General features: G+C 44.4%; 41 protein-coding genes (2 of these 41 cut by a window edge). 7 read left to right on the top strand and 34 right to left on the bottom strand.

Annotated features, from left to right (window positions below; translation table 11 throughout):
• On the top strand, positions 1-899 hold the 3' portion of the coding sequence (locus PAENI_RS21800) for a histidine phosphatase family protein (RefSeq protein WP_149646690.1). It extends 448 nt beyond the left edge of the window; only the last 899 of its 1,347 coding nucleotides appear in the window; the start codon falls outside the window, past its left edge; it ends in the stop codon at positions 897-899.
• Positions 900-1,066: 167 nt separating this feature from the next.
• Positions 1,067-1,801, top strand: a complete 735-nt coding sequence (locus PAENI_RS21795) for an SDR family NAD(P)-dependent oxidoreductase (RefSeq protein WP_149646689.1) — start codon at positions 1,067-1,069, stop codon at positions 1,799-1,801.
• 56 nt (positions 1,802-1,857) lie between these two features.
• On the opposite strand, the gene PAENI_RS21790 is transcribed toward PAENI_RS21795, so the two are convergent.
• The 3 genes from PAENI_RS21790 to PAENI_RS21775 all read right to left on the bottom strand — a co-directional run bounded on the left by PAENI_RS21790 (position 1,858) and on the right by PAENI_RS21775 (position 4,048).
• Positions 1,858-2,046, bottom strand: a complete 189-nt coding sequence (locus PAENI_RS21790; protein ID WP_042190658.1) for a hypothetical protein — start codon at positions 2,044-2,046, stop codon at positions 1,858-1,860.
• Between the two features lie 73 nt (positions 2,047-2,119).
• The gene (locus PAENI_RS21785; protein WP_149646688.1) at positions 2,120-2,743 is read right to left on the bottom strand and encodes a nucleotidyltransferase family protein; all 624 of its coding nucleotides are present in this window, start codon (positions 2,741-2,743) and stop codon (positions 2,120-2,122) included.
• A 420-nt stretch (positions 2,744-3,163) separates the two neighbouring features.
• On the bottom strand, positions 3,164-4,048 hold the full coding sequence (locus PAENI_RS21775) for a LysR family transcriptional regulator (protein ID WP_149646687.1): 885 nt from the start codon (positions 4,046-4,048) through the stop codon (positions 3,164-3,166).
• Positions 4,049-4,158: 110 nt separating this feature from the next.
• Here PAENI_RS21775 and PAENI_RS21770 point away from each other — a divergent pair, with 110 nt between their 5' ends.
• Positions 4,159-5,544, top strand: a complete 1,386-nt coding sequence (locus PAENI_RS21770) for an MFS transporter (RefSeq protein ID WP_149646686.1) — start codon at positions 4,159-4,161, stop codon at positions 5,542-5,544.
• Between the two features lie 23 nt (positions 5,545-5,567).
• Here PAENI_RS21770 and PAENI_RS21765 read toward each other — a convergent pair whose 3' ends face one another.
• The 10 genes from PAENI_RS21765 to PAENI_RS21720 all read right to left on the bottom strand — a co-directional run bounded on the left by PAENI_RS21765 (position 5,568) and on the right by PAENI_RS21720 (position 18,574).
• Complete coding sequence (locus PAENI_RS21765; protein WP_149646685.1) at positions 5,568-6,779, bottom strand: MFS transporter; 1,212 nt, start codon at positions 6,777-6,779, stop codon at positions 5,568-5,570.
• Entirely contained in the window at positions 6,766-7,950 is a 1,185-nt protein-coding gene (locus PAENI_RS21760) for an MGDG synthase family glycosyltransferase (RefSeq protein WP_149646684.1), read from the bottom strand. Before PAENI_RS21760 ends, PAENI_RS21765 begins: the two co-directional genes overlap by 14 nt.
• Positions 7,951-8,152: 202 nt before the next feature.
• Positions 8,153-9,166, bottom strand: coding sequence for a zinc-dependent alcohol dehydrogenase family protein (locus PAENI_RS21755; RefSeq protein WP_149646683.1), 1,014 nt, complete (start codon positions 9,164-9,166; stop codon positions 8,153-8,155).
• Between the two features lie 31 nt (positions 9,167-9,197).
• Entirely contained in the window at positions 9,198-11,747 is a 2,550-nt protein-coding gene (locus tag PAENI_RS21750) for a beta-mannosidase (protein WP_149647053.1), read from the bottom strand.
• A 67-nt stretch (positions 11,748-11,814) separates the two neighbouring features.
• Entirely contained in the window at positions 11,815-12,876 is a 1,062-nt protein-coding gene (locus tag PAENI_RS21745; protein WP_042190695.1) for a BtaManbiosPhlase, read from the bottom strand.
• Positions 12,877-12,912: 36 nt separating this feature from the next.
• The gene (locus PAENI_RS21740; protein ID WP_076284698.1) at positions 12,913-13,857 is read right to left on the bottom strand and encodes an MTP-1 family protein; all 945 of its coding nucleotides are present in this window, start codon (positions 13,855-13,857) and stop codon (positions 12,913-12,915) included.
• A 17-nt stretch (positions 13,858-13,874) separates the two neighbouring features.
• Positions 13,875-15,530 carry an alpha-glucosidase gene (locus PAENI_RS21735; RefSeq protein ID WP_262495687.1) on the bottom strand — a complete coding sequence of 552 codons (1,656 nt, stop codon included), beginning with the start codon at positions 15,528-15,530 and terminating at the stop codon, positions 13,875-13,877.
• A 23-nt stretch (positions 15,531-15,553) separates the two neighbouring features.
• The gene (locus tag PAENI_RS21730) at positions 15,554-16,393 is read right to left on the bottom strand and encodes a carbohydrate ABC transporter permease (RefSeq protein ID WP_149646682.1); all 840 of its coding nucleotides are present in this window, start codon (positions 16,391-16,393) and stop codon (positions 15,554-15,556) included.
• Positions 16,380-17,258 carry a carbohydrate ABC transporter permease gene (locus PAENI_RS21725; RefSeq protein WP_188114673.1) on the bottom strand — a complete coding sequence of 293 codons (879 nt, stop codon included), beginning with the start codon at positions 17,256-17,258 and terminating at the stop codon, positions 16,380-16,382. The genes PAENI_RS21730 and PAENI_RS21725 overlap by 14 nt, the downstream gene beginning before the upstream one ends.
• Before the next feature lie 2 nt (positions 17,259-17,260).
• Positions 17,261-18,574 (bottom strand): ABC transporter substrate-binding protein, encoded by a 1,314-nt coding sequence (locus tag PAENI_RS21720; RefSeq protein WP_149646680.1) that lies wholly within the window; start codon positions 18,572-18,574, stop codon positions 17,261-17,263.
• A gap of 345 nt (positions 18,575-18,919) precedes the next feature.
• On the opposite strand from PAENI_RS21720, the gene PAENI_RS21715 reads away from it, so the two are divergent.
• Entirely contained in the window at positions 18,920-19,930 is a 1,011-nt protein-coding gene (locus tag PAENI_RS21715; RefSeq protein WP_149646679.1) for a LacI family DNA-binding transcriptional regulator, read from the top strand.
• A 175-nt stretch (positions 19,931-20,105) separates the two neighbouring features.
• Here the strand turns inward: PAENI_RS21715 and PAENI_RS21710 are convergent, their stop codons facing one another.
• From PAENI_RS21710 to PAENI_RS21650, 13 genes are all read right to left on the bottom strand, one after another.
• Positions 20,106-21,221: a glycoside hydrolase family 88 protein gene (locus PAENI_RS21710; protein ID WP_149646678.1), complete on the bottom strand. Its 1,116-nt coding sequence runs from the start codon at positions 21,219-21,221 to the stop codon at positions 20,106-20,108.
• Positions 21,202-23,076 (bottom strand): DUF2264 domain-containing protein, encoded by a 1,875-nt coding sequence (locus PAENI_RS21705; RefSeq protein ID WP_262495686.1) that lies wholly within the window; start codon positions 23,074-23,076, stop codon positions 21,202-21,204. Before PAENI_RS21705 ends, PAENI_RS21710 begins: the two co-directional genes overlap by 20 nt.
• A 24-nt stretch (positions 23,077-23,100) precedes the next feature.
• A complete protein-coding gene (locus PAENI_RS21700) occupies positions 23,101-24,699 on the bottom strand; it encodes a response regulator transcription factor (protein ID WP_149646677.1) in 1,599 nt (532 codons plus the stop codon).
• Entirely contained in the window at positions 24,674-26,473 is a 1,800-nt protein-coding gene (locus PAENI_RS21695; protein WP_256716403.1) for a cache domain-containing sensor histidine kinase, read from the bottom strand. Before PAENI_RS21695 ends, PAENI_RS21700 begins: the two co-directional genes overlap by 26 nt.
• Before the next feature lie 105 nt (positions 26,474-26,578).
• Positions 26,579-27,943, bottom strand: coding sequence for an ABC transporter substrate-binding protein (locus tag PAENI_RS21690; RefSeq protein WP_149646676.1), 1,365 nt, complete (start codon positions 27,941-27,943; stop codon positions 26,579-26,581).
• A 139-nt stretch (positions 27,944-28,082) separates the two neighbouring features.
• Positions 28,083-28,865, bottom strand: coding sequence for a carbohydrate ABC transporter permease (locus PAENI_RS21685; RefSeq protein ID WP_042194330.1), 783 nt, complete (start codon positions 28,863-28,865; stop codon positions 28,083-28,085).
• Between the two features lie 63 nt (positions 28,866-28,928).
• Positions 28,929-29,828, bottom strand: coding sequence for a carbohydrate ABC transporter permease (locus PAENI_RS21680; RefSeq protein WP_076284705.1), 900 nt, complete (start codon positions 29,826-29,828; stop codon positions 28,929-28,931).
• 292 nt (positions 29,829-30,120) lie between these two features.
• A complete protein-coding gene (locus PAENI_RS21675; RefSeq protein WP_149646675.1) occupies positions 30,121-31,503 on the bottom strand; it encodes an MATE family efflux transporter in 1,383 nt (460 codons plus the stop codon).
• Positions 31,504-31,521: 18 nt separating this feature from the next.
• On the bottom strand, positions 31,522-31,953 hold the full coding sequence (locus PAENI_RS21670; RefSeq protein ID WP_149646674.1) for a MarR family winged helix-turn-helix transcriptional regulator: 432 nt from the start codon (positions 31,951-31,953) through the stop codon (positions 31,522-31,524).
• Positions 31,954-32,211: 258 nt separating this feature from the next.
• Entirely contained in the window at positions 32,212-35,142 is a 2,931-nt protein-coding gene (locus PAENI_RS21665; protein ID WP_149646673.1) for an insulinase family protein, read from the bottom strand.
• A gap of 151 nt (positions 35,143-35,293) precedes the next feature.
• A complete protein-coding gene (locus tag PAENI_RS21660) occupies positions 35,294-35,767 on the bottom strand; it encodes a YhjD family protein (protein WP_042190722.1) in 474 nt (157 codons plus the stop codon).
• Positions 35,764-37,026 (bottom strand): DNA polymerase IV, encoded by a 1,263-nt coding sequence (locus tag PAENI_RS21655; protein WP_149646672.1) that lies wholly within the window; start codon positions 37,024-37,026, stop codon positions 35,764-35,766. The genes PAENI_RS21660 and PAENI_RS21655 overlap by 4 nt, the downstream gene beginning before the upstream one ends.
• Complete coding sequence (locus PAENI_RS21650; protein WP_042190727.1) at positions 37,019-37,216, bottom strand: hypothetical protein; 198 nt, start codon at positions 37,214-37,216, stop codon at positions 37,019-37,021. The genes PAENI_RS21655 and PAENI_RS21650 overlap by 8 nt, the downstream gene beginning before the upstream one ends.
• Before the next feature lie 320 nt (positions 37,217-37,536).
• Between PAENI_RS21650 and PAENI_RS21645 the strand changes: the two genes are divergently transcribed.
• Complete coding sequence (locus tag PAENI_RS21645) at positions 37,537-38,415, top strand: helix-turn-helix transcriptional regulator (protein ID WP_149646671.1); 879 nt, start codon at positions 37,537-37,539, stop codon at positions 38,413-38,415.
• A 44-nt stretch (positions 38,416-38,459) separates the two neighbouring features.
• On the opposite strand, the gene PAENI_RS21640 is transcribed toward PAENI_RS21645, so the two are convergent.
• Together PAENI_RS21640 and PAENI_RS21635 are read right to left on the bottom strand one after the other, a co-directional pair.
• The gene (locus PAENI_RS21640; protein WP_149646670.1) at positions 38,460-40,643 is read right to left on the bottom strand and encodes an alpha-galactosidase; all 2,184 of its coding nucleotides are present in this window, start codon (positions 40,641-40,643) and stop codon (positions 38,460-38,462) included.
• 267 nt (positions 40,644-40,910) lie between these two features.
• Entirely contained in the window at positions 40,911-43,376 is a 2,466-nt protein-coding gene (locus PAENI_RS21635; protein WP_149646669.1) for a beta-mannosidase, read from the bottom strand.
• Positions 43,377-43,507: 131 nt separating this feature from the next.
• Here PAENI_RS21635 and PAENI_RS21630 point away from each other — a divergent pair, with 131 nt between their 5' ends.
• Entirely contained in the window at positions 43,508-44,359 is an 852-nt protein-coding gene (locus PAENI_RS21630; protein WP_149646668.1) for a helix-turn-helix domain-containing protein, read from the top strand.
• A gap of 68 nt (positions 44,360-44,427) precedes the next feature.
• On the opposite strand, the gene PAENI_RS21625 is transcribed toward PAENI_RS21630, so the two are convergent.
• From PAENI_RS21625 to PAENI_RS21615, 3 genes are all read right to left on the bottom strand, one after another.
• Positions 44,428-46,041, bottom strand: a complete 1,614-nt coding sequence (locus PAENI_RS21625; RefSeq protein WP_188114672.1) for an extracellular solute-binding protein — start codon at positions 46,039-46,041, stop codon at positions 44,428-44,430.
• 137 nt (positions 46,042-46,178) lie between these two features.
• Positions 46,179-47,069 carry a carbohydrate ABC transporter permease gene (locus PAENI_RS21620; protein ID WP_149646667.1) on the bottom strand — a complete coding sequence of 297 codons (891 nt, stop codon included), beginning with the start codon at positions 47,067-47,069 and terminating at the stop codon, positions 46,179-46,181.
• Positions 47,070-47,096: 27 nt separating this feature from the next.
• Positions 47,097-48,053 (bottom strand): ABC transporter permease, encoded by a 957-nt coding sequence (locus PAENI_RS21615; protein ID WP_094876932.1) that lies wholly within the window; start codon positions 48,051-48,053, stop codon positions 47,097-47,099.
• Positions 48,054-48,280: 227 nt separating this feature from the next.
• On the opposite strand from PAENI_RS21615, the gene PAENI_RS21610 reads away from it, so the two are divergent.
• Positions 48,281-50,035 (top strand): cache domain-containing sensor histidine kinase, encoded by a 1,755-nt coding sequence (locus tag PAENI_RS21610; RefSeq protein ID WP_149646666.1) that lies wholly within the window; start codon positions 48,281-48,283, stop codon positions 50,033-50,035.
• A gap of 60 nt (positions 50,036-50,095) precedes the next feature.
• Here the strand turns inward: PAENI_RS21610 and PAENI_RS21605 are convergent, their stop codons facing one another.
• The 3 genes from PAENI_RS21605 to PAENI_RS21595 form a co-directional block, all read right to left on the bottom strand.
• Positions 50,096-54,904, bottom strand: a complete 4,809-nt coding sequence (locus PAENI_RS21605; RefSeq protein WP_149646665.1) for an S-layer homology domain-containing protein — start codon at positions 54,902-54,904, stop codon at positions 50,096-50,098.
• Between the two features lie 286 nt (positions 54,905-55,190).
• Entirely contained in the window at positions 55,191-56,732 is a 1,542-nt protein-coding gene (locus PAENI_RS21600; RefSeq protein WP_149646664.1) for a response regulator, read from the bottom strand.
• A gap of 227 nt (positions 56,733-56,959) precedes the next feature.
• On the bottom strand, positions 56,960-57,671 hold the 3' portion of the coding sequence (locus PAENI_RS21595) for a glycoside hydrolase family 95 protein (protein ID WP_149646663.1). 1,613 nt of this gene lie beyond the right edge of the window; 712 of the gene's 2,325 nt are visible here — the last part of the coding sequence; its start codon lies off the right edge, out of view; its stop codon occupies positions 56,960-56,962.

Genomic DNA, 57,671 nt, shown 5'->3' with positions numbered 1-57,671 from the left:
ATTACACCTCGGTGAACGGCGAGAATATGCAAGGCGTGTTCGAGCGGGCTAAAGCATCGCTGGATCAAATTGTTGAAGCAAACAAAACAAAAGGCGGGAATGTGCTTGTCGTTTCGCATGGCATCACCATTCTCGATTTGGTCATGGGTCTCGACCCGAAAGCCTGGGATATGAGCAAGGGCGGCTTGCCGAATTCCAGCGTAACGAAGATTCAGTGGAAAGACGGCAAATACACGGTGCAAAAAGTCGGCGATCAGAGCTATGCGGAAAACGGCCAAAATAAGCTCACGTTCTACTTCGTTCGTCACGGCGAAACGCTGTTTAACGTGCAAAAACGGATGCAGGGCTTCTCGGATGCTCCGCTCACGGAAGAAGGCATCAAGGTAGCCGAGGATCTGGCACGAGGCTTGCATGACATTCCGTTCAGCGCAGCATACAGCAGCTCGAGCGGACGTGCGGTAGATACGGCCGATACCATTTTGGAAGGCCGAAACATGATTCTGAAAACGGATAAGCGCTTGAGAGAAATGAACTTCGGTGACTTGGAAGGCGCTTATCAAGCAGATATTATGAAGAATTCAAACGTTGCTTCATTCCAGAAACTCGATTACACCTCAGTGAACGGAGAAAACATGGCTCAGGTTTTTGCCCGGATGAAAGCGGCAGTAGACCAGATCATTGCCGATAACCAAGGGTCGAAAAAGAATATCATAGTCGTTTCCCACGGCATCACCATTTTGGATTTGGTCATGGGGCTTGACCCTAAAGCCTGGGATATGAGCAAAGGCGGTTTGCCGAATTCCAGCGTAACGATCGTGGAATGGGAGAACGGCAAGTTTACGGTAGGAAAAGTTGGCGACACCAGCTATTTGGAAAAGGGCAAGGCACTTTCACATTAAGAAGTAGAACTGGTGCACACCTGTGTGCATAAGACAGGTGTGCACCAAATTAAAGGGAGGGGGCAGCAAGACTGCCCCCTCCCTTTACCCTTCCATCTTTTTGGGCATATTAGTAATGGCAGTTGTTATTCCAACAGTTATCTTTTAATTCGTTAGGAGAATATAAAATGAAAAGATTAGATAATAAAGTGGCTATTATTACAGGTGGGGCTTCCGGTATTGGTGAAAGCATGGCAGATCTGTTTGCTCAAGAAGGCGCTATCGTTATTGCCGCAGATATCAATGAGGCAGCGCTAGAGAAAGTAAACCAGAAACAGAATGTTTATGGAATGAAATTGAATGTTGCCTCAGATGAGGATTGGAAAGTGCTGGCAAAGGAAGTACATGATCGTTTTGGTAAGATTGATATTCTTGTCAATAACGCAGGCATCTCTTCTGAAAAGCCATTTGATCAAATCGATATTGAGGATTGGCAGAAAATCAATTCCATCAATGGCTATGGCCCGTTCGCTGGGATTAAACATATCGCGCCTTATATGGCAGCTCAAAAGAAAGGTTCGATCATCAATATTTCTTCTTATACAGCTCTGATCGGTCAAGGCTTTAATCACTACTCGGCATCCAAAGGCGCAGTTCGCGCATTATCTAAAGCGGCTGCTACAACCTTCGGCCGTCAAGGCGTACGGGTAAACACTCTATTCCCTGGAATTATTGAAACGCCAATGACTCAAGCTTTAAGTACTTCAAAGGACTTGCTAGACCGATTGATTCAGGCAACACCTTTGCAGCGTTTGGGTCAAGCCATCGATATTGCCCAAGCGGCGCTGTTTCTGGCAACAGATGAATCTTCGTACATTACAGGTTCGGAAATAGTCATCGATGGAGGATTCTCAGCTCAATAACGATAATGACAGCCCTCAAGTTAAATGAGGGCTGTCATTTTTTCATTACAAGGCCATTAGAAGATCCATATGAGTAAGAAAATAACTGCAATTATTGCCACCACGATGAACAGATTGGTTACCTCGCTCCAAAATCCAGGAACACCTTGTGTGTGATATTTTTGCGCATTGACATCATGGTTTGCTTTATGACCGCCAGGGTCCGTCACATTTGGATTAGGTCCTGGATCAAAAAAGTCAGACATAGAAATCAACACCTTTCTCGATTATAAACATATTATACCAGTTAATTCCCTTTTTAAAAATAATCTCCTTTGCTCAATTCATTTGAGAATAAAAATAAGGTAAGTGTTTCTTTGATAGAGCTTTTTCGATTAGTTCTTGATCGTAGCCATATTTTTGCAATGCAGTAATAATCGCTTGTGTCCTGTCTGATCGTTGTCTTCTTAAATTAGATTCTAGCTGTATTTCTAGAGGAGCCGTAGGAATAGTGTACCGTCCGATTGTCACATTCCTAAAATGATTCCAAATGAATTGTCCACCTTCCCATATCCCATCACCGTCCATAGAATCAGGAATTCCCGCTGAATTGGAGATATGAACAACTTCCACTTTAAACCCATCGATGATCCAACTCCCCTTTGTCCATGAGAAGCCCGAAGAAAAGGTCTGAGTGTATGTAGGTTCTTCTAAAGAGGATAACCAGTTCTCCCCATGAGGGAATTCACATTTATCCAGCAAGGAATATTCCTTCAGAAGTTCTGCAAATTGTGCAATCCCTTCTTTATTTTTTGTATAAATATCAACGTCTCCCGGAGTCATTTCACAGCCCTGTAAAACCGAACCCACCGAGCCCACCAAGATCCATTCTAATTTCGAATTCACTTCCGATGAAAAATAAAGCTCACATACCTTTGACAATGCTGTTTCCCAGCTATTCATAATTCCACCCCAAATTGACTAGTAAGTTCGAGTACATGAAACCTTAATAACCTCAGATGCGTTAAAGAACTATACAAATTCACAGGAGGTTTTTAAATGAGATACAGTGCTGCAGGCGCGCGAATAACCTGTCCTTGTTGTCAAAACGATACCTTTCATCTGGATTATAAACTGCTTAACACAAGCGGAGCATCCTTTCTAGGATTTGACTGGGCGAATAAAAACGCTGCTATACTTATTTGTAAGAGATGCACCCATATCTCATGGTTTATGGAAGAACCAACATCAGATAATTAAACACTACCAGATTTTTCTACATCTTCATTATAAAATATTTCTATAGACTATGCGTCCTTGAACTGGATGCAATTGTTCTTTTGCATCCAGTTAAATACCTCTAGATACCCATCCCCAATTGTCTTAAACCTCTTTGGATAACGATCCGAAATATTCTACAACTACCTCACGAAATTCCAAAGCAGCCCGAGAAATGTACCGACTCTTGTGCCATATTAGAGCAATTTCCCGTACCAATTCGTGATTCTCTATTTGGAGATATTTGATGTCTTCCCGTGAATTTCTTGCTGTACTTGGTATGAAGGCAAGACCAATCTCAGCTTCCACAAGAGTGATTAACCTTGCAGGTTCATCCCCCTCATACACATATTTAGGCGTAAATCCAACCGATTGGCACACAGAGTCTATTAAATCCCGAGTTCCATAACCACTCTTAACCCCGACGAACCATTCATCTCTCAGCTCTATCAAAGATACGCTGCTTCGATCTGCCAACCGATGCCCCTTAGGAACCGCTACAAGGATTGGGTCGATAAATACGACTTGGCATTCGATGTCGTCCCCTTCTAAAGGGGGTGAGGACAAGCAGAAATCCACCTCTCCTTTATTCAAAAGTGTAACCATTTCCTTCGTAGTCAGCATCTGCACATGAAATTGAATATCAGGTCGCTTTTTTCGAAACTCGCGAAGGATATTGGGTAATGTACTGGCGGTGGTCACTGCTAATTCAAGCGTGTTATGTTCCGGGTGAGATAAATCACTAAGCTCCTGCTTCCCCTGCTCCAATTCAAACAAAGCTCTTTCTGCACGGCGAAGGAATCTGCTTCCGAACTCATTCAGACGCAGGTTCCGCCCTACTCGATCGAATAAAGGGACTCCTAGATCCTCCTCCAAGCGCTGTATTGTTTTGCTAAGTGATGATTGAGTAACGTGCAGATTTCGCGCAGCTTCAGTCACATGTTCCAACCGAGCTACCGCGAGAAAATATTGCAGCTGTAGAAGTTCCATTTCGCACCCCATTCATTCCTTTAAGTCAATGAGAATATAACATAAAATGCGTTGGAATGAATAATTAAAATCAAGTAGGATGACATTATTACGCTTTAGGGGGACCCAAAATGAGTGCTCGGAATTGGTGGTTAATGATTTCAGTGGGTCTAGGGATACTATTGAACCCATTAAATTCTTCAATGGTTTCTGTTGCTATTCCAAGATTGCAAAATGTATTCCAACTTGACTATACAGGTGTTTCCTGGATTATTTTTTCTTTCTACATTGCTAGTAGCATCGCTCAACCCGTCATGGGAAAGGCCAGCGATTTATTTGGTAGGAGGAAGATATTTCTTACCGGGCTTGTAGTAGCCTTCATTGCCTCATTATTAGCTCCATTCGCACCAAGCTTCGCGTGGCTCCTCGTGTTCCGCATTGTGCAAGCCATTGGAACAAGCATGATGGTTGCCGTTGGGATGGCTATAGTGCGAATTCATGTAACGGAAAGACAAGCGACAGCGCTGTCTGTTTTGTCCATCTTCCTATCTGGTGCGGCAGCCATTGGACCCTTTATTGGAGGGGTTATCATACACTGGTGGGGCTGGCCCGCTATCTTTTTCGTCAATATTCCATTTGTGGTAGTGAGCTTTCTATTGTCTTGGAGAAATATCCCTAAGGAAAACTCGTCATTAACCGTTGCACCGGGCATGTCTCTTCGCAAATGGTTCGTTTGGATAGATGGATCAGGGATTCTGCTCTTCACAATGGGTCTGGTTGCCCTGCTCATTGGATTGCTCTCAGCAAAATCATCCGGGCACATTGCTTTAGGAAATGTCATTGTTTCACTGATAGGACTCGCTCTGCTAGGGGTGTTCGTACGACATGAGTTAAAAGCGACTTCGCCTTTTATCCCTTTACGCACATTTGCTAAATATCCTGCAATGACATGGGTTAATGTGGAATTCATGCTCGTTAATGTACTCTTTTACTCACTCTTTTTCGGAGTTCCGTCCTACTTGCAAATGGTTCGCCATGTCAGCGAGTATCAAACAGGGATACTTATGCTAACCTTAGGCCTATGCTCTTTAGTTACTTCTCCAATAGCAGGACGATGGATCGATAAATCCGGACCAGGACCGGCACTACTAGTGTCTGCAATATTGATGACTGCGGGATCGGTATGGCTCGTGACATTGAATCAATCTTCACCGGTTATTAGCGTGTGCCTGGCTTTGGCTGCATTCGGGATTAGCAATGGGTTGAATAATGTAGGTATGCAAGCAGCTTTATTCCAAAGTTCACCCAAGGAAATGATCGGCGTAGCATCCGGTTTATTTAATACTTCAAGATATTTGGGAACCATTCTCTCTTCCTTGTTGATAGGCATCGTAATGAGAGGCAAGTTCAGCTTTGAGGGATTTCAAGTACTTGGGATTATTCTCACGATCATTGCATTGTCTTTGGTATTCATGAGTCGGCGGCGCCGGAAGTCAGGGGAGTTGCAGGAATTGTGAAGAGTCTATTAAATAAATCTTAACTACGATACATTTGGAAGCTTCTCCATCCCTCTGTTTCTGTGAATAAATAATCGGGCGGGGGATAGCAAGTAGACAACACTAATCAATCCAAACAAACAGGCACTGACTTGAAAAGGCAGCAATTGATTTCCTGAGCTTCCCAGCCAGCCTCCAATTAGCGGACCAATAACCACCCCTAAACCCTCTATGGAAAACAATAGTCCCCAGCTGATCCCTACAGAATCTTCGGGAATGTAACTGGCCATTAAAGCATTCCAAGAGGGAAGCAAAGCAGCATAAGCACACCCTAGCAGAAGCGAGAGCCCAATGGCGGCGGAGAAGGAATTAATAGAAGTTAAGCCGAACAAGGCAACCGCAAATACGCCGAACCCAATGACAAGGAACCACTTCCCTCCGACTTGATCAAACCATTTTCCCATGGGCACAAGAAATAGAACTACGCCTGCTCCTCCCATAAATAACACGATAGACAGCTGAGAATGGGAAAGACCCAGATGCGAAATAGCAAAGCTTGTTAGAAAAGGGACTAGTATCCCACCCGCTGTAGTCTGCAGCAGCATGCCAGGGACCAGAAATCCTCCCTTTTTCACTTTGTTCCATAGAGATACAAACTGCTCACCTACGGATATATTCACACTCTGCACTGAGACCTTGTTCATCTTTACAAGACCTACCATGATCCAGCCCGCTACGAAAAATAATCCAATGACAGCAAGGGACAGTGACAGCCCACCACCAATTAATAAATTCATCATTACGGGACCCAGACCTAGACCAGCCATCCAGTATACGTACAAGGTTCCCATCTGTTGTGCTCGTTTTTCCTCTGATACCTGGCTCATACATAGGATCCAGATCGGTGAGAATCCAGCACCCAAGCAAGCAGAGGCTACAATAAGCATCCACGGACTATGCGTTGTCATCATCAATAACAGTCCAACGAACCCAAGAAAGAACCCTCCATGAAGCACGGTACGCCCAGGATATCTATCCAAGAGATAGCCGATGAAGCTTTTGATCAAGCTGTCCGTTAAATAGTGTACGGAGACCGCAATGCCAACTACTGACGTTGTAAGCCCCCAGCTCGTCAATATATAAATGGGTAAGAACGTGATTAGGACAGCCCCTCTTATCCACTCTATAAAAAAGAGAATCATTGCGAGGCGGGTAAACGTCTGCTGTTGTCTTTCTTTGTTCCTAATAATATCCATGAATCGTCTTCGCCTGCCCTTCAACAAGCATGGATTTTGCTGCGGGAACAGAGGGCTGACGCAAATTAATAGCCTCTAAAGCTTCAGTAACGATAGCATCCGAGGCTGATTTCCGCGAAAAGACCTTCATATGCCGTTCCCTTTCATCTCTGTACGCCATATGCTCCAATCGCTGGAGCTGCTCTACTAACTGCTCCTCATTTCGTGCAATCTCTATCAAATGCTGCCCAGATAACCATTCTGCATTACCTGCCTCCTGACCCGGGAGTGGTCGATAGACGATAACTGGAAGTGTTTGAGCCATCGCCTCAGTCAAGGTAATCCCGCCAGCCTTGGTCAATAGACAGGAAGCTATGCACATCAGTTCCTGCATTTCTTCGGTATATCCCAAAATGTGAACTCGAGGGTTCTCTTGAAAAAGCTCCCCCGTAGCTTCTCGAAGCTTATGATTATTCCCGCACAATACGATGACATCGAAGCTTGATTGAAGCAGTACTCGTTTTATTAAACCGCCAATGTCACTTAATACGCCGTAAGCTCCTGCCGCTAGTAATAGATATTGACGATTTCCGTTTAACCCATGTTTGCGCAAAAGCGCTTCACGATCCTGAGACTGTTCAAAAGCCTCGCGAATGGGAATCCCACTGACCACAAGCTTCTCTTCAGCGATCCCTGCTGACATCAGAGTCGCCTTCATGCTTTCTGAAGCGATAAAATATTTCGTCGTTCGTGGGTGAAGCCACCTGCCATGAACTACATAATCCGTCATAACCGTGAACAGAGGTATTCGACTTCCTGTTGTTGAAGCAAGTTCAGCAGCAGCCAAATAAGGAAAGGTATGAATAATAATATCCGGCTGTATCTCGTCGATGATCCTTTGTACTTTTCGCTTGCCCATAGAATGGATGAGTCTACCCATGAACTGCTCTGGTCTCATCTTGCTCGTCATTGTGTACAAGAATCCATAAAATTCTTGCGTATACCCCGTGTTGTTTAAATAGAACCTTCGGGATAGCTCATTCAAGGTAGGGTGGACTGCAGCGAATAGATCCAGAGTTGTAATCCGACTAATCCCCCGACGTCTAAATGAATGTTCGATGGCCTCAGCCACTTTCATATGCCCGTCCCCAAATGCCGACGTAACAATAAGTACTTTAGGATCTGTGTTCATGACAAAGCTCCTTTTTCTCACGGCCTCCTTTAACTTTAACTCTGAATCGTAAACTGATAGTGAAGGGATTCTTAACTGAATATTAATTTCAATATTTTCTAAAGAGAGACCTCGTCGCAGCCAGTTTTTGCCCACAAAAAAACGATGACCTATGTCAAATAGCCAATAGTCATCGTTGTTGTACGCTTACTATGATTAAATACTACCTCTCGTGCACAATAATCCCTTTAGAAACACGCAGTTTCGGATATTCGCCCATGATTTCCGGTATATCTTTCAGCGAAAACTGATGGCTAATGAACGACTCAATCTGAACGATCCCCTTCTCAATTAACGCAATCGATTCCTCATGGGTATATGGATTAATGAAAGAACCCATGATGTTCAACTCTTTTGTAAAAATTTCAAATGGTGAAACTTGAATCAACGTGTCGGGAGAAGCAACACCGAACATTAATACTTGTCCACCCTTACGTGGTGCCTTAACCGCTAACTCCATGGAATCCGCCCGGCCTACACATTCGATCACAATATCAAATTGATGATGGAGAGCTTCCATCACACCTTCTGCTGCAGGAGATACGGCTTCATCCGCACCTAATTCGACTAATCGGTCATGTTTGAACACTTCTGGCTCACTGACAATAATCCCTTTAACACCCGCAGCCTTGACGAGCTGCAAGAACAATTGACCAATAAAACCTCCGCCGATAATCAGGACTTGGTGTGCCTTACGGATATCCAGCTTCTTATAACCGTGAAGTACACAACCTAAAGGTTCAATCATCGCCCCTTCGATCCAGCTCATTTCATCAGGTAGCAAGTAACAGTTCGCTACAGGAACAACACAATACTCGCCCATGCCACCGTCACGAGTCACTCCAACAGCCTGCAAGTTATCGCATAAATGTACTTTTCCATTCCGGCAAAAATAACAGTTTCCACAATAGATGTTCGGATCAACCGATACACGGTCCCCCACTTGTAAGGTCGTAACCTCATCACCCACAGCCACTATTTCGCCCGCAAGCTCATGTCCTAACACAATCGGAGCTGTCACCTCCGCAGACCCTGGGTATCCATGATAAATATGCTGATCTGTACCACAGATCCCGCAGCATTTCACACGAAGTTTAACTTCTTTGGAGCCAACAGCCGGAGCTTCCCAGTCCTTAAATTCAATATGCTTAGTTCCTTGAAATACAGCCGCCTTCATCTTAACTCATCTCCTTAAATCCAAGTTTTTGTTAACCCGCATCATTCATTGCCGTTACACGTAAAGTCTCCCAAGGCAGTGCCCCGGCATCCACATGATGCACACGAACCGTCTTCTCCTCACCCGGAATCAGATCAAAGAAATTATCGTCCATAATCACCCAGGGTGCATCTAGTTCGATCATTACCATCCGGGCAACGCAATCTGAGATCAAGTGGATATGTCCTTTCGCTTCATCCACGGAGATCTGAACATGTGCGGGTTGATAATCCATATCCTTATAGTCTCTTAAATAGAGTACATAATCTTCTGTTACCCGTTTCTTCGAACGAAGTACGACCACAACCTCGCCAGCGCTATGTTGCTGCAGTACCTCAGCTTCAGTTAACTTGGCAAAATTAACTTTACTGTTCGAATCAACGGTAACGTCGAATGCACGCTGATATACAATTGTACCATCCATCCGATAGATCGTTAATTCCGCCTCATCCTGATAAACTTCGCGGCGATCATTGAGAGCCCATAGCTGCAGCTGTCCATTCGGATCATGATCCACACATAAGAGTACCGGTGCAAAGAATTTACGCGCATAGTGGTAGCTCGCCTTTGGTAAACCATAATAATCGATAACAGACCAGCTTGTTCCTGGCCAGCAATCATTGAACTGCCAGAATAAAGCCCCGCTTGTATCCGGCTTATTACGGCGGTAATGCTCAATGCCATACCTCAATCCCTCTGCCTGGGTCAGCATGGAGAATTGAATATATTCATTGATATCCTTCGGAACTCCTGTATAACCTTCCATGAGCATAATGCCCTTAGGATAATGGACATCTTTATTACGATACTTCATTTCATCGCTATCCCAATAGAACTGATTGTCCGGCATGTTCTTTGCTAAGGTGTAACGATTGGAAGCGGCATGCAGCCCGAATTCACTGGCGAATTTCGTGAAGTCTGACTTGAATCGTTTGAACGATATCCCTTCAACACTATAATCCTGTGTCTGCGGTTCACCAAACTGACGCGGCTCATTATTCCCATGCCAGACTTGCCAGTTATGGGTATCGCCCACATCACGTGAATTGTGATCATTGCCGCCAAAAGGCGAGCTAGGCCAAAACGTTCGTGTGGGATCGAGTTGCTCTAGTACTGCGGGCATGAGCTCATGATAAATTTTTTCTCCATAAAAGGGATGTGTGATCTCGCCGTTAGAGGACAGTGCCTCATACAACCAATCATTCTCGTTATTCCCACACCATAGAGCAAGGCTCGTACGACTGCGAAGACGTTTGACGACCTGCTCAATTTCGCGGTGAACATTATTCATGAAATTACGATTGTAATCTGGATACAATGCACAAGCGAACATGAAGTCCTGCCAGATTAAAATTCCTAACCGATCACATTCATCAAAGAAAATATCCCGCTCATAAATGCCTCCACCCCAAGCGCGAATCATATTCATATTGGCATCCTTGGCCATCTGAAGCAGATGTGTATAGCGGCTATCTGGCACGGTCGCAATAAAGCTATCAATAGGGATCCAATTTGCACCTTTAGCAAAAACTTTTACGCCGTTCAATACAAAAGTGAAAGCATGGCGCCCTTCTTCATCCAGCTGCATCAATTCGATCTTTCGAATCCCAAATGGCTGCTCATAGGTATCTATTAGCTCCCCATCAGCAAATAACGTAACGCGTAGATGATATAAGAAAGGCGTTCCTAGATCATGGGTCCACCATAACTTTGGATCCATCACCTGCAAGGTAACTGAATGATGAAGCGTACGCGCTGTAATCGCCCCGTCAACTGTAATCCCTGAAGCTCTGTCCAAAGCGACATTAGCTTCCGCAACACGCTCCGTCCCGTCCAATAATTCCACACGCGCCGTATACGAACATCCGCGATCAAAAGCATGTGCGCATAAATCCACATCAACAACACCTACTTGACCCTCTATCGAAGTTGTACGGGCAAACACATGATCTAAATGTGCATGACGCCGTTTGATCAGCTGTACCTCTTTCCATATGCCTGCACAGACCAGACGCGGACCCCAGTCCCAGCCAAAATGACTCTGCGCTTTACGTGTCCAAATCCGCTTCTTACTATAGCCCGACCAATAATATTGGACTTTATCGCCTGCGTGTACATGAATAGGATCAAATTTTACGGCAAGCGTATTTTTCCCTTTATTTAATTCACGGGTTACATCAAATGAATGGCTAATGAACATATTATCTGTTGATCCAAGCTCCACACCGTTGAGATATACGGTTGCATAGGTATCTAACCCTTCGAATAACAGCTCCATCTTCTCACCAGGTTTAAGATCCGAATCGTATGAAAAGACCGTACGATACCACCATACCTTTTCTTCAATCCAACGGCATTTCTGATCATGGTGGCCAAAGAAAGGATCATCAATAATGCCTTTCTCTCGAAGCGTCGTATGGATGTCACCGGGCACTGAGGTGGTCATCCAGAAATAATCAATAAACTCTGGCGATGCAACTTCAAGATCCCGGGCTTCCCCCACATGAAAATCACGAAGTTTCCAGTTTTCAGTTAATTTAATGTTCATTCTCTTCATCCTCTCCCCCAAATTAAAACGCCAAAACCACTTCGGTTTTGACGTTGTATTGTTATACGTATATCAAGCTATCTAAAATTTCTTGTACACTAAGTTCTGCGCAAGCCATTGATGTATCCGCGACTCCGTAATACATTTTAACAACATCGCCTTCCACGAGTGCACCGCAAGAGAATACAACATCGCCGAAGAATCCGTTCTTCTCATAATCCGCTTCCGGCTCCATGATAGGAGCATTAGAGCGCGCAATCACCTTCGAGGGGTCATTTAGATCTAACAAAACTGCTCCCATGCAATAACGATGTTCCAGCGTGGCTCCATGATACAGCTCCAGCCAGCCTTTCTCGGTCTTGAATGGAACCGCACCACCGCCAATCCGGCCGCTATCCCACATCCCCTCACGCAAACCGATCAGATGCTTATGGTTACCCCAATATAATAAGTTGTCCGATTCTGCGATCCATATTTCCGGATCTCCCGTACTTTTTGTTGTTGGACGGTGCAATGCATAATATTTGCCGTTAATTTTCTCTGGGAAAATCAATACGTCTTTATTATCCGGCCCAAAGATCATGCCGTGGTGAGTTACATTCACGAAATCTTTGGTTGATACCAGCGATTCTCCAACGCCCACAGGGGAGACTGCCGAGAAATAAATATAGTAGGTATCCCCAATTTGGGTTACCCGAGGATCTTCTACCCCGAAGGTCTCCAGTGAATTGGAAGGGTAAACAAATGGCTTCTCATCCACTGTAAAATGATGTCCATCCTTACTTCGAGCGATTCGGATATAAGATAATGAAGTCAAGTACTGAAATGTAGCACTAGCGGATTTATTTTTGATCACACGCGGATCAGAGAAGTCGAAGCGCTCATCATCTGTATTCAGATCCAAAATATCCAATTCATTGGTCTCCGGATTATAAATCGGAGCTTTCACAATTTTTGGATCCTTGCTAATTGGGCGTTCTGCTACACGGAGAAACATTAATATTTCACCATTATAGCTAGCAATACCGGCATTAAATGCACCAATCACTTCAAAGTCATCGTGATACGGCTTAACGTCCGCCGGTGTAATAAGTGGATTTTGTTCATAACGATAGATTTTCATGTTGTAATAACTCCCTTAACCAAATGGATTTCATACTTATAAAATTTCAAATTGAGCAAAAGGATCAGGGATTGTTGCTCGTTGTGCTTCCGCATCGCTGATTCCTGCATATATATTAGCTGTACCGTCCTCATGACGTACGAGCCCGCCGCTGAACACAACATCCTCCAAATCAGGACGTTTGGCAACGCCTGGCAAGAACTGATTGCGTACAGCGATTAATTGAATATCCGAGTACTCACCTGTTGCCGGATCGATAGCGAATACCATCGGGTAATAGTGACGATCGCCCGAATCATCAAAAGATGCGATATGCCCAAGAACACCGAGCAGTCCGTTCTTTAGCAAGTGTGCTTCATTCGCACCGCCCCACTCTTCATCAACAAACTGTCCATCCAATAACGGTGTTTCTTCGATCAATGGAATGGATAACGCTTCTAACGATGCAATGCGGGTAAAGCCGATTTTACCGCGTCCTCCTTTATCTCCTTGAGGGCGGGTCAGTACTCCGATGCTATCTTTCAGATCCACTAGGCGCAGATCTTTCATGCCATCCGGTCCTTTAAAGAATGGTTCTAAGCTCGCGATGTTCTTCCCGCGGTAAAATACTGTACGCCACATTAAGGCATCAGCCTTTACCGGATGTGGATAAATTTGAACGCCTCCAACTATCAATTCGCCATTAATTTTCGTGAAAAAAGGATCTTGAAGTTCAAGGGTAGGCGCTCCTTCACGGGGTACCCATTGTCCATCACGTTCGACAAAAAAAACGACATCGGAATGCTCGCTGTCACGGGATTCAACCCGACCCGCAATCACCCACTCACCCTCATCTTGGAATGGAGCTGTAATATTGTAGACATCTTTATGATCTACACCTGTGAATGTTAATTTCTGTGTATTGGTTACGGATACGTCTTTCATCGCGTATTCCATGAGCAGTTGTTCACATGTCTTCACAGCATTCTTGAGCAGTTTCATAATAATAAAGTTCCTCTCTAGTCAAATAATAGCGGGGCACGCATCCATATTGCGGCTTCATTCGGCAACAGACTTACCAAGTCTGTACCGCTCACTATGTCTCGGCGGCTTGATAATATATTAGTTGCTTGCCCATCCAGCAGCTCACTAGGATCAATCTGTATGCTCTGATTATCGTAATTCAAGGCTACGAGCGCTCTGGTATTGGTTTCTTTCAATGTTCTTACATATAAAATAAGATTGCCTCTGCGTTCCAGTACGTCATAATCCCCGAATTGAAATACATCCTGTGTATTGCGCAAGTGGAGAAGCTTTTTATAATAATGTAATAATGAATTCGGTTGATTGCATTCGGACTCCACGTTTAATTGCTGATAATTTGGGCCCATGCCAATCCATGGTGTTCCTGACGTAAACCCGCCATGTGGACTTGCGTTCCATTGCATTGGTGAGCGAGACGCATCTCTTCCCTTTGCATTCGCAATTTTCAGGGCTTCCGTTGGCGTTATCCCCCGCTGTAGTGCGATTTCATATGCCTTCAATCCTTGGATGTCCCGCATATCTTCCAGCTTATGGGCTACGAAATTCCGCATCCCAATCTCTTCACCGAAATATAAGAAGGGTACCCCTTTTGCGGTCAAGGCCAACGTTGCCATAAGGCGGGCCCGTTCTTCCTCAATCTCCGCGTCCCCTTCACCAAAACGCGAAATTACGCGGTCCATATCATGACTACCGAAGAATAACGTTGGAATCTGATCTGCATTGTGCACCTTCTCCATCGTCTTAAGCTCGGCGAACAAATTCTCTGGACTAAATTCCTTCTGGCTTCCCAGATTAAAATTAAAGACCACATCAAACTTACCCGTTCCGCTGTAACGCTTCAGCATGTCCATATCTTCAGAGCCGACTTCACCTACCATGAACATTCCGCTATGCGCATGAACAAACCCGCTAATTTCCTCGATGGCATCCATAATTCCATCTTGATTCTGATCATGTACATGCTTCTGCTCACCCGTTACTTCATCCATTGGGTTATCCGGGAATTGATCGGACACCGATAAGAAGTTGATAACATCTAACCGGAAGCCACTTACGCCTTTGCCCAGCCAATAAGCCATAACATCCTTCATCGCTTCTTTAACTTCGGGATTCGCCCAGTTCAAATCGACCTGTTCTTTCGCAAACCCATGATAGTAATACTGTTCTGTTGCAGCATCCCATTCCCACGCGGTTCCACCAAAAAACGATTCCCAGTTATTAGGTACGCCGCCGTTCACAGCGTCCTTCCAAATGTACCAATCCCGCTTCGGGTTCGTCCTTGAAGATCGGGATTCCTTGAACCATGCATGCTCTGAAGACGTATGATTCAGGACAAGATCGGCAATCACTCTGATCCCGCGAGCCTTCGCTTCCTGAATAAACCGTTCGAAATCTTCCATCGTTCCAAAGTCTGGATCAATCTGACAATAATCTGCAATGTCATACCCGTTATCTACTTTTGGAGACTTATAGAACGGCGTTAGCCAAATCCCTCCGGTGCCAAGTTCCCGCAAATAATCCAGCTTGGAAGTAAGACCGCCGAAATCACCAATCCCATCCCCGTTACTATCACAGAAGCTTGGCATATACACTTCATAGAATACCGTCCCTTTCCACCACGGCTGTTCCAACCGATAACCCCTCCTGCGCAGACCTATTTCAAGTTAAATTGCATGCCTTCCTGGAACTTCTTGCCGAAAATAATGAACAAAATAATGATTGGCAAGGTGAGCATCACTGCACCGGCATACATCGGACCCGGATACGATTGATACGGACCGAACATCTGAGATAATAAAACGTTCAATGTTAACATGCCGTCACTTCGGACGACGATCATATCCCATAGGAGTTCTGTCCAGCGTTCCATTAGCAGGAATAGGAATACAACGGTCGTAATGGACTTCGACATCGGCATCATAATCTTATACAGGATTTTGAAATCGGATGCCCCATCCAGCTTGGCGGCTTCAATGAAGGCATCGGGTACCGCCTTAAAGAAGTTGGTGTACATGAAGATCCCCCATAAACTCATCGCCTTGGGAATAATAAGCGCCCAATACGTATCGAACAGTCCTACTTTTTGAATAATCAAAAAGTTAGGGATGATCAGAATGATTGCCGGAAAGAACATATGAAACAACACAAAGTTGTTAATAGAGTCTCTCCCGCGGAATTTCAGCTTCGCCAACGCATAAGCGACCATAATCGCGAACATCATCATTAAGGCTGTAGATATCAGGGAAACGAACACACTGTTAAAGAAGGCGTGAATCCATGGTCTTGTAATCCCGGTCTCACCACCTGTAAAGAGCCATTGATACGAGCGCAGCGTAAATTTCGTCGGTATAAGCTTCCGGTCTACCTGTGACCAATCTGCAAGTGAGTTCAATACCATATATAAATAGGGGAATACCATAATCACGAGCAGTACGATCGCAATCAGATAGCGGATCGACAGCCGGAGCTTGATGTTTGAATTAGACCCAACCATTGCGCTTACCCCACATTTCCAGAATTTTTCGGATTACGAATATAGATATAAATGTCGCAACCGCAGCCATAATCGCGATAGCTGATGCGTAACCTGCCTGCAGGTTCTTAAATGCCTGACTGTATATTTCCATTTGCCATGTATTCGTTGCATAGTTCGGTCCGCCGCCTGTTAATTGGTAGACCTCAGTAAAGATACCGAATGTTGCACCAAAGGATAAAATTAAGGTTGTATAAATCGCAGGGTAAAGCAAAGGCAAGGTAATTTTCCAGAACCTTTGGCTGTCCTTCACGCCATCAATTGCCGCTGCTTCATATACTTCCTGATCAATGCTTTCTAAACCTGAAGTAAGAATTAACGCATAGTAACCTGTAAATTTCCAAGCCATAATCATCGCAACGACGAACAATGCCGAGAAAGATCCCCCGAGCCAGTCAATATCAAGACCTAACCGATCCCTTAGAAACGTCTGAACAGGACTTGTATGTGACAAAAAACCTTTTACAATAAGGGATGCAACAACCCCTGAGGATAGGTAAGGCAAGAAGAATCCAATAAGAAATACGGTTTTTAATTTAGGTAAGCCTTTTACAATTACCGCTACAAAAAGCGACATGGCTGTGACAATCGGTACAAATACGATCATAAATTTGTACGTTACCCAAAATGCCGATCTTACCCCTGGTGTGCCTAATGCTTTGGTAAAGTTCTTGAATCCTACAAAATCATAAGTTGGTGAAATCAAGTCCCAGTTAGTAAAAGACAAATATAGAGACCAAATAAGCGGGCCCAAGAAAAACACAGTCGAAAAAATAAGGTAAGGGCTGGCAAAAAGCCAGCCTAACCGATTATTATTTTTTTCAATCATTATTGAAGTTCCCCTTCAATCGCCTTCTTCATATTGTCCCAACCCGTTTTCGGATCAATCTCACCACGAACGATTTTGTTAAAGGCCTCTTGACCAATAAAGGTTTGCAATTCGTTGAATTTTGGATTGTCCATGGATGGAACAGCATTCGGGATTGCTTTTGCATACTCTTGCAATACAGGCGTTTTTTCAAATACTGGTTTAAACACTTCATTTGTACCTACATCATCACGTGCTGGAGGCAAGTTTGTTTCTTGGAAAAAGGCAACATCGTTTTTGTCATCCGAATATACCCACTTGATGAATTCTATTGCAGCAGCTTGTTGCTCTGGACTTGCCGATGCATAGATAACAATTCCTTTAGCATCCGCAAATGTTTTTGCATTCGCTGGATCCATACCGTCAGGTACAGGAGGCAAAGTTACTTCAAAGTTCTCCTTATACTGAAGCTCTGGATATTTCTCAGCCCATGTGCTGAATGTCCAAGGTCCTACATCCGTAAATACGCCCACTCCATTTTCAAAAGGTTCTGTTACATTCTGAGACAGCAGCCCTTTCTCCTTACGAAGATTGTCCACGAAAGTAAGAACGTCTACACCAGCTTTTTCATCGCCAACAAATTGGCTGCCTTCAATGAATTTGTTGCCATCTGAAGCTGCATTGTACAGCATAAAGAAGTCGAACCATCTTTTCCAAGAGGTAGGGTCTGCTAAGTCAGGTTTCGCCCAAAGATATTTATCCGGGTATTTTGCTTTTAATTTTTTCGTTGCCTCAATCACTTCACTGTATGTTCTTGGAACTTCGTTCACACCAGCTTCTTTCAAAATATCCGTTCTCCATCCGAACAACATTGCATTGGAGTAGATTGGAAGAACATATTGATGGCCATCGGCAAATTCCCAAGGCTCAATCGTTTTGGTCATATTACGTTTTGTCACAATATCATTGAAGCCAGCAATCGTATCCAATGGAACTAACGCTTTGCTGTTCGCAAGTTGTGCTGCAAAACCACGGCTAATATTCTCAGTCATCGTCGGAGCGCTTCCACCCGCGATTGCGGCTTGGATACTTGCCTCAGAAGTAGGGGACTCCTTGATCGCACTTACGTTAATTTTCACCTTAGGGTTAACAGTCTCGTACTCTTTGGCAATTTTCTGCCAATATGCTTGTTGAGTCGGGTTAGGTGCAGCCCAGAACTCAATAGTTGTTACTCCATCTGCTGAAGTGCCTGAATTACTGCTCTTTGATCCACAACCGGCAAGAATCGTGAATACAAGCGTAAGTGCAAGCATTACTGAAAGCTTCTTCTTCATAAAATAAACCCTCCCTGAGTATCGATGCACATCAGTGCAGCATTTTGTAATTCCTAGATATAATTTTGTAACGTTACAAAATTAGATAAATATATACCTGTAAGCTGCTTTGTAAGCGTTACAATTGCTATTATTATAGTTTTTAGCGAAAATGTCAACCTGTTATTCGAGTATTAATGAAAAAGACACAATTAATCACATTACAAATTAACTTTACTTAAATAGTTTGTAATGTTAAAATAATTTATAGTTGTAATGTAGTTTTACAGCATAATCTTTAGTATTATGAGAGACAGTATGGAAGAATATTCATTACACTTCTAATTAGAAAGGACGTATCTTCGCATGAAGGTGAAGGTAACAATGCAAGATATCGCCGATCGATTGAATATATCGAAGAACTCTGTTTCTCAGGCTCTGTCCGGTAAAGACGGTGTGAGTGAGGAAACGAGACAGTTAATTATCGATACTGCGAATGAAATGGGTTACACCTATTCGCGTGGGCGCAAAAGCACAGAAGAAGAAGCTGGAACCTTTGTCATTTTGGCATCAGAATTTGCATTTTCCAAACGTAACTTTTTTGGAGAAATTTATTTGAGTATTGAGAAGGAAGCAGCGAAGCGAAATAAGCGTATGGTTATTCAATCTATTGATCATCACGCTTCCGAACAATTGATTCTGCCTCCTATATTATTTGATCCTTCCGTAGAAGGGATCTTGATTCTGTCCCATATTACGACCCCATATATTCAAGCAGTGACGGGCACAGGGATTCCCACCGTGTTAATTGATCACCATCACCCTGATCTTAAGGCCGATAGTATTCTCACCAATAATCGTTATGCCGCTTATACAGCGGTGCAGCATTTAATTGAATTGGGACATACCCGTATTGGCTTCATCGGCAATATTCAATTCTCACCAAGCTATTACGAGCGTTTAGAAGGTTATCGCCTGGCTCTATACCAATCTGCAATTGAATACAACCCAATATGGGTGTTCGATCGTGCCATTGAAGAAATGGATGATGTGTTCAACGCTGTACAAAAGTTGGATAAGCAGCCTACGGCTTGGTTCTGTGTCAATGACGGCTTTGGGTTCTTGATCAATTCCGTGATGTACAAGCTTGGGTATCAGATCCCCCAAGATGTATCTATTGTGAGCTTTGATAATGGACAGTTATCGCGGATAACAACTCCTTTGACTACAACGATGGATGTAGATTTGTCTTACTTTGGACGAAAAGCTATAGAACAACTCTTCTGGCGCATTGATCATCCCGAGGAGCCTTTTATAGAAATTCTCCTTCCTACCCATCTGATCATTCGGGAATCCACACAACATCCAAATACATAATCAGTTCATATAGACAGGTATGTTGTATGGAGAATAAATACACGCACATCACAAAAAGGGAGAGTCCCACAAGCCATGAAATGGCTGTGGAACTCTCCCTTTAGTTTCAGATTAGGATGTATGTTGACGCTCGTTGTGGTCACTACATGAATGGACCGTTGTTCCATTCATCCTACTACCAATATCCTCGGATTCCGGTCTGCATGCGGATCAGCGCTTCCAAATAATAATAGTCTCCCCAAATCATATGGCCATCAGGCACACGTCCACCTCTGACATGATAGGAACCATGCTTTAGAAGCCCCTCCGCCTCCGGATTTCCGGATGTCGCATAATGTTCCGCTAAGGATTTCATGCTGCGGAGTAAGGCTGCTTCATAAATAGCACGATCCGGGTCATCTGCGTCCATAAGATCCAGCAGCTCCAAAAGACCGGAAGCCGCAATGGCTGAAGCCGAGCTGTCGCGAGGGGTACTCGCTTCCACCGGCACATCAAAATCCCAATACGCCACATTATCCTCTGGAAGATGGCTGATAAAGTAATGAGCCAGACTTTTAGAGGTATTAAGAAAGTCTTCCTCTCGTGTATAACGATAAGCCAGGGCAAATCCGTATATTCCCCACGCTTGACCACGTGTCCAGGTCGATCCATCCTCATAGCCTTGATGTGTTCCTCCACGAATTGCACTTCCTGTAGCTGGATCAAAGTAAAAAGTATGATAAGAGGAAGCATCCCCACGCACAAGAAATTTCCGGCTCTTTAACGCATGTTCGAGTGCTATATCATAATAGCGATTGTCCCCCGTTTCCTCCGCAGCCCAGAACAGCAGAGGCAAATTCATCAAGCAGTCAATAATGATACGTCCCGCATTCTCGGGGTCACTCTCTAAACCCCAGGCCTGGAGGATTCCAGCGTTTTCACGCCAGCGATTGCATAGTGTATCCGCAGCCTGTAGACCGACAACTCGGGCTTCTTCGCTGCCTGTTATTTTCCACTCTGCTACTGCAGTCAGTGAGTACAAAAAGCCAATATCATGATGGTCCAGGGCGATGTGATGATCCAGACGATGCTTAAAGTCTCCTAACCAAGAAGCTGCCGCCTCCTTATAGAATGAATCTTTGCTATATTCATAAGCAAGCCACATCATACCAACATAGAATCCCTCTATCCAATCGTCATTGTCTCCCCATTCGTATTGTTGCCCCTCAGCGATATGAGGCAGTTTGCCCGGATGGCCCGCGATATTACTCTCGATCTTGCGAATAGCATCCTCAATTGCCGTTGTCCACATCTTTGTCTCTCCTTTCCGATAAATCAACCGTATGAAGTACTGCTTGGTTACGAGGATCGCAGATAACAATCCTTCCGTCAGACTGCCGCTGAATAATCGGCGGTGATGACAGACTCTCCTGGTTCTCTGGGGTATTCGTAGCTCCGAAGACTGCAGATATTAATACCTGATCTCCCGGCTCCAATCTGGAGATCAAGCTCGGAAGAAACGTCCGAGGCTTCAGCAGATTAGTATTCGGTTCGGGTAGCACGCATTCTCCCCGGTCAAAACCACTTAGCATATGTATGGCACTGATTCCCCAGGGCAATTGCACCGAGACAGCAGTGTTAGATACATGAATGGTTTCCCGATCACTGCGTGAGAAGCCAGCAGACTGGCCAATGGCAAATCCACCCTCCGCTACGTCGAGACACCGGGCGCTGTGAATGCTGTGAATACGGACATGCCACAGCCCCGCTGGAATAATCCATGTCTTCACATGTACATCGCTCCAGGGATGCCAGCGTGAATATACATAATTCTCTCCAATTTCCCACGTCTCGCAGAATCTGCGTACCCGGTAATGTTCATCGCATTCACACAATGCTAATGTAGAGTCGTAAGCGCCTTGAACTAAGCCATAACCCGCCTTCGGCACACTGAATCCGAACAGCGTGGAGTAAGCAAACTTGGAATATTTAGCTGCGCTATGGGCCATATCAAAGTTAGCCATCTGACCAGAGGTATAGGCAATAACATGCTTATTTCCTTCCGGACGACTCACCAGCATACGTGCCTCTTCGAGTGGTAACATCTCTTTCAATACTGGCAGTGGTTCTTCTTCCGCTTGCCAAAAAGGATGATCGTCCGGCAAGGCAAGAATAAGCATAGCTTTAAAGGCCCAATACGGTGATCCCGGGGCATTGTAGTTCTCCGTCATTACCAGATTCGGGTAAGCATATCCGATGCTTAGTAATCCGTCTATTCCCATAATAGGCTTCTCAAACCACCAACGAAAATGACGCATTATAATTCCTTTGAGAACGCCATATGAAAAAGGAAGGACCTCGGCATACACCAGGGCACTCCAGAAAGAGACCTGCGCAAAACGATAGGTCAGACTACGTCCGAAAGGAATCGCACTTCCGTCCTCAGCAAACCAATACATAAAATCTTTGGCAAATTGCGCGGATCTTTCCCGGTAAACTGCAGCCCTCTGAGGATCATCATCCGCCATCAATTTAGCATATATCAGCGTATAATAATGCATAGCAAAAGCAATATAATAGTCTCTCTGATCGGTCAGCCCGTCGGAATACCAGCCATCACTCAAGTAATAGGTATCAATCTTCTCCAAATAATTATTCATTATCTCTTGATCGTAGGGCAATCCGACTTTCTTAAAGCCCACATTCACAAGAACCGTGAACATCAGCCAGTTATTCGGGTTCGAACGATCCACATGATTGATCTGGTTCAACCAGTTATATACCTGCATTTTCTGAACATCACTCAGCGGCTCCCACAGCTTATGCGGCGCAAGAGCAAGCCCCAGTCCCAGCACAGCCTGTTCCACCATACGCTGGTCTTTGGTTGAGAATTCACCCCAGTATTCTTCATGTTCAGGGTCAGTCCCATTGACGATCCCCTCGAGGAACTTCGGCCAAAGCGCACTCTCCCCTCCCCCGCTGGCATGGGGAACAAGCCCCCATAACGGACGAGCGAAGGCTTCCATAAGCGCGGTAGCTTCATTGTATATTGATCCTGTAGCTCCCATATCGATTCCTGCACATCCAGAAGTAAATCGATTCTCCAGCGGAGCATATAGGTCATTTAAGAACATTTGTAATTCATTTTTAGTACCCTTCAGTTCCACAGTAATGGTTCCTCCAATCCTTACTCAATGCCAAGCCGCATATTCACTGGGCCTCATGCCCATTTCCCGTTTAAACAGCTTGATAAAATAACTTTTGTTGGCATATCCCAGATACTCGGAGATCTCTTCCACAGTCTTTCCAGACTGATTAAGCAGCTCTTTTGCCTTCTGAAGCTTTAGCATATTTACATATTCGATGAAATTCTGGTTTGTTTCCCGTTTGAACAAGCGGCTGAAATAGCTGGCATTCAAGTTCAGGCGTCCAGCCATGTCCTCCAGCGTTATTTTCTCCGTTACATGACTGATCACGAACTGCTGGGCTTTAATAACTTCGCTCCGTTTGGACTTAATAGAGAATATACTTATTTTCCGCGCTAATTCTTCCAAGTACTGAACTAGCCACTCTTCCAAATGCTCGAGGGTATCAATGTCACTCACCACGCTAAACAGCTTTTCTTCGGCCATAGGCAATGGAGACTGCAGCAGCTGTTTCGTCTTCAATTGCAAGTCCATCAGCAACCGGAGAACACATTCCTTAACTTCATTTGGATGAAACTTTTGCGTTGCCACCCATTCTCGCCATTCCTTTACATGAACACGAAGCTCTGTTTCCCTATTCAAGGCAATATCATCATTAATAACAGCGTACAGACTTCCATATTCGGCATAAATATCATCCCGCGAAAAGCTAATCTCTTCAAAACGGTGAATGCCCGCCGCCGGAAAATAAAACCGCTGGATCTTCTCCTTTAGCATCCGCTGCAGTGTTCCGCGAATTTCCTCAGGACTGCGCGCCTCAGCACCAAATATGCAGGAGACAGACAGCTTGAGATATTTCTGTACCGCAGAGGCTGCATTTTGAATGGAATGATAAATCGCTTGGTGGTCTCTGGAAGACTGGTCGCTGCAGAAAAGAATAACAATCTCCTTATGGCTGTATCTCGAAATAAATAAACTGTGATCAGCCTCAAGCACTTCCTGCATAATATTCTCGACGGCAAAAGAAATCGTATATTCACTCATACGGCGCAGCCGTGAGGCTTCCTCTGGACGGTCAATCACTATAAGCATTGGAATGTAGGTCTTGGCATGGATCATAATTCCGTTTGACCGGGCTTGCTCGATCCAAGCCACCTTGTCCCAAGATTGGTATAACGTATCTTTTAGAAACTTTTCTTTTAGCGCAGCACGGTTTTGTGATTGCTTTTGCTTATATACCTGCATCTCGGTATGCTGCTGCCTGTTCAGACCCACTTCCTTCACAAGTGTTCTGAGTGCATGTTCCAGCTGCTCGATATTCAGTGATTCTTTTAAAATATATTCTCCTACGTTTAATTTCAGCGCCTGCTGAGCGTATTTGAACTCGTTGTGGCAGGACAGAATAATCGCACGAATTCCGGGCTTCATCGCTCTGAATTTCTCAAGCATCTCCAGTCCGTTCATCTTAGGCATGCCAATATCGGTGATAATCAGATCCGGTGGATTCTGCCGTGCTTTTTCCCAAGCCTCAAGACCGCTATAATAACATCCGGTGAGTTCAATCCCGAGCTCACTCCATGACACGGCCTGCGACAAATAACGGATAACCGGATAGTCATCATCCACCAAAATTGCCGTCAGCATTCTCTATACCCACCTTTCCGTAGTTCAGTGGAAACTCCAAACAAATCTCCGTACCCACATCAGGTTCGCTTGATATATTCAACTTAAATGAAGCACCATAAATCATACTGAGGCGTTGGGCCACATTACGTAAGCCTATGCCGGAGAATCCTTTTCTGTCCTCTTCTGCAATTTGCTCACTACTGTATGCGGTTTCACGAAGTCTTTTTAAATTCTCCTGTGACATTCCGATGCCATTATCCTTAATGGTGATAACCAAGGTTCCTGTAGTTGCAATAATACGAGCTTCAATAAAGATCTCACCACCAAACTGCTCGAAACCATGGATGATGGCATTCTCGATCATAGGCTGAATCATAAACCGAGGTACCAGTGCTTCAGCAGTTCCGTCTGCTAAATTCATTTCCAGCCTGACCTGATTGGCATGACGAAAATTCATCAAAGTCACATAATGAGATATCGTATCTGTCTCCTCACGAAGCGGGATAAACTCATTGTCTCTGTTAAAGGTCATACGGAGCAAAGACGACAACGAACCAATCAACTCGGCGTTCTCCTTGTCTCCTTGCATCAGAATATTTAACCGGATCGAATTGAGCAGATTAAACATAAAGTGCGGATTGATCTGTGCCTGCAGCATTTCCAGTTCAGCTTTTCTCTTTCCTGTTTGCTCATAGGTGATTTGTTCAATCATGGATTCGATTCGATCTAGCATTTGGTCGATGGTACGGGCCAGTTGAGCCGCCTCATTATTCCCACGGATTAGCGAACGTTCGTCCAATTGACCACGACCTATTCGCTTTACAAAAGCACTTAATTTCACGATGGGCTGAGTCAGCTTAGAGATTAGAACGGTTAAGAGAACGGAAAAGAAGGTAAAGAATAGAATTTGCACGGCTAAGCTGATAAATAAAATCTGTTTATTCTTTGACAATGCCGCCTTCATAGGGATAATGCTCACCATCTGCCATCTGTTGCTGCTCAGCTCCTGGTCAACATACAAGAATTTCTCCCCACTGATCTCGACAGTATCAAGCCGACCTTCCTTTTTCCACCACGTCATTGTTTCACCAATTCGGGCTGGATCAGCATGTGAGACTACAGTTCCCTTGTCATCCAAAAGCATCATCTCTTTGCCATTGTCATTGTTCAGATAAGGGCGGAGTTTACGCTCATTGATGTTAATAATCATATATCCGATCGTGCTGCTGGAGGTCGATTGTATAGGTCTCGCAATAGTTACCCAATTGGCTGAGCCCTTATCAGAATAGTTGTAGTATGTGTCGTGCTCCGCTCTCCAGAAAGTCGAAATCGGCTGAGTTTGTTTCAATAGTGACATCCAACGCTCGCTATAAAAGGTTTTCGGATTAAAGTCGCTATAAGGATAACTCGTATAAATAAATCCATTCTTACCGATCAGCGTCACTTTCAAATACTCTGAAAGAACGAACATATCATCCAGCATCCGCGACATACGGTTATACTGGATGATCTCTTTCGCTGAATGGAGCGACTCTGGAACAGCAGACATCATCTGCCTGATTTCGCTGTTCTGAAGCACAAAATTGGACTGCTCGAGCGTTTGTTCAAAAATGGCATTCATATTGGCACTGGACGCATTGAGAGATTCTCTTGCGCTGCCAACAGCCTTCTCCAGAATCAGATCCCGGGTTAAATAATCTGTAACCATGTAAATGCAGACTAGCGGGATCAGTACGCAAATCATTGAAGACCAGACAAGTTTCATTCGAAGTGATTGATGCTTTCTAAACACGGATGACAGGCCCCATATCTGTTTTAAATTTGGAGCAGGAGGCAGAAATGCTTTCCTGCCCCCACATTATAAGCCCCCTTGGGGAAGCGTACAATCAGTCTCCGCCTACTTTCCGCTGTTGTTCTGAACGACTTCCGAAATTTTCTTATCGATATTGGCAACTGTGACATCCAGATCCTGTTGGCCAAGGAGATACATTTCCGCTTCTGGAATAACGTTGTTCTTAGCTTCATCCGCATATTTAGCCGGAACTTGCGTCGCACCAGGTGCCGAATTCTCCATCGTATATTTCAGGGAATCAACATCAATCATAGATGGATCCTTAGAACCACTCACAATCGTATCCACCAATTTGTTCGTATCCGATTTCGCCCAGCCAGAGAAGACACGTCCGCCAATTTCCAGTCCTTCTGAGGTATACCAGCGTACAAAGGTGTAAGCAGCTTCCTTATGCTTGGATTTAGCAGCTATCCCCATATAGGTTGGCTGAACAGGTGAGTAATGTTTGCTCTCACTATCCAGTCGAGGGATCGGCGCAAACGCGGTAACGAAGGTTGCTGGAATGGCATCCGTACCACCCGATTCCGCAACCATCCAGTCACCCATCGGAAGCATCGCTGCTAAACCATTAAAATACTGATTCCGGTAGGCAAGCTTCTGCGAAATAATATCCTCGTAAGGAGTAGCACTCTTATCTTCGTACATCATTTTCTTCATCATCTGCAGATTAGCCTTAAATTGCGGGTCCAGGGCATTGGAGGTTCCGTCAGATTTTAGAAAAGTATTATCCTCAGGTTTACTCATCAGCTGGAGTTGGAAATAATCTGGCCAATTGTGCAGATATGCGCCAAAACGCTTCGTTGCGCCCTCACCCTTGGTCAATTTCTTGGCATACTCTTCGAAATCCGCCCAAGTCCAGTCGGTCGGAACCGGCAGACCAGCCTCATCTAGCATTTCTTTGTTAAGAAGCACGAACCAGCGCTGCATAGATGACGGTAACGCATAGACCTTGCCATTGACCGTAGTGTCCACTAGATATTCATCGGAGAGCTTATACCCTTCTTTCTGAATATATTCGTCCATCGGTGCTAACACACCGATATCTGCACGCTGCGAATAGTTGGTATACGGCAGTTCAACAATATCCAGCGGGTCACTTGCAGCGGCCATCAAATCCAGCTTCTGCATAGAGGCTACAGAATCCCCTTTTTCATTCAGTAGATCCACTTCTACATGAATGTCGGGATGCGCCTTCTCAAACTCTGCGATAATCGTGCTCCACTTCGCTTTGGCTTCCGTCTGCCAGGTACTCAGCTTCAACGTAACCTTCTCTGCTGCAGGCTCCTTATTTCCACCAGCATCAGGCGCATCTGTTGCTCCTGCATTATTTGTTTTCGCATTTCCACCGCAAGCGGCCAATGACAACGCCATAGATGTGATCATAAGCACGGATAATAATTTCTTTTTCATATAGACCCTCCTATAAATGTGTTGGGTATACCTCGCTTTACAGCCAAAGCTATGTAACTGCTTACAAGAACATCCTAACATGCAGGATAGACGAGGAAAGTTCTCATATTCTACCGAAGAGAAACTATTTTGACTTTTATTATCCTTTCACGCCTCCGAGGGCAATTCCCTCAATAACCTGCTTCTGACCGAGAGCAAAAATAATCAGCAGTGGCAGAATTGCAGATACCGCACCAGCCATCATGAGGGAATAAACATCTCCGTATTGGTCCCCAAACAACCGAATACCTAACTGAATAGTAAACAGCTCTTTAGATTTCAAAAAAATGAGTGGGTACTGATAGTCGTTCCAGGTCCAGATAAAACGCAGAATAGCATAAGTAGCTACAGCGGGACGGATCAGCGGAAATGCAATTTGTAGAAAAGAACGAAAATGACCTGCTCCATCCATCCGCGCCGATTCAAGATACTCGTTGTTTACCCCCATAAAAAATTGTTTGAGCATAAACGCACCGATAATACTAAAGCTGTTAATTAAGATCAATCCTAAATGCGTATCAATCAGATTCAGCCAGTTAAATAGTAGAAACTGTGGAACCAGCGAAGCCTGTGGAGGAACCATGTAAAGGGCCAATACAACTACAAACATCGCATCTCTACCCGGAAAACGCAGCTTGGAGAACCCATAAGCAGCCAGTGCGCATATCAGCACATTAATTATAGTCGTTGCCAGCGTAATATAAATGGAATTTCCGTAATAACGAGCGAAATCACCTGACCAAACCTGTTTATAATTCTCAATGAGGTTCCACTGCTGCGGCAGCCATTGTATCGGAAAATCAAACACATCTTTCTCGAGTTTAAAGGAAGTGGATAACATCCATAGAAACGGTAAAAGAAATGCGATACCTAACAGTCCCATTGCGATTGTCCAGAACGTTCTGGATAGAAGCTCTTTTCTCACTGTAATTTCTCCTTTCTGCCTTTAATAATTGACCCATTTTTTTTGCGCTAACATCTGCAGGGCTGTAATGATCAGGCAGATGAGAAACAGGACAAGTGCCATGCTAGAGGCATAACCAGTCTTCAATTGATTGAAGGCGGTGTCATATAGCTCATAAACGATAACGGTCGTGGAATTGGCCGGTCCACCCTGTGTCAGCACTTGGATCAGATCGAAGATTTTAAATGAACCAATGACCCCTGTAACCAGCAGGAAAAAGGTAGTTGGCGAAATGCAGGGAACCGTGATATTGCGGAATTTCCGCCAGCTATTGGCCCCATCAATATCAGCTGCTTCATAAAGGTCCTTCGGAATACTCTGTAACCCAGCGATAAAAATAATAATGTTGTAACCGAGCTGAATCCAAATCTGGATCAACATAAGTGACGGCAAAGCATAATGGATATCAGCTAACCATTTTGGCGGATTACTCCAACCCAGTGACATCAGGAATTGATTTACAGGTCCTAATGAGGGATGAAACATTACCTGCCAAACCATAGCGATGGCAACTACACTGGAGATGTAGGGAAGGAAGTAGATCACTTTAAACAAGTCCTTCAGGAACACCTGTTTATCAATCAGGATCGCTAACAGCAGAGCAACGATGATCGTAACCGGTACTGTGATAATAAAGAGCAGATTGTTCAGCAAGCTTTTCATAAAAGCATCATCATGAAACAGCCTTATGAAATTATCCATGCCCGCGAACTTAATCCCCCCTAACCCAGCCACAAAGTTCCAGTTCGTGAAGCTTAACAGCAGTGAGCCCAGCACTGGGATCAAGGTCAAGATGATCAGCCCCAACATCAGTGGAGCGACGAATAAATACCCAGCGATTGCTTCGCGCGTATCCATTTTAAGATGAAATTTTCGTATCATAGTTCTCCTCCTTTACTTATCCATAATTGTAGAAAAAGTAAGCCGTAATCATAAGAACTAGAATTGTTCATTTTGGAACGAATTTTACCGATCCTGTAGTTGCGAAATTTTCTAGACAACCAAGTATAAACACCTTTGGCGTCCTTATAAGGACGCCAAAGGTGTTTATGCGAGAAATATAAGACATAAAGTATATTGTAAAACTTATACTTTCTTATATTTGCAAAAAAGCGCGAGCCATGCTCCCGCCATCCACAACATTTCTATTTATCCACGTAAAGTAAAGATCGTTTTACACGGACGCTACCTCTACAACACCTTTTCCATCCCCGCCAGTACCTTTCAGCTTTTTACTAAAAATCATAAACAAGATGACGCCCATTAAGCTCGTTATAACTTCTGTTATGGTCATTGACCAAATCACGCCATGAAGTCCAAAGACAGAATGTAACACGATAATCATAGGGATAAACAATACCCCTTGTGTGATGGCCATAATGTTAGTTGGTATCCCCTGTCCGGTCGCTTGAAAAATACTCATAAACAAACCTGTAAATCCATTAAATAAAGCGGAAATCAGCATGGCTACCAAAATATAAGTTCCCATACTTAACACTGAAGGATCATTAGAGAAGAAATGCAGGATCGTTCCTCTAAACAGAAACACTAGACCTACAAAGACAAAAGCAATACCTCCGATATAGGCAAAAGCATGTTTAATCGTTGATTTAAGTCTCGCCATATTTTGACTAGCAAAGTTAAACGCAAATAGCGGAATCAAACCTAAGAATAAGCCCATTGATAAGAACTCCGGAACTTGCACAATTCTTAAGGCCACACCAAATCCGGCAACCACATTTTCTCCATATTGAATCGCGAAGTTATTTAACAAAAGCGTGCTCACAATCACAAAACTGAATTGCAATAACTCCGATACACCTATTTTGTATACTTCTAATTGATCTCGAACAGATATCTTGAAATGCTTCAAAAATCCCCTTAAATGCTCACTTTTCGTTTCTAAAAAATAGACATAATAAATCGCGGAACCCACATTCGCTAAAACCATCGCCAACGCAGCACCTGCCACATGCCATTTCAGCACAAGAATAAAGAGTGGATCAAAAATTAAACTTAAAGCCGTACTAATAAAGATACCGTACATCGATTCTTTGGAGGCACCTTCGGAACGGACTAGCTGTTCCAAGGCAAAATTAAGCACAATGGCAAATCCACCGGCAAAAAGAGTCAATGCATAAGCCTTAGTAAAGTCTAGAGTAGCAGCATCTGCGCCTAGTATTCGCGTAATTGGATCAATCGCTAACATCGCTATTAGAGCAATAAGAATACCCACTATAATGCTTCCATAAAAAGTGTATCCGGCAACCTTCTTTCCCTTCTCCGTATCCTTTTGCCCCGCGAGCCTTGTAATAAATGTTCCGCCACCTACGCCAAGCATATTCCCAAAGGCCATTAAGACTGTGAAAATGGGTAGACCCAGCGTAATGGCAGTCAGCATACTAGTATTGTGGAGTAAGCCAATGAAATAAGCATTGATTACATTATAGATGGTACCAACAGACATCCCGATCATCATAGGAATGGATAAATGAGCAATTGCCTTCTTGATCGGCGCCGATTCTAAATAATATTGATTGGAGACTTCTGTTTCCATGATTAACCCTCCGAACGTTTATAGACTTGAATTAACTTTTTGCAGTAAAGACTTTAAGTTTGCTGTTTCTTCCGGACTGAGTGCGTTTGTAATGCTTGCTTCTACCTCAGAGAAAATCTCATTAAACTCCTCGACCAAAAGAGCGCCCTTTTCCAAAACAAAAATGCTCTTCTGCCGTTCATCATTTTCAGGTGTGACACGCTTGATATAGCCTTTCTTTTCTAACCCTTGAAGCATGCTGGTGATACTCGCCCCTTTTCTATTAAAGACTTCCCCCAAATCCTTTTGAATCACACCTTTTTCTTGATGCTCAAAAATATAGCCGATCATGCGTCCTTGCTGTGAATTCAGCCCTAGCTCATTCAGCCTGGCGTCAGCTGTACTTTTTAGTTTCATCCCGATCTCTCGAATCAAATTAGAAAATGGTGTGTTTTCAACGGGTTTGCTCATTGTTATTTCCTCCGCATTCGTATTAGTTAGAACTCTAAGTAACATCATTATCATAATAGTTAGAACTCTAACTGTCAATGTTCTAACTAAATAAACTGATTTTATTCTTCCTTTAAGGTAAGTACATGACTGCGGTGAATGTTTGGACTTCCGGCCGCTGTTCCTTTGTAGAATGTTTTTTTAGTTCACCTTATTAAAAAACGCCCCTCTCCAGCACATGCCCGTAGACATGTACTGAAAAGGAGCGATTAGAGAAACTTACTTCACAAGTTCTTCCAGCTTTCCGAATAAAGCGGTTTTCGATTTCAGCTTTGAAGCGTTGCCGACCACCGTGAAATAATTTTGTTCCGTCACAGTCTTAAGTAAATCGGTGTACTGTCTGATATCTTCTGGTGTTGTCGACAAGATTTCATCCCGCTCTCGCTGCAGTTCGGCCTCCGTCACCTGTTCAAAATAATGTCGGTCCGCCCGCCGTCCCTGTGCGCTGGGACTAAGAGGCTGATCCAGCATAGATAAGGTACCAATGATCGCTTTGGTCATCTCATCGGGATCTGCTTCATACCCCTCAACAAATCGATAAGCCTGATCATAAACCTCCAGCGTCTCCTGCAAATTCGGATCACGGTAGGAGGTGAACATCATTATCCCATCTCTGCGCAGAACCAGGTTTCCGCCATACGCACCGCCCTTCACACGTACGGCATTCCACAGATAGGTAAGGCTCATGATTTTCTTGAGCACCTGCATTTTTCCTGAATATGTGAATCCTAGCTTAGTGAAGTCGTATCCCTTAACCACATATTGCACCTGGCTGGAAGACATGAATCCTTCATTGTCCGCATGTCCCTGTGCCGTAATCTTAGGCCTATTTACTACTGGCCGATCCTGGATACCCAGCTTCGCTGCATTAGCTATGAATTCTTCATACAAATCAGGCGTACCAGTCACGCTGATGACCAAATTGTTTTTATTGAACAAATCCCCACAGATGCCCTTCAGCGTGTCTGCCACCTGAGCTCCCTGCTGATCGAACGTCTCGGCAAGCTCGCGGATAAAGCGATAATAAGTAACGCCGCCCTGTTGTTCCTGATACGCTCCCATATCCGAGAAATAGGACATCAGACGACTGGCCGCAATCTCATTCCCTCTTTGATTCAGAATCGATTCCATCTGCGAGACTTCCCGGCGGACGATTTCCTGCAGCTTGGTCAGATTGTCGAGCGCACTTGTGTAGAGTATCTCTCGCAGTAGGTCCAGTGATTCACCAATATGCCCCGCCATCACCTTCACCAGCGCAGAGAATTTAGGCTGATAGCTCGCCCCCGTAGCTTTTGCAGCGCCATAGAGCTCATTCCTGAAATATATGCCCCCGGTTTTGATCCCGATTTCACTGGTGAGCTCTTCAATGCTGTAAGAGGCAGTCTCCATTTGGCCCAATACCTCTGCCAATAGCACCAAATAAGGAATTCGTTCAGGAGCTATAACACCCGTATCCCAATAAAGCTTGCAGTAGGCAATCTTATGGGTAGCTACCTCATGGTGGATCACCTTTATGCCCTCATGGATTTGTTCATGGGTCGGCACCTGAGGTTCTACGCTGCGGTTAATATCCTGTAAAGACAAGCTCGGTAGCTTCTGTAAATCTTCGGCTGCATCCGCATGACTCTGCCGCGCCAGAAGATGCTGTGTACTCTGAACAAGCTGCTCCAACTGATCTGGTTGCAGTGACGCTTTGTATTCACTCAATTGATGCTGAGTGGATGCTTCCTTTTCCGCTGCGATCGTCTTGGACGGGTTCAGTACCACCACACTGCAATGATCACTGTTCAGCAAATAGTCCTCAATCAGCTTCTCAAAATAACGGTCCGCAAGCTTTTCCCGAATGCCCGTGAGCACCTCTTCATAGCGCATGTGAGTAGTCGGCTGACCGTCATAGAGCCAGGATTTCATCACTTCGATATTGTAAGTAAGACCCTTCGGATACTGGTTAAAGTCCGCTTCCCGCAGCTCAAATTCCTTACTGTTGACCGCTGCCAGCACCAGCTTCTCATCTAGTCCGTCCTGGACCAAACGCTTTAATGTAGTCTTCACCAGCTCCACAAAGGCATCTTTGGAGGAGGCATTGGAATGCGTCAGCGTAATACCAAGCAGTGGTTGAACCATACTGTCGGAATAAAAAGCAAACGCGTCTTTGCCCAATCCGCTTTCGAGCAAGGCTTGCTTGAGCGGAGCTGCGTTGCTGTCCATCAGCATGCTTTTTAAAATATCAAAAGCGAGGTTCAGTTCCCGATCAGTAGAAGTTCCAATCACATAATTTAGACTCAAATAAGTCTTATCAGTGGCTGTTTCTGCTTCCAGAATCGGATAATCCGCTACCAGCTCCGTCATTCCAATGGGCTGTTGTAGGGCAATGGAAGTATCGAAGCTGTTTCGTTCATAAGACCCAAGATATTCCTGGTCTATGAATTGCAGCTTTTCTTCAATATTAACGTCTCCGTAGAGATAAAAATAACTGTTGGACGGATGATAATAATTGCTGTGCGCCTTGAGAAACTGCTCATAGGTTAGCGCAGGAATTTCCTGTGGATCTCCACCTGAAGAATGACGGTAAATCGTGTCCGGATACAATGACTTTTTGATTCTATCCATCAATACCGTAGTCGGCGAGGAATATGAACCTTTCATCTCGTTGTAAACCACGCCTTTATAGATTAACTCATCTTCGGGATGCTGAAGCTCGTAATGCCAGCCCTCTTGCTCAAAAATTTCTTGTTGCTTATAAATATTCGGTTGAAAAACACTATCCAGATAAACCTCCACCAAATTAGAGAAGTCCTGATCGTTTCGGCTCGCTACTGGATACATCGTCTTATCCCCAAACGTAAATGCGTTCAGGAACGTCTGCATCGAGCCTTTCAGTAATTCTACAAAAGGTTCCTTGACCGGATATTTCTCTGAACCACATAATACGGAATGCTCCAAAATATGAAAGACCCCCGTACTATCTTCAGGCGGGGTCCTGAAGCTTACACTAAACACCTTGTTGTCATCCTGATTCTGCACGAACAGCAGCCTGGCGCCGCTCTTCAGATGTTCCAGCGTGAATACGTTGGATTCGTTCTCCGGGATAAATTCCTTATTAACAACCTGAAATCCATAATAAGTGTTCCCTGTGATCAAACGGCTCATAGATTTCCCTCCTCTGTTTAGGGATATGATAACTCTACATGAGCTTATCATATCCCTGGGCGATTATTCCATCAGTAGAAGGTCTCCGGGATTAATTTCTGGTTCACATAAAACAAGACCACGCCAGTATAATTACTGACAAAGCCTTGTTTTATTTCAAATGATCTTTTAATATTGCTCCGAGTTCAGCTGTGTATTTAGTCAACCTTAAGCTTATCTCTGTACGCATTACATCTCGAGTTAATCCAAAGCGTTCCTGATATCCTCGGCAAAAGATTTTGTAATACACCAAGAATTCCTCCTGTTCATCTGCCAGCACCCTGATATTCCGCTGTTTCAGCTCCTTTTGCAGCCGATAAGTATCCTGCATGATCCGGCGTTGAATGGCTTGACCAGCCATCAGATAGGCACGTTTAAGAATGTTGCTGGAGGGCTCGATCTCTTTCAGGCTCTTGCTAACCATAGTATCTATATAAGGAAGCAAAATGAGGTCTCGAACCATCGTACGTTCCTCCATAGTTATCATTTTATCTGGGTTCTCACGCTGCTGTTCCTCGTACTGCTCAACATGCTCGGTCATGATCATTTTCGTTTTCCAGCGTTCATTACCCTCAAGTTTACTCATTTATAGTGACCTCCAATCTGTTCAGCTCTTTCTAAGGCAACACCGGATTCAAGCATAGATGAAGCTCTGATTAGAGCTTTACTGCCATAACGAGCTTTTATTTGATCGATTGCACGTTCTTTGTTGTAAGCCCGAACCCTGTCATCAAAGAGTGTAAGTTGGATGACGCTATCATCTGATAGGTTAGTCAAGGAAATCGCTAATCGACCTATAGGAAGGCCCGACCAGTTATCTGCAAATAATTTTTGCGCAGCAGCAGCTACTTCGTGTGTTAGTGATGTGGGTTCGGGCAATGTCATCTGACGCTCGTAAGCATTTGAACGCTCTCCGTCCGTCTCTAAAACTGAAATAGATACTACCGATCCCATATAACCATACCGCCGGGCTCGCTGGCATACTTCAATGACGAGCTCAAGCAGCACAACCTCAATATCCGTATGCCTGGTGTATAAATTCCAGCGCAAAGCCTTACCATGTCCCACTGATTTGATTTGATGACGCATTCCTGTGACCACTGGACTAGGATCTAGCCCGCGCGCAGTTTGCCAATAATATTCCGCTTGAATATCACTTTGCTTACCCATGGTAGTTCGCATTCGTCGCTTAAATTCTGACAGTTCCATTCGCGCAATATCTCCAATTGTGGATATACCCATACGCCAAAAATTCTTGGTCATTCTAGCCGCTACCATAAACATATCCTGCACGGGAAGTTTCCAAAGGGTCGTCTCTAATTGGTCAAAAGAAAGTTCATATATCCCATCCTTCATCTTTTTGGCGTAGTTATCTGTCGCCATCTTTGCCATAACCTTAGTAGATCCAATACCTACCCGTGTCCAGACTCCCGTAGAAAGTAAAACATGGTGCTGAATTTTATGAATCATATCCTGCAGCGATCCTCCGAAATACGCAAGAGATCCTGTGACATCCAGAAACTGCTCATCGATACTGTAGGGTTCTACCAGATCGGTATATGTTCGGTAAATCTCTGATATTAAGAGTGATACTTTAATGTAAGTCCCCATGCGTGGCCTTATTACGATTAGCTCTGGGCATTTTGCTAAAGCTTCACCTACACGCGAAGCCGTTGTTACCCCCTTCGCTTTTGCAAGCGGGCAGGCCGCCAACACAATACCGTTCATTCTTGTTGGATCCCCCACTGCAACAGGTTTATCTCGATATTCAGGGTGGGCAGCTTTCTCCACGGAGGCGTAAAATGCCTGGCAATCAGACAGTAGAATGACACGATTCTTAGGCATGACGTTGTTCCTGCACGGGTTGCCATGAAAGAATATTTGCTGCCAAGAACATGCGAGGCGTTCCTGTAGTCAGACAGCTAGCTCGTATGCGTCCGTCACGGATACTGTGTATTTCTATTTTCCGCTGGCTGATATTTCTCGCCTTATCCTGATATATAATTTCAATTATTTGGCCGATGCTGATTTGCATGCGATCGCCTCCATAAAAATAAGAACACTTGTTTGTATTATATGCGTAATCGGGAATTTTAAGCAACAAAAAAGGTGAGGTAATTTCCCCCACCACACCGGATCTGATTTTTTTTAAAGCTGAGAATAATCTAATCCAGACCGAACGAGATCACAGTTCATTAGAGTGCATCCATATGCTATAGAAAATGAGCATCCAGACCTGCGTATTCAACAGAGATTGAACTGACAACGAAAAAAGTTTACACTTTGATAGAGTAAACAACAGTAGTAAATTATTGATCTGTACTCAAAAGCTTTTTCTAGAAAGGAATTTTGCTAATGTTCCGTTCCTCCTACACCTTTCGCTCGGAAGAAGAAGCTTCCATGCTTCTGTTTGATTCTATCGGTTGGGAACAACTCGATTCACCTGCCTACTCGTTCAACGGCCAGAACCGGACGGAGAGAAGTTGTGTTATTTTTCAGTACACATTATCGGGAGAGGGTAGAATTGAAATAGATGGGGTTGTTCATCGGTTAACGAAGGGCAAAGCTTTTCTAGTGACTGTCCCCAGCATACACAGGTACTATTATCCGGAAGAAGGCACCGAGCCTTGGGAAGTTTTATGGCTCAATCTACGGGGGCCTTTAGCGATTTCACTTTGGAACCAACTCGCTGCTCATTGCGGTCCAATTGTAGAACTCCCCCAAGAATCGGTTTCGATAGATTTATTGTGGAGTACATTCAAGGACATTCAGGTTCATGAAGAAAGAGATTTGCATCTTTTAACGGGAAAAGTCTTTCAGTGGATCTTGTCCATGGAGAAATACCTCAAGAAACCAAATTTGTTAACCACCTATATAAAAAATGACAAGCTTCACGCCGCTATTCAATTCATGAAAGATGATCTGCATAATAATAATCTAAGCTTAGACGATGTTGCCGCTCATGTTGGTGTTTCCAAACATCATCTTTGCAGATTGTTTCAAAAAAACATCAATCTTTCACCCTTTGAATATTTAAAAAGACGGCGGATCGAGTTGGCAGCTTCCAAGCTTAAAACAACAGATTTGAGTATCAACCAGATTGCGACGGAAACCGGATTTGATAATGCCAGCTACTTTGGAAAGGTTTTCCGGTCCTATTTTGGGGTCAATCCTTCGACTTACCGCGAACAGGATCTGGCGTTCCAAACCAAACATGTATTTTTCGAAAATTGATCCATATAACAAAGGAGCAAGCCAGTGGCTTACTCCTTTTCTTATTAAACCTCTTTGAGTACAAATAGTAAGCTTTTGAAATCGCCCTCAAGCTGCGGAAGTGAGAGTCCGAAGTGCATCAGCTCATCCCCTCTGTACACTTCACCGTTAAGCTCAAGCTTGTAGTTCTTAGCTGGGTCGAGTCCTTTCAACCGCAATCTGCGGAGAGGTGCATTAGGCTCGGCCAGAACTCTGAAGTACGTGGCAAAAGCTTCTTTTTTATCATCCGAAACAAACATCCACGCAGTCTGATTCCCCTCAAATGGACTAAGCAGTCGATAGAAATCACCGAACTGAATCAGCATTCTCAGTTCCTTGTACTCAGAAACCTGCTTGCGGATATCTTCGCGTTCAGCTTCAGTGAGCTTGGTCATATCTAGTTCGTAACCGAAGCTACCAGACATCGCGACATGACCACGTGTTTCCAAAGGTGTGATACGGTGCACCTGATGGTTAGGAACAGCCGATACGTGAGCACACATAGAACTTGAAGGATACACAATACTTGTTCCATATTGGATCTTCAATCTTTCAACGGCATCTGTATCATCACTAGTCCAGGTCTGTGGCATATAGTGCAGCATTCCTGGATCAAATCGTCCACCACCGCCGGAGCAGCTCTCGAACAGAATATGAGGGAAACGGGTGACGATACGTTCCAGCACATCATACAGTCCAAGAATATAACGGTGAGCCGTTTCGCGTTGACGTTCCGCTGGCAGAAGAGCAGATCCAATCTCCGTCATATTCCGGTTCATATCCCATTTCACATAAGTAATCGGAGCCGATGACAGTACGGAGCTAACCGAATCAACGATATAATCACATACATCCTTACGGGATAAATCCAGAACAAGCTGCTGGCGAGCTAACGTTCTTTTGTGACCTGGTACATGAAGACACCAATCCGGATGCTCGCGATAAAGATCGCTTTCTGGCGACACCATTTCCGGTTCGAACCATAATCCGAACTCCATGCCCATTGCCGTAATGTCTTCCCCGAGTTTTCCGAGACCCTCTGGAAGCTTGCGGCGATCCTCTACCCAATCTCCGAGTGAGCTATCATCATTGTCTCGCTTCCCAAACCAGCCGTCATCCAGAACAAACAGTTCAAGGCCAAGGTCTTTACCTGCTTGAGCAATTTCTTTGATTTTATCTGCGTTGAAATTAAAATAGGTCGCTTCCCAGTTGTTGATGAGAATAGGGCGCTTCCGATCACGGAATTCACCTCTACATAACCGGGTCCGGTACAGACGGTGATATGTTCTTGATAATCCACCAAGGCCTTGACTGGATCTTACCAGCACTGCTTCAGGAGCCTGGAAGGATTCTCCCGGTTCAAGCAACCATTGAAAATTAAACGGTTGAATGCCGATGCCCACTCTGGAAATTCCGTATTGATCCACTTCCGCTTGCGCAAGAAAGCTTCCGCTATACACAAGGCTGAACCCGTATACTTCACCATGATCCTCCGTTGCATCTTTTGCAAGCAAGGCCATAAAAGGGTTCTGCTGGGAGCTACTAGCGCCGCGCTTACTGTCAATTCGTTGGATACCAGGTACGAGTGGTCTTTTGTGGATATGACGTTCTCTTGTCCAAGTACCAGATAATTGCAGCATGTCATAATCAGAATCATGGAAGTCAACATTTGCGCTTAACACACGCTTCAGCACCACATTGTCCTTACCTTGATTCTCAATCCGAACAGAACGTGTGATCACATCTTGATTATTAAATACGGTGTAGCTCAATACAGCAATCAGTCCGCTTTTGTCATCTTGAAGAAAAAGTTCCAGTGTCTCTGCTTCTTCTTCACTTTCAACATAAGTGGAAGGCAGTCCCTTTAACTCAGGCTTTCCTTTATTGATCTTATAGCTCTTATAAAGGAAATCCGTAACGGTCGTACCATCTGCCAAATGAACCTCAAGCGCTGGTTCCCGGAAATCACCATTCCCATAAGACGGAAATTCACTTGGAATAGTGTCGAGGGAGATTCTCTTGTCCTCCATTGTGTAGGTCGGGCTAAAGGAGCAACGTTCCACCAAATTCAGAGGTTGAACTATTCCTTCTAATTTAGGACCCCAATAAACATGCGCTGGAAGCTCACCTCTAACAACTTCAATAACGTAGCTGGATTGCTCAGACTGTAAATGAAACACCTTGCGGCTGTCATCATAATAAATACTCATAATATCCTCCTACTCTTCTTATCAGATCTTGTTGAAATATAACTGGCTTAATTTATCTTGTTGTTTGAAGTCTATTTTAAAGATAATTGGAAGGGGATACAATCTTAATATCTATACCTTAAGTAGTAAAATATTGATCTATAAAAAATTCAATTTCATGTTATTAAGCTTTGCAAAACAATAAATGATTATTAGCGGCTATAGTAAAAAAAATACATAAAAAAAGAGGCCTCAAGTTAAGGGCCTGTTTCCCGTGAATCTTCCTATTTAAATATCAAATACGGAGCGTACAGTAAGCTGTGCACGAAGTTCTTCCACCGTAGCTGGCTTGTCGAGATCTTTTTTAGCGATGGTAATGGTCCTAGTTGTACCACCCGACATATCAAAATAGTTGTCGCTGAAGATGGCATCTCTCTCCTTGAAGTCTAGGCCGACAAAACGAGCATACGTCTTAGCCTTCACGGTAATGACAAATTGTTCTTCTTCCTCGGTAAGTACAGCTTCAAGCTCAGGGTCAACGAAGCTAAAATGCTTCGGCTTAACAAACAGGACCGTTCCGCCACTCTTTGTCTCTCCCTCTACCTCAAAAGAATATTCCAGATAAGTCTCACGTTTTTTCCCTTTCGTATCCAAAATGTGGCCGAAATCAAGCTGCTCGAACTCAGCAGTACTTAACGCGGCAATCTCCACTGGCTTTGTGCCTTCCAGCAAGACCTCCGATGCCCGAGTGAGCAGCCTCCATCTCAGTTCACCAATAACTTGTTCTCTGCTTTCGTTAGAGACATGAAGGGAGACCTTCGTTCCTTCGTCATGGGCAGAAACAAGAATCGGCGCGAAGAAATGTTTAGCCGCATAATGCATAGCCTTCCACCGGCCATAATAGTCGATACTGGACCAAGAAGCTACCGGCCAGCAGTCGTTCAACTGCCAATACAACGCACCCATACAGCGACCTCTATGTCTGCGCCAGTGCTCAACGCCGCAGCGCATCCCTTCTGCTTGGATCAACTGCGAGGCATATAGAACAGACTCAAAATCTTTCGGATATTTGTAAGTCTCCCCGATATAGTAGAGAATTTTCTCATTCCCGGTATTGTTCTTCTGATGGGACTCCATGACAAAAGAGAAGATATTACGATCCTCCGGCAGCGTAAACGACTCGATGGTCTTCAAGCCTGGAAAAGACTGCAATCCGAATTCAGACATATAGCGCGGATATAGCTTCCGGTAATCGGTAAACGGTTCCTTCCCATGCCAGACTCCCCAATAATGCATATCTCCGTAATTCTCGTCATTTGGCTTGTCAAAGCTACCTTTGGAGGATGGTGAAGCACGCCAGTAGAAGGTATTCGGATCAATTTCTTTAGCGATTGCCGGTAGAAGTACCTCATAATGCTTAATATAATCTGCCTTAAGCTGAAGAGAGTAATGCTTCTCCCAGTCCCATTCGTCCCAAGCCAGCTCCTGCTCATTGTTGCCGCACCACAAGCCTAGCGAAGCATGATGGCGAAGACGTTTCATGTTATCGATGGTCTCGTGAGTGATATTCTCCTCGAAGGCTTCCGTCAGAGCATAAATGCCGCAGGCATACAGATGATCCTGCCAGACGATGAGGCCATATTCATCGCAGAGATCATAGAAATAGTCATCCGGATAATACCCGCCACCCCATACGCGAATCGTATTGAAATTGGCAGCGACACAGCTTTGGAGCAAGCGATCCGTGCGATCTCTAGTCACGCGAGGTAAAAGATTATCTTCCAGAATATAGTCGGCACCTGTAGAGAAAATAAGCACACCGTTGACTTCAAAAGCAAACGATTCTCCCCACTGATCTTCTTCCTGCTTCACAGTAATGGTTCTAAGTCCAATCCGCAATTCTCTACGATCTAGCTCCTGCGCCTTTTCCTCAATTACAACCTCTACGTTATACAGTGGCTGAGCACCGAGATTATTCGGCCACCACAGCTCTGGCTCCATAATTTCCAGTGCAATATGATGATCCGTCCCAATCATTTCAGACACGCGATGCTCAATGCACAGACCCGCTGGTGTGTGAACTTTAACCACAATTTCTCGATCAGCCGCTTGCCAGCTCTCTGTTCTAACTCGAACATCCAGCATGACCTTATCCTTCTCATGGAATTGAGTAATATAAACATCATCAAGGCGAGCACTGTTGTAACCCTGAATAGAGAGACTACGCCAGATTCCTAGATCAGGTAACTTTGGACCCCAGTCCCAGCCGAACATGGAGTGTGCTTTGCGCAGATGCGATATCCCCTCTACGGCATCAGCACATCCACTGAGCGGCAATTCTGCTTGCTTCCGTAGAGTGAATTCTACTGGGGAGCGAAAAATGGCGTGGATAGTATTATCACAAGGCGTTAATACAGACTTGATATCCACTTCATACGTCCGGTGCATATTGTCACTGTTCAGAATATTAGTTCCATTCAGGGAAAGCTCACAAAGCGTATCCAACCCTTCACACAGCAGAAATACTCGGTCATGCTCTAGTACGCCTGCTTCCAGCTGAAAACTACGCTTATATTCGTAATCGTAATTGGACAGTTCCAGAACCTCATACTCCTGCTCGCGGTAGAACGGATCTGGCATTTCACCTGCATTCAACAAATCATGGTAGACAGAGCCTGGCACGTTGGCTTCCAGCCATTTCGGTTCATGAAGCCGTTTCATTTCCCATTTTCCGTTTAGATTGACAAGTTGCATATTTTCGCCTCCACAAATGTGCTATTTTGACTTTTTGTATTAAAATCTTAACAATAATATGTATATATTTCTTCTATTGTGTTCGCAAAAATAGTGTGCTATTTTAACATCACTAACCCTGGAGGAAAAACATGATCAAATACACCGAGGCAAGCCATATAAACCCCGAATTGCTAGCTGATCCCTTCTGGGTAGAATCTCTGAGTCAAGTATCCCCAGAACATACGCATGATTTTTATGAATTTTTCATACTCACTGAAGGCCGATGCCGGCATATCGTCAACGGGGCTGCCCAGCTTCTTCAATCTGGCTGCCTTGTCTTCATCCGGCCCGATGATACCCATCGCTATGAAGCTGACGGGGATAGCGATTGCCGCTTTCTGAACATTCCCTGCCGAAAAAGCCTCATTAATGATGCCTTTAGTTACCTGAATGAAGAAGAATTCCTGCACGGGCTATTAAATACTCCGCTCCCTAGAATCGCCATGTTATCTCAACTGGAGATGGATGATTTCATTCGTTCTTTCGAACGCATCCGAATGCTTTCTACCTTAGACAAAGTAAAGTCCAGGATTTATCTGAAAGGAATACTCGTAGATACACTTACCCAGCATTTTTTCTCTCCAGAAACCATCGAGCAGCCAGAATTCCCACTGTGGCTCGAACATGCCGTTTCCAAGATGCATCTAAAAGAAAACTTAAACAAAGGCCTTCATGCCCTGTACGAGTTGTCGGGCAGAAGCGCCGGTCATGTCAACCGGGCCTTCCGCCAGTACTTGAACCAGACACCAACAGAATATATCAACCAACTTAGGCTCAACGTGGCACGTAATCTGCTACTTACTACTGAACTACGTGTGGTCGAAATTGCTCTGGAATCCGGCTTTGACAATGTCAGCCATTTCTATCATCAATTCAAAAAGTACTATCACCAGGCCCCGCTGGATTTCCGCAAGAATGCGCATGCTAATAGACTAGTTTAATTAACATTTGAAAACATAGAAAAAGGCTCCCCCTCTGCCTGAATGCAGAGAGGAAGCCCTTACAATAATTATTTTGAATTCCACAGCTCCATACGCTCTGCGTACTTCTGGTTAATGATTTCTTCTACTTTCTCATCCCCGGCCTTTTTCATTTCCGCAAGCATCTTATCGAATGTCGCGTTGGCTTCGGCTTCAGTAGGAGCAATGATTACTCTCGTAATGCTTTGATCCATAATATCTTTTACCTTCTGTGCAGTCAGTGCTTCAGGTGTTCCGCCATCAGGGCTCAAGTTGTCATATGCCGCTGTATCCCATACGGAATCCCCAAGACTCTTGATTGCCATCTGATCTACTTCACTGCGTTGATATTTAACGGCCATATCGTAAGGCTGTTCATTTGCATCCAGACCATTCTTGATAAACCATAACCATTTGCGGACACCGCTCTTCTTGACTGTGTCGTCCCAGTTTTCCTTGAAGCTATCCAAGAATGCAGGGTCCGGTTGTCTCTTGCCATCCACCATGGTGTATTGAACGCCTTCTTGGCCCCACAGCAGCAAATGCTGTCCTTCATCACTTGCCAAGAAATTGAACAGCTTCATTGTTTCTTCAGGGTGCTTGTTGTTCTTCGTAATAGCGATAGCATCCCATCCAAGTGAGCTTCTTGGTCCAAATGTCGTTTGGGCAGGGTCTACTCCAGGGGCAACAACCTTGTATGGGAAGAGCTGATTATCTTCTCCGCCATCCTTCTTCAAAGTTCCGTTCCCGTTACCTGGATCCCAGTAAGCGCCTGGTGTGGAGAATACTGCGCCAGTAGCCAGCTTTTGAACCCAAGTTTGCGTTTTGCTAATAGCAAATTCCTTCTCAATCAGACCTTCTCTGTATAATTTATTTACGTAGAGCAACATTTCACGATACTTTGGATCCTTAACATCATATTGCAATGTTCCATTGTTATCATAGTAAGTTTTCAGACCCCACATGCCTTTGAATGTTCCAAGGTTGGCGCCCATATTCTCGCCGTTCATGGTCATTGGAATCGATTCTTTTCCATCAATCGTTTTGTTTTTCGCTTTAAAATCCTTCAAAATCGCTTCTAATTCATCTGTTGTAAGCGGTGCTCTGCCATCTGCTTTGTCCGGTGCCAGATCTGCAAGCAGATTTTTTCTCATCAGCATCCCGAAGACTGGATCACTATCTAGTCCATACCAGTTAGCCAAGTAATAGTTCTTTCCGTCTTTATAACGAGTCTTGGTCAGTGTGTCGCCATACATTTCCTTGATATCAGGGCCATTCTTCTCAATCAGCTCATCGAGTGGAATGAAGGCACCGCTTGTGATGTATTTATCAAGTGAAGCATCCCCACGGCTCATCACGACCACATCTGGATAGTCACCGCTGGCAAGCATCAAGCTTAGCTTCTCTGTCGGATTTCCTGTTGGCTGCTGAATGGAGATCTCAATGCCAGTCTTTTTAGTGATTTCTTGGGCGACAGCATCAGTAAAAGGCTCTCCCTTAGTATTCGAATCAAACCATGTAAGTGTAATCGGCTCTTGTTTTGTATTGTCTCCAGCCGCTTTGTTTGTATTGTCTGTTCCACCATTAGAGCCACAGCCCGCTAATAGTGAAGCAGATAATGCAGCAGTTATACTTACGCTCAACAATTTGTTTTTCTTTATCATAGACACCCTAATTCCTCCCATTAATTAAGTTACGTCACAAGTCTATCAAGCAACCAAGCAAGTCTGTCCGCTCACCCCCCTTCAGGGCCGCCAGCTGGACAACTCCTCTCCGGCTGGCGTTCGGTTATTTAATCATATTAACTCTTAACAGCTCCCAAAGTCATACCCTTAACAAAATACTTTTGCAGGAACGGATATACTAGAACGATAGGCAATGTTGCAACCATCGTCGCTGCCATCCGGATCGTATCGCTTGAAACAGCATTTCGCTTGGCGGAGTTTGCCAGCATTTGCGATTGCGATACCATACCTCCGGTCTGGAATTGACTCAGTATTTTGACGAGGACCGCTTGCAAGGTCTTCAGGTCTGAGCTGTAAGTAAATGCATAGGAGTCAAACCACGCGTTCCAATGCGATATTGCCTGAAAGAGACCTACTGTCGCGAGTACTGGTGTTGTTAACGGCAGCACAATCCGGAAGAAAATCATTAAATCATTCGCTCCATCTACTTTCGCTGACTCCTCAATCTCACCAGGTAATCCCTCCATAAAGGTACGGACAATAATCATATAGAAGACATTCATCAAGCTTGGCAGAATAAAAACGGAGAAGGTGTCGATCATATTCAGGGCTTTAAGCACCATGTAGTAAGGAATCAGCCCGCCTCCGAAATACATCGTAAAGACAAAGTAAAGGTTCCAACCCTTGCGTCCCATCAAATTCCGCCGGCTTAGCGGATAAGCAAGCATCGTAATCACAAGAACTGATAGTGGTGCACCAATTACGGTCCGTTTAACCGTTACCCATATCCCGTTCATAATTTCGGTATCTTTCAAAATTTGTTTGTAGCTATCAAAGGTGATATCTCTTGGCCAAAAGTAGACGCCACCACGCACAGTATCCTCAGCAGCATTTAATGAAAGAACGAGAATATTCCAAAAAGGTAAGAAGGTAACTAGCAACACAAGGATAAGAATCAAATATACAAAACACTTAAAGATATGATCTCCGTATCTGTTCAAAAACATCTCAAGCGCTCCTCTCCATTTTGTTATTTAGAACAACGCTTGGTCGTTCACTTTTCTAGAAATTCGATTCACGATTACAACAAGAATGAAGGCAATAACGGATTTGAATACCCCCACGGCAGCCCCGTATGAGAACATGCTGTTTTGTAACCCGTATTTGTATGCATAAATATCGATAACTTCCGAGTACTCAAGTACAGTGTTATTTTGCAACAGATATTGTTGTTCAAAGCCGGCATTCAAAATCCCTCCGACTGCAAGAATGGCCAATATCACAATAGTTGGACGTAAAGCAGGGAGCGTAATATTCCACATTTGCTTGAATCGGCTAGCTCCATCTACTCTTGCGGCTTCGTAAAGCTCCGGATTAATAGCGGATATTGCAGCTAGGTACATAATGGCGCTAAAACCCATTTCTTTCCACATATTAGATAAGGCGATAATCCACCAGAATAAAGGTCCGTTTTGTAGAAAAGCTACCGGTTCGTCAACAATCCCGAGCGTTACTAGAAGATTGTTGAACATCCCATCGGAAGCTAGCAGCGTAATTACAATGTTAGCGGCGATAACCCATGAGATAAAATGCGGTAGATAAGAAACCGTCTGCGTAAAGCGTTTGAAAAATCCCTGTTTTGCTTCATTCAGCACAAGCGCGAGTATGATCGGCGCAGGAAACCCGAATAACAAGGTCAAGAGGCTTGTCGCAAGCGTATTACGCATTACACGGTAGAAGTCTCCTGTGGTAAAGAAATATTCAAACCACTTAAAGCCAACAAAGTCAGCATGAAAAAATTGTTGAAAAAATGTTCCTCCACCCGGTTGATAGTTTGTAAATGCCATATACATACCAAACATAGGTCCATAGGAAAATAGCAATGTCGCAATTATGGCAGGGAGCATTAGCAAAAATAACCATTTCTGCTCTTTTAATCTGTACCAAAAATTATTGCCCCTGACTGTTTTGATAGCGCTTGCTTTATGCATCAAATACCCTCCCTTTTTATTTAGTGCAGCATGCCCTGCTACATCTCGATTCAGCTTCTCTCCTATTTATCTTAAGTCCGTATAGGGCTCCTTTCTATACTTCAATCCTCCGAATGATAGCGCTTTTTAAAGGAGTTTCTGAACATTCGAGCATTGGATTTCGATATTCAGTCTGATATGATAAACTTGGCTTTCCGTGAATTCACAGTAAAGAAGGGACTTCTACGATGCGTCATTTTTACAAAAAGTATATTTATATGCCTTTTATCGACCTTAGCTTTCGCTCCAAGCTATTCCTCGTGTTCGTTCTGGTCACCATTATTCCAATGATGCTTTTTGTCTATTTTTCATTCGAACTTACAAAATCAAAGCTGACCGATCAAATCTACATCAATATGATGAATTCAACGGCCCAGATCAACAAGAACCTGGAGAACAAACTGGACAGCTATGAGCATATTTCCGCTTCTATTTACTTGGATAATAGGCTAGCCACTTACCTCACGAGCGAATATCAAGATGATCCATCTTATCTAGACGTCTATCAATATATTGGCAATCGTATAGACACGGTAATGGCTGCCTATCCCGATTTTGGTAGCGTTTTCATTTATTCCGACAATCCATCACTACCCAAAGATAATTACTATATCAAGCCGGTTACACCCGAAGTGAAGGAGACAGAGCTGTACAAGCAGCTGATGCAGTCTCACGGGAATATTATTCATCTGTCCTCACCGCAGTCACAAGATAATCCCGCAATGTTTACACTGGCTAGGTTACTGAACAATAATCGCAACCAATATCCCTACGGTATTCTGGTCTTCGAAATATCCGAATCGGTGATCTATTCTTTAATGGAGAAAGAAGCAGGCGGCAAAGATATTTTTATCGTTAATGACAAGGGCCTTATTTTATCAGCCGCCGACAAACAATTATTAAATACAAGTCTGCCGGAAATGCTTGATCAGAACTTTGATGAATTGCCTTCTGGCAGATTTGATACTACATATAAAGGGGAAAAGGCTTTCGCCGTCTATAACACGCTCACAAATGGATGGAAAACCGTCTCTATATTCCCTTATGACAGTATCATTCAGGATGCGAAATCACTGTCAGAGCTCATCATCAAAATCTCTTTAGGCTTTATAGTCGTCGCATTATTGCTGATTTATATTACTGCATCGATGTTTAGCAAGCGTATTCGAATGTTAATCCGAATGATCCGGCGGCTAGAACGTGGTGACTTCAACCCTACGAATGATGAATATTTAGGCAATGATGAGATTGGCCAGCTTCACTTTGCCTTCAAGCAAATGACTACACGCTTAAAGAGTCTAATCACCGAAGTGTATCAGAAGGAGCTACAGAATAAGGAGGCAGAGCTTGACCTGCTTCAGGCCCAGATCAACCCCCATTTTCTGTACAATACGCTGGGCTCCATTTCGTCTCTTGCCCTAAAACATCAAGATACTCGCATTCAGGATTTGGTGCTTCATCTCGCCAAGTTTTATCGCATCTCCCTGAATAAAGGAAAGAGCATCTTAACTATTAATGAAGAATTGAAGCTGACGCAAAGCTACAATGCCATTCAGCTGATCCGATTCAAAGGACAACTGAACATCACCTACAATATTGATGAAGCGATCTTACCTTACTCTACAGTCAAGCTAGCCTTGCAGCCTTTTGTAGAAAATGCGGTGCTTCATGCGGTGTGGAATCAGGAAAGCCCGCTAAATATTCATATCAAAGGCATAGTCGAAAATAGTGATATTATTCTATCTGTAATTGATGATGGCATGGGGATGAGTCGTGAGACACTTCACACTTTACTTGACGATAAACCCGGGCGAGGTTATGGGATTTCAAACGTAGATCGACGGATAAAACTGAGGTTTGGTGAGCATTACGGCGTTACAGTGTTTAGTAGGCTCGGAATAGGAACCACTGTGCAAATTCGTTTGCCGCAAAAGGAAATGTAGGGACAGAAAGAGGCTGCCTCAAAAGTAGTTACTCTACTTTTGAGACAGCCTCTATTAACATTACTTCATAATCAAGTTATAAATCACTTGGGTCGCTTCTGCTCGGGAAGCGATCCCTTTTGGTGCAAATAGACCTTCACTTTGACCTTGAACCAGTCCTAGGCTGGCTGCTCCCTTTACAGAAGCGGCTGCCCAAGAGGAGACCTGCTTCATATCTTTGAATGCCACGTCAGTTGAAGCAACAGTTACTTTGCCATTCTTCAGCTCATAGGCTTTCATTAACATGACCGTGATTTCTTCACGGGTAATCTGTGCAGCCGGCTCGAACTTGGTCGCACTTCTGCCGCTCACGATGCCCGCCTTGTAAGCGATAGAAATGGACTCCGCGTACCAAGCAGACGGTGCAACATCAGCAAAGCTAACATCTCCCCTTGTGGTCAACCCTAGGGAATGAACGAGCATAGAGGTGAACTCGGCACGCGTAATCGCACGGTTTGGTTCAAACTTGTCTTTGCTAGTCCCTTGAACATACAGCTTCGCCGCCAGTTCTTGGATTGCAGGACTAGCCCAGTGATTAGCTGGCACATCGACAAAGGTCCGTTTGAGCTCCAGCACAGCATATTTACTGAAGTGGTTAACTTGTGCTGTCAATACACCATCAGCATAATTCGCAGAGATATATTCCAGCTTACCGTTATCCGCAATATAGTAAATGCCTCCACGCTTGGAATCAAAGCCTTCTCCCACTGTCAGGCTTAGCGTAATGGGTTGATCGAACGCAGAAAGCGTTTCTGTTGTGCCAGTTTTCGTGGTCACCGACAGACTGAACTCATAGATATCACCCATGAGTCTAACCTGTGCTTGAGTAGTTCCCTCCGCTGCAGCAATGATCTCATTAGCCTTGCTGCTGAGTGGTGCTAATTTCAGGGTTATCGTGCTATCATCCCGCTGACCTTCCGGTAGCTTGCTCTGCAACTGGCGGAGCAGATCCGCAGGCACCTTCATGGAGAACTTACCGGACTTCAGAACCAGCGTGTGATTCGCCAACTGGCGAACTACATCAGAGGACAATTGTATCTGCTGTGTATCTCCCTTAATCTCCACGATGACATTACCAGATGCACTATCCACTTTCAGCATCTCTGGTGTAAGGATTAGAGTGCCCGCGCCATTCTCTTGATCTACAATGCTACCAGGAGTACCGTTGTTGTTACCCGGATTCGCAGGGACTTCAGGATTTCCCGGTTCTACAGTGGAGGCTGCTTTGACTGTAACTTCTGCCGTAGCTTTGAAGCCGCCGTCTACTGTTTCCACAGTAATTGTGGTTTTCCCAGCATTTACAGCTGTTACCGTTCCATACACTACGGCAGCTACAGACGTATCGCTCGAAGTCCAGTGTACTGCTTTATTCGCCGCCTCTTCCGGAGATAGCGTAGCTTTCAACTTTCCGGTTTCACCAGCGGTTAATGTTAGCTCTGTCTTATCTAGCGATACACCTGTTACTTTCTTAGGTGCAGCTGTCAATTTTACCAGTTTCGATTCTGTCGGCTGCAAAGACAACGCGAGTGTTCCTGAAATAGTCGAACCCTCTCCCGTCCATAGGTCTTGCATCGTGTACGAATCCGCCGCGTCCAGTCCGGCTCTACCAAGATTCACCGTTTTGTCTGCAGAAGCATTGGCGCTGTAGTTGAATACAGCCAGATAATAATCATTGCCGTCTTTCATCACAAAAGTATCCGCTGCATTTGCATTCGTATTTCCTTCCAGCGGCTTGAACACTTTTCCTTTTAACGCTAATTCGAGAACCTCCTTGTTGTTAAACAAGGCAGTCATGTACTCCTGTGCCTTTGGATCGTTAACATCATCAGAGCCGAGAAGTACGGTACCGGCGATGACGCCAGAGTTCATTCGACTGCGAGCTTCAGTTAAGCTGGAAGCGCGGGCCAACGCCAAATGATCGGGATCCGTATAGGTGTAGATCGTGCCATTTTGCCAGAAGCCATAAGTTAACGAATTCAGCATGTACTCCGTTTCATTGATCTTGCCGTAGGTGTCGCAGGAAATACGTCTGCTGTGTGCATATTGGCTTGGAAAGATTGGCGCAATAGATGCGCTAATGAACATTTTTCCATCCAAACGATCTTTCACATAACGCATTCCTTCATTATAAGCTTGAATCCCTGTCGTTACGGTTGGATCGAAATGTTGTCCCTCAAGCGAACCGTGCGTCAAGAAATCCAATTTGATAAAGGTAAAGCCCAGATCCTTAAATTTGTCCAAAAAATAATTCATGCGCAATTTAGCACCTGGATGTGTCACATCCAGAGGAAAAGCCCCATCCAGCGTCGGCAGCGGTTTACCCTCGGCATCTTTGAGGACAATATCGCCATACGTATACTTATTGTCGGTACCCTCTACCAGCTGGCTCATATTGTTGCCCCAATATACAAATGGTGCCCAATAAATACCTGCATGCTGACCATTACCCTTAATTACTGATACAGCGTCAGCAAGCTGCTTATCATTCAAATTGTCCCAATAGGAATCCATATTAATAAATACATTACCGTTATTATTGAAATCATTTAGGTGCTCCTTATAATAATTGGAGACATCCACAACGTCTTGGTATGAAAGTGTACCTTCGTAAGCTCCCCAGCTGTTAAAACCAACCGGTACGCCTTGCGGCAACTCAGGATTCAGCAACAGTGGAGGTGTGATGATCGCATTAGCTTTTCCGTATTCCTCAAGTCCTGTGCGGTAATCACTGAATGCCCCCACCATAATCATCGGCGAAGACAATTCTGCGCCTGTAAGGATGCCATGAGGCTGGGTATCCCGTGTAACGTCACTGGCTGCTCCGCCATAAACCGCTAGCTCATTCAGCCGATTAGAAGAACCTTTCCAGTCGATCCCGGTCTTCCACGTATCATGAGTTACCGACCCGAGCACAAGGCCGCTGCGTGTCGAGTTATTAAAAATAGTCGTCATTTCATAGCTGGTATCCGCTCGGTTCATAGATTGAGATTTATAACGAATCCAAGCATCATTGTCAAAAGGAACGGTCAGTACCCGGTTATCTGCACTGGCACCGATATCTACTCCACCTGAACGTTTTACGGTAATAGGTGACATATAATTAGTCTGTAGCGCCGTATCACTAATGGCATCCAGACGAGTTAAGAAATACTTCTGATCGTCATAAAACTTGTAAACCTGTTTGAGCGTTGGCTGTCCAGCTGAGGTGTGAACAAAAGTAAGCTCCACTCCTTTGCCAAAGCCATCCTGAATATCTACTGGAGCACCAGCACTTGCATGATTCTCATAGCTTGTAGTCTCAACGAGAGTATCACCGAGTTTGATGCTGCTATAGATTCCTTGCAGCTTCTGACCATCCGTCCACTTGTAGCTTGCGTATCCAGACTTAGAATTAAAGGAAACCTCATATTGTCCATTCGATACGAGCGTTCCATAAGTATATTCGGTAACGGTGATGGCCCCGTAGTTATTCGAAGTCCCTGGTGTCCCCAGATCACCATCCTCTTCAACTGGAGGATTAGGATCTGTACCCAATGCCGGTTCTACAATAATTCGATCCAGATCTGGCGCGTACCAGTTGCCGTCTGAGAATTTGATTGTATTCTCGCCTTCGTTCAGGGGCAGTGTAAGCTCATATGTGAGCGCCGTATCCCAGTCTGGTGTCTTTGGCAGTTCATAATACTGCTCTGCCCCACCATTAGCGCTGACGTATAAGCTGCGCGGGTCACCTGAGAAATAAGCTACTGTGATCCGATAATCCCCTGTCATCGGAGCCGTAATCTTATTGAAAGTTAAGGAACTGCCGCCATTCAGATACCCTACCTTCTGCCCACCGGAAGCATTCGGGCTATCGCCAACTCGTGCTTCTCCAGTTAAATCATTGACTGGAGACTCCGCTTCATAACTGATCGTATACGGAATGACTTCAATCCGGTCGAAATCTGGAGAGTACCAGTCATGATCCGAGAAAGTGATCGTGTTCAGCCCTTCCTGCAAGGAGGCTTCTACATCATAAGTTCCTACCGTATCCCAACTTGCTGTCTTTGGCAGATCAACCAATTCATCCAGTCCATCATTCACCTGCATATAGACAGGCCGCTGGTCACCGGAAATATAGGAAATACGGATCAAATACGTTCCCGCTGCCGGCACAGTGACATTTGTGAACTGTAAAGTACTGTTTTTATTCATATCCTTTACAATTTTTCCACCGGAACCAACGCTGCTGTCCGCTATTTTGGCGTTGCCTGTTATTATATTTTCAGGCGCTTCAGCTTCTATGATTGCACCATGCAGCTTCTCCTTCCAGTCGCCTCCAGATCCTTCACCTGGGTTGCTGTCGTCCAGTCCACGAATTACGATCTTGTCGATGTCTGGAGAATACCAGTTGTTGTCATCAATCAGGATGCTGTTCTCTCCAGCATTCAGCGGAAGTGTCACATCATAAGTTCCCACCGTATCCCAATCCACTGTCTTGGGTGGTTCTTCAAACTGCTTATCGCCGCCATTGGCACTGATATTGAATGGCCGCGAATCGCCAGAAAAATAGTACACTGTAATTTTATAATTTCCACTCTCACTTACAGTCACATGATTGAACTGCAAAGTGCTTCCTTGATACATGCCTCCGACTTTCTGCCCCCCGGAAGCCGCTGGGTGTTCAGAAATAGAAGCATTGCCAGTCATAGCATTTCCATCAGCTTCAGCTTCATAGGTAGTATTCTCCGTATCATCGGCATAAACCGTACTTACAAACTGACCGCCACTGCCTATTACAAAGCAGATGATGACAAAGAACAAAAATCCTCTTTTCATTGCTTTCCCAAACATTTAATCCCTCCGTTTGTAGGTCTCCTTGCACTTTTGTGATATTCGGGCGATATCTGTCCATCAAGTCATCAAAGGAGTTGGTTAAGAAGCATCTTGAAAGCGCTACCGATTTTCGATGAACTAAAACTCCTTTGATTGCCTTGATGAATGAAGCCCCTCACATGTGCTAGTTATAATACATGCTTAATTGTAAAAAGCAGAGGGATTAATATCCATATCGCAAGTTTACTATTCGTAAGGGAAAGTAACTTTATTTCCTATTTGCCGAACTGAAGCGCTGGCACAATCATAGACTCTTCCTATACTCGTTAGGTGTAACCCCTTGGTTCTTCAGAAATAGGGAGATAAAATAAGACGTACTTTCGTAACCGACTCTTTGGGCGATATCCTGAATTTTGAGCGAACCGTCAGCCAGCAACTCTGTAGCCTTATCGAGCCGGATACGTGTTAAATAATCGTGAATCGTGATACCAGTCTTGTCTTTGAAGATGGAGCGTAAATAGTTAGGCGACAAATAAACCTGATCAGATAAGCTATTGATCGTAATCGGCTGATCAAAATTCTGATCGATCATACTGCGAACCCTGTGAACTAGCTTCGTGTTTTTGTCCATAAGACGCTCACCCAGCAAGCTCATGGCATTGCCTGCAGTGCCCAGGATCAAATCCTCAATCTCATTTAAAGTCAGTGCATTATAGATGGAATGATATAACTCCGCCCGTTTAACCCCCTCAGGAACAGGTTGATGCAGTTGCTCCAGCAGTTCGTCGACAAGATCAATCGCCCAATCGCAGATATTTTTTTTCTTGATTCTTAGTAGGGCTAGCCCCTCGAAATACTGATGCAGCTTCTGTGCGGCTTGCTCGAAATCTAGCTGATTGATAGCTTCAAACCACTCTTTTCTATTAAAAGGTGGCACATACTCACTATCAAACTGGTTTGAAATCGCCAAGGCATGAATAATTGAACCCGTACCTTTATAGAAACGCTCGTTTAGGATTTCACGCGTCTGCTTGTACAGACAATGTACCTCCGTTAATTCGGTTTCCTGCGCACCGACTGCTGCCGTCACTGTGAAATCTAGTCCACTTCGGATAGCCGCGGCCAAATCCTCCCACGCATAATACCCAGGCTGCTGGCGCGCTTCCATAAACACACCTATCTCCCCATCTTTGTAGGGCACAAATACCGTCTCTATATTCTTCGACTTGAAGAAATGATCCAGAAAAGCTACCAACCGGTTCTTACAATCCTCCAGACTCTGCTGTTCCCCCTCTGCCTCAATCGGATCGATACTGAACAGCGCCATTGCGTAGCGATTCCTCTCAGACTCACGAGTAAGCTTGCAATAGCTGGTCGCCAGATCAGCGGCATGTTCCGCATTTTTTTCATAGGAAAGCTCCTTAAGAAGGTTCGTTTTAGCCGCCTCCATGGAACGTTTCTTCATTTGAACTTCCTCACAGCGCTGCTTCACCTTTGCGATAACGCTTCCAATTTCATTCAAGTCGAGGGGCTTCAGTAAATATCCAACAGCACCTACATTTAGAGCCGATTTTACATAGTTGAATTCGTCATGCCCAGTCAGGAACATTAACTGCATCCAGTCATAGCTCTCATGTATTTTTTTAGCCATTTCAATACCGTTCATAATCGGCATCTGGACATCTGTAAGAATAATATCAGGTCTAATGGCCTCTATCTTCTCTAGAGCCTCTCTACCATTACTCGCAGTTCCGACGACATAAATACCCATTTCTTCCCAGCGGATATAATCTCTCATCATCTCAAGGCCTATTTCTTCATCATCAACTAGAAAAATACTATACACTGATGTCCCCTCCTCTTTGTTGTCTGCATCTGTTTCTTCTATTATATTCTTTTCCCCTTAGGCTACTATGATCCAAATAAATGAAAGTTATTTTCAGGCATGAATCGTTAATTTGCAGACATCGGCAAAAGGGCTATCCGGTCCATAACAGACCGGATAGCCCTTTAATCATGCGCTAATAACCCAGCATAATTAAAGCGGGGGTTCATATCACCCCCGCTGAATCATTATACCAACTCTAACTGACTGTTAAAATAGTAGCTTCCTCCTATTTCTCCTTGAACAGTAGCTCTTCTATCTCCCAACCGAAGTGTCACGGTTCCTGGTGAGTAGGTACGGATCGTAGCTTCCACTAATTGACCATTGTCCCAAGCTACATCAACCTCAGCATTCCCTTTGGCTCGCAGTCCAGATACCGATCCTGTACCCCATGCTTTTGGAAGTGCAGGCAGCAGATGAATCTCACCCTCATGGCTTTGCAGCAGCATCTCGGCAATAACAGCCGTACCCCCGAAATTCCCATCGATCACAAAAATATTGCACTCCGCTCCTCCAATGCCCGATTTGGAAAAGCTAAATAAATTATCGAAACTGAGTCCACTAATCAAATGAGAAATATGATTAAAGGCCTTTTCCCCGTCATACAATCTGGCAAAGCCGAGACCGAACAATGCGGCGGTAAATTCCACATCCTCCAGTTCTTCCTGAACCATCCGGTTCTCAAGTGTTACTCTCACCGCAGCGCTAAGTTCAGGTGTCTTACCTGGTGTGATCTGATTACTTGGATATACCGCGAACAAATGGGCCAAATGCCGATGCTCCGGCTGCGCTTCCTCGTAGTCCTCGAGCCATTCTTGCAGCTGTCCTCTCTTGCCGATCTGAAACGGTGGCAGCTTGGATATCGCTTGCTCCAGCTGCTCCTGTAGTTCCTCGTCCGTA

It is taken from the genome of Paenibacillus sp. B2(2019) (assembly GCF_008370385.1).
In the GTDB taxonomy this organism is placed as follows: domain Bacteria; phylum Bacillota; class Bacilli; order Paenibacillales; family Paenibacillaceae; genus Paenibacillus_AQ.
This window is presented reverse-complemented; position numbering and strand designations above follow the sequence as displayed.

Bases quoted from the DNA above. Each gene is read 5' to 3' on its own strand.
- PAENI_RS21740 (WP_076284698.1), bottom strand. From the start codon at position 13,857: ATGAAACTGCTCAAGAATGCTGTGAAGACATGTGAACAACTGCTCATG.
- PAENI_RS21765 (WP_149646685.1), bottom strand. From the start codon at position 6,779: ATGGATATTATTAGGAACAAAGAAAGACAACAGCAGACGTTTACCCGC.
- PAENI_RS21690 (WP_149646676.1), bottom strand. From the start codon at position 27,943: ATGAAAAAGAAATTATTATCCGTGCTTATGATCACATCTATGGCGTTG.
- PAENI_RS21755 (WP_149646683.1), bottom strand. From the start codon at position 9,166: ATGAAGGCGGCTGTATTTCAAGGAACTAAGCATATTGAATTTAAGGAC.
- PAENI_RS21770 (WP_149646686.1), top strand. From the start codon at position 4,159: ATGAGTGCTCGGAATTGGTGGTTAATGATTTCAGTGGGTCTAGGGATA.
- PAENI_RS21775 (WP_149646687.1), bottom strand. From the start codon at position 4,048: ATGGAACTTCTACAGCTGCAATATTTTCTCGCGGTAGCTCGGTTGGAA.
- PAENI_RS21645 (WP_149646671.1), top strand. From the start codon at position 37,537: ATGTTCCGTTCCTCCTACACCTTTCGCTCGGAAGAAGAAGCTTCCATG.
- PAENI_RS21605 (WP_149646665.1), bottom strand. From the start codon at position 54,904: ATGTTTGGGAAAGCAATGAAAAGAGGATTTTTGTTCTTTGTCATCATC.
- PAENI_RS21785 (WP_149646688.1), bottom strand. From the start codon at position 2,743: ATGAATAGCTGGGAAACAGCATTGTCAAAGGTATGTGAGCTTTATTTT.
- PAENI_RS21620 (WP_149646667.1), bottom strand. From the start codon at position 47,069: ATGTTTTTGAACAGATACGGAGATCATATCTTTAAGTGTTTTGTATAT.
- PAENI_RS21660 (WP_042190722.1), bottom strand. From the start codon at position 35,767: ATGAGTAAACTTGAGGGTAATGAACGCTGGAAAACGAAAATGATCATG.
- PAENI_RS21730 (WP_149646682.1), bottom strand. From the start codon at position 16,393: ATGGTTGGGTCTAATTCAAACATCAAGCTCCGGCTGTCGATCCGCTAT.
- PAENI_RS21630 (WP_149646668.1), top strand. From the start codon at position 43,508: ATGATCAAATACACCGAGGCAAGCCATATAAACCCCGAATTGCTAGCT.
- PAENI_RS21625 (WP_188114672.1), bottom strand. From the start codon at position 46,041: ATGATAAAGAAAAACAAATTGTTGAGCGTAAGTATAACTGCTGCATTA.
- PAENI_RS21655 (WP_149646672.1), bottom strand. From the start codon at position 37,026: ATGCCTAAGAATCGTGTCATTCTACTGTCTGATTGCCAGGCATTTTAC.
- PAENI_RS21745 (WP_042190695.1), bottom strand. From the start codon at position 12,876: ATGAAAATCTATCGTTATGAACAAAATCCACTTATTACACCGGCGGAC.
- PAENI_RS21685 (WP_042194330.1), bottom strand. From the start codon at position 28,865: ATGGGACTGTTAGGTATCGCATTTCTTTTACCGTTTCTATGGATGTTA.
- PAENI_RS21665 (WP_149646673.1), bottom strand. From the start codon at position 35,142: ATGAGCCGTTTGATCACAGGGAACACTTATTATGGATTTCAGGTTGTT.
- PAENI_RS21720 (WP_149646680.1), bottom strand. From the start codon at position 18,574: ATGAAGAAGAAGCTTTCAGTAATGCTTGCACTTACGCTTGTATTCACG.
- PAENI_RS21790 (WP_042190658.1), bottom strand. From the start codon at position 2,046: ATGTCTGACTTTTTTGATCCAGGACCTAATCCAAATGTGACGGACCCT.
- PAENI_RS21710 (WP_149646678.1), bottom strand. From the start codon at position 21,221: ATGTGGACAACGGCAATTGAGGATGCTATTCGCAAGATCGAGAGTAAT.
- PAENI_RS21680 (WP_076284705.1), bottom strand. From the start codon at position 29,828: ATGATACGAAAATTTCATCTTAAAATGGATACGCGCGAAGCAATCGCT.
- PAENI_RS21635 (WP_149646669.1), bottom strand. From the start codon at position 43,376: ATGCAACTTGTCAATCTAAACGGAAAATGGGAAATGAAACGGCTTCAT.
- PAENI_RS21700 (WP_149646677.1), bottom strand. From the start codon at position 24,699: ATGCTGACGGCAATTTTGGTGGATGATGACTATCCGGTTATCCGTTAT.
- PAENI_RS21795 (WP_149646689.1), top strand. From the start codon at position 1,067: ATGAAAAGATTAGATAATAAAGTGGCTATTATTACAGGTGGGGCTTCC.
- PAENI_RS21715 (WP_149646679.1), top strand. From the start codon at position 18,920: ATGAAGGTGAAGGTAACAATGCAAGATATCGCCGATCGATTGAATATA.
- PAENI_RS21760 (WP_149646684.1), bottom strand. From the start codon at position 7,950: ATGAACACAGATCCTAAAGTACTTATTGTTACGTCGGCATTTGGGGAC.
- PAENI_RS21670 (WP_149646674.1), bottom strand. From the start codon at position 31,953: ATGAGCAAACCCGTTGAAAACACACCATTTTCTAATTTGATTCGAGAG.
- PAENI_RS21640 (WP_149646670.1), bottom strand. From the start codon at position 40,643: ATGAGTATTTATTATGATGACAGCCGCAAGGTGTTTCATTTACAGTCT.
- PAENI_RS21615 (WP_094876932.1), bottom strand. From the start codon at position 48,053: ATGCATAAAGCAAGCGCTATCAAAACAGTCAGGGGCAATAATTTTTGG.
- PAENI_RS21650 (WP_042190727.1), bottom strand. From the start codon at position 37,216: ATGCAAATCAGCATCGGCCAAATAATTGAAATTATATATCAGGATAAG.
- PAENI_RS21610 (WP_149646666.1), top strand. From the start codon at position 48,281: ATGCGTCATTTTTACAAAAAGTATATTTATATGCCTTTTATCGACCTT.
- PAENI_RS21675 (WP_149646675.1), bottom strand. From the start codon at position 31,503: ATGGAAACAGAAGTCTCCAATCAATATTATTTAGAATCGGCGCCGATC.